The following is a 56,672-nucleotide window of genomic DNA, read 5'->3' as shown; positions in this document are numbered from 1 at the left end:
TAAAGAACCGGCCGCTTCAGAAAAATCTGAAGCGGCCGGTTCTTTATCGGGCGACGAACTTTATCCCCTCGACGGCTTCCGGCACCGGAAACAGATCATCGAGCCGCTGGGCTTCCAGCACTCAACCGTGTAGTCGCGGGCGAGGCGAGCTCTCAGTTCCGACGCGGTCGGATGCGGCTCCATGAATATGCCCCACCGGGTGTACAAATTTTTCACGAAAAAGTCAGTCCGGCGCGAAACGCCGCGGACGTACGTGCAGCCGACAAACCACCCGCCGGGGCGAATGACCCGGAGTATTTCGCTCAGCGCGTCCTCTTTTTCGGGGAAGCAGTGGTACCCGTTCATGCAGAGGACACCGTCGAAACTTTCGTCCTCAAACGGCAGCTCCCCCACGTCTCCTTGGGTGAGCGTGACCTGCGGGACCGACTTCCCCGCCCGACGCCTGAACCGCTCCAGCATGACCGGCGAGTAGTCGAGGCAGACGATCTCCGCGTTTGGAAGCTGCTGATACATCTGAAGAGTGAACACTCCCGTGCCGGCCGGCACATCGAGCATTCGCCCTGAAAAGTCCTTGGGGAGCATGTCCAGCACGATTCGAGCCTCAGTCCACGAGTTTTTCTCGCCCCAGAAAATTCGATTGTACAGCCTGTGATACCAGCGCTTGCCGGTTAAAAAATCGTCGTACCGCATGTCGTCCGCCGTCAGATTTCTGATGAACGCGTCGTTTACCCGCTTCATTTCGCGCCTCCTGAGCAAAAGGCTGGCGGCGAAATGCCGTCAGTCAGATCGGTTAAGCTAACTTATTATAACCCTTGTTGAAGCTAGAGAAAGAACGCCGGGACTGGACGGATTCAGCCAAATAAAAAAAGAGGACGCCCGAGCGGGCGTCCTCTTTAGAACTCTGAGCAAAAAGCCTACATGATCGGCGGCGTGCCGGGCCCCATGGGCAGCTTGAGCAGGTACCACACGACCAGCTGAACCGAGAAGCAGACTATGTACGCGATGGAATAGGGCATGGACATGGAAAGAACCGTGCCGATCCCGACTTCCTGCTTGTTGCCCTCGGGCCGGTACTGCTCCAACAGACCGATGATGACCGGGAGATAGTACGACAGCGGCGAAATGATGTTGGTGCTGGAGTCGCCGATTCGGTAGGCCATCTGAGTGAGAGCCGGCGAGAAGCCAACCACCGAGAACATGGGGACGAAAATCGGCGCCAGAATCAGCCACTTGGCCGAGCCGGAGATCATGAAAAGGTTGACGAAGCAGCTCAACAAAATAAACATGAGCAGCAGCGGAATACCGCCAAGGTTCATGGCCTTCAGCATTTCAGCGCCCTTGACGGCCAGCACGGTGGTCAGGTGGCTCTCGGCAAAGAAGTAAATGAACGCCGCGGCGGGCAGGACGACGACCAAGAAGCTGACGCCGTTGGCCAGCCCCTTGCCCATCATGTGGGGCACGTCGGCCATCTTCTTGATGGTCCGTGCGCCATAGCCGTAGGCGATACCGACGATGAAGAAGAGAATGAACAGCTCGCAGATGATGCCCGACAGGAACGGCGACTTGGGAACGATGTCTCCGTTGTCAGCCCGGAAGAACGAGCCCTGAGGCAGAATGTTGTAGAGGAACAGGGCCACAACGATTACCAGAGCGATGAGGGCGTACCGAAGACCTCGGTTCTCGTCCGCTGTGACCCGGTGCTGGGCCAGGTACTCATCGTCCTTGACCGTCGTGTCATCGCCCAAGACGCGGACGGTGAACTTCTCGGTGACGAACGTGGTCGCCAGCGTGAGAATAACCGTGGCAGCCATCAGGAAGTACCAGTTCATCAGGGGATGCACAGGCGCGTTGATGGGGAAAACGGACGCGGACACGGCCGACTGGGTAATGCCGGAAAGCAGAGCGTCAGTTCCGGCAATGAAGAAGTTGGCGGTGAACCCGCCGCAGCCTGCGGCAAACCCTGTGGCAATGCCGACCCACGGGTTGCGGCCCAGCGCCTTGAAGATGGCGCCGCCGATGGCCGGGGTGAAAATAATGCCCGCGTCGCTGGCCAAGTTGGCGTTAATGCCGACAACAGCCAACGTGGCGGTGATCGCCCACGACGGGGCGCCCAGAATGGCCTTGCGCATGAACGCGGAGATCAGCCCGGACTGCTCGAGCAGGGCGATGCCCAGCGTCATGGTCATAATCAGCCCGAGGGGCGCAAAGCTCGTGTAAATCGGCACGAAGTTGGCGAAGTACTTTCTCAGCGCCTCGTAGCTGAAAAGGTTCACCACCGCGACAGTCGTTTCCTTGGCATCGGCGCCCGCCTTGCCGGCGGACATGTAGGTGACCGAAACGCCGGCCTTGGACAGAAAGTACGACAGGACGAGAACAATAATTGACAGGTAAATGAACAGCCAGAACGGGTGAGGCAGTTTATTGCCAACGACCTCCACGCCGTGAATGAACCGCTCAAATCCGCTTCGTTTTTTCTGCAGCTCAGCCATAATGCCCTCCTTGATATCTTTAGTTTTATTTCCCAGTGCCGCAAAAAGAAGGCTACCCGTTGAGACGGCGCACCACCCCTTCAAGCAGGCGAAGCCCGATCGGAAGACACGCCTCGTCGAAGTCGAACCGGGCGTTGTGGTGTCCGGCGCTCGTCGTCGCGCCGAGGCCAATGTACGTCGCCAGTCCGCCCCGATCCTGAACGGTCTTCATGAGCCACGCGGCGTCGTCGCTGCCCGACATGAGCCGCCGGGGCCGAACGTCAACCGCGCCGGGGACTTCCCGAGCAACCTGGCAGACCAGCTCGGCCAGCTCGGGCGAGCTGGCGCCGCCGATGGACTGACCGACCTTCTCCACCTGAGAGGTCAGGCCGTACATCTCCGCCGCGCCGCGAATGACTTCCATCGCCCGGCCGTAGACGTACTGTTCGAGCTCGTCTGTCCCGCCGCGAGTTTCAACCTTCATGAACGCTTTGGGAGGAATCACGTTGCGGCCTTCGCCGGCGCGCAGGACGCCCACGTTGATTCGGGTGACCCCGTGAGAGTTCGGCGCAATAGCGTGCAGGTTCAGCGCCGCGGCCGCCGCGCCGAGCAGGGCGTTTCGGCCCAGCTCAGGCGCCCCGCCGGCGTGAGCTGCCTCGCCGGTAAAGGTCACGTCGAACTTGGTGGTGCACAAAAAGCCGTCCGTTCCGCCGAAAACAGTGCCTGTGGGAAAACCAAGGCCAAGGTGCAGGGCGATGAACGTATCGGCCTGATCGACGGCGCCGCTGGCCGCAAAAGCGTAGCCGCCCCGAACGCCTTCCTCGGCAGGCTGGAAGACTAAAAGGATTTTTCCCTTGAGCCCGTCGAGATTTGAAGTCAGCAGCTCGGCCAACCCCAGCCCCATCGCGGTGTGCCCGTCGTGGCCGCAGGCGTGCATTTCGCCCGGATTTTCCGAAGGGAATCCCTCAGCCGTCGGCCTGTGACTTGCCTCGCTGCACTCGGTCACGTCAACGCAGTCAATGTCAAACCGAAGGGCAGTCAGAGGGCCGGGACGCCCCGTGTCGATCATCGCCAAAAGCCCCGTGGCGTCGCCGATTCGGCCCACAATTTTGGGGTCGGCGCCCCACTCGACCGCCCGGCGGCGGTGAGCGTCCCGATCGGCCGGCGCGCCCATCACCGTTTCAGGCTTCACGAACTCGCCGCCGAACGTTATCCCAAGCCCCAGCGGCTCAAGCGTCTCTGCTATTTTTGCCGTCGTGTAGTACTCGGTCCAGCCGGTCTCCGGGTGCCGGTGAAACAGCCGCCGACGCTCGACCGTCCGCCGGACCAGATCTTCAAAATCAAGGCTCATGCAAAGACCTCCTTCGGAGCGCTCATCAGAGCCAGCGCCGCGTGGCAGGTGTACAGGACGCCCAATTTTAGGCTGTCAGACGCGGGCAGAAATGACGAGTTGTGCAGAGGCGGCATATCTTCCGGGGAAACGCCGTCAGGCCGACAGCCAAGCCACGCGAACGCCGACGGCCGAGCCTTGGCGAAGAACGCGAAGTCCTCGCCGGTCGGCGGCACTGGCAGTCCAGTCAGCAGTTTTCCGCCGGTCACGTCAGAGGCGACGGGCTCCAGCAGCTCGACGAGCCGGCGGTCGTTGACCGTCGGCGGGTAACCGCGCTCATACTTCACCTGAGCCGTCGCCCCGAGAGCTTTCGCCGCGTTCTCCGCAGTCCGAACGATCCAGCCTGGCAGATGGTCATGTACCCCCTCGTCGAAGCTGCGAACCGTGCCTTCCATCTCGACCCGGTCGGCCAGAATGTTGTAGCGCGTTCCGCCGCTCATCGTGCCGATTGTCACCACAGCGGCCTGAGCTGGCGGCACGTTTCGGCTCACCACCGTCTGAAGGGCCATCACCACGTTGGAAGCGGCCACGATCGCGTCGATTCCGCCGTCGGGCATGGACGCGTGACAGCTCTTGCCCAGCACGGTGATGTTCAGGTGATCCGACGCGGCGCTGACCGCGCCGGCCTGAAGGCCAATAGAACCGCAGGGCAGCGTCGGCCACAGGTGCAGGCCAAGGATCGCGTCAACGTGCGGGTTCTCGAGCGCGCCGTCGCGAATCATCAGCTGGGATCCGCCCAGCGGCGTGCACTCCTCAGACGGCTGAAACAAAAACTTGACCGTCCCCGGCAGCTTATCCCTATGGGCCGCTAAGATTTGGGCGACTGTCAGCAGGATAGCCGTGTGTCCGTCGTGCCCGCAGGCGTGCATCACGCCCGGGTTCTGCGACGCGAACGGACATCCGGTCGTCTCTGTAATGCTCAGCGCGTCCATGTCGGCCCGCAGGCCGATGACCGGCCCGCCCGACTGGCCGGCGAGAAGAGCCGTGACGCCGTGACCTCCGACGCCCGTTTTAATCTCATCAAGGTTCAGCCTGCCGAGTACTTGAGCCACGTACCGAGCCGTCTCCTCCTCGTGATAACTGAGTTCCGGGTGGGCGTGAAGATGCCGGTAGTGCTCCATTAGAACTGAACTGGCATCGTTCGCCCCCCGACAAAAAAATCGCGCACAGGACGTTCCTCCCTTCGCGCGTTCGCCGCGCTTTGCTTTATCACAACGCCATTGTGTTTTATTATAACAGGTTCCCGGAGCCCTGCTCGGTTGCGCCAAACAGGAGCCGGCGCTATAATACGTCCGTTATTCCTCGATAGCTCAGTCGGCAGAGCGGGTGACTGTTAATCACTAGGTCGCAGGTTCAAGTCCTGCTCGAGGAGCCAGATGATAAGAGCCTCGTGCGGTTCCATCGCACGAGGCTTTGTTTTTACTGGGCTTTTAACGCCATTGTTAAAAGACGTTGTGCCTTTTAACGGCTTGGGACCTAAACGGCCCCTCGGGAAACGGGCGCCCCAAAACTGTCCATCAAAAAACTTGTCTCTCGACGCAAATAAAAAGCCTGCCGGATAAACCGGCAGGCTTTTTACACAAGAATTAGTTTTTAGCAGGCTCTTCGGGCTTGGGCTGATCGGCAGGGACAGGAGCCGGAGCGGCGTCCTTGACTTCAGCGGCCTTGTCGGCGGCGGCGTCCTTAGCCTCAGCGGCCTTGTCGGCGGCGGCGTCCTTAACTTCAGCGGCCTTGTCGGCGGCAGCGTCCTTGACCTCAGCGGCCTTATCAGCAGCGGCGTCCTTGGCCTCTGCAGGCTTGTCGGCAACAGCGGCTTTCACTTCTTCGACCTTCTGTTCGACTTCCTGTTTCACCTCGGCAGCCTTATCGGCGACAGCTGTCTTTACCTCTTCTGCCTTCGCGGCGACAGCATCGCCCACTTTCTGGGCGGCGTCGCTCACGGCAGCCTTTGCTTCTTCAACCTTCTTGTCGCCTTCCGTCTGGGCAGCCGGCTGACTGGCGGTCTGAGAGGCCTGCTGGCCCTTGTTGGCCTTCTGATAGTACACGACGCCTGCAATCACAGCAATAATCACGACGATAATCCAAAACTTTTTCATGAGAGATCCTCTCCTTAGTTTGGTATGTCAGGGCTTGCCGCCACTGTCAGTATTTTAGCCCGACGGCCTGCCCTCTCAAGCGAAAAAAGCTTCACGCCGTCTCCGTCCGTTTTACCGATTCCACCGTTGCCAGATTCGTCGGGCCAGCAAAGTTGCTCTGGCCGTTTCAGAGCTCAGCCGGTATGTTAATATTTAAAAGAAATTCCAGCACAAAAAACCTGCAGGAGGTGTTCTACGATGGAAAGGAAAGGCGTTATCACGATGGGCGGCAACCCGATGACCCTGATCGGTCCGGAACTGAAGGTCGGCGACAAGGCTCCGGCGTTTACGCTTCACGATATGGGTCTCGCCCCAGTGACGTTAGGCGATTTTTCCGGCAAGGTGAAGATCATTTCCGTGACGCCGTCAATCGACACGCCGGTGTGCGACGCTCAGGCTCACCAGTTCAACGAGGATGCCGCCGCGCTTGGCAGCGGCGTGGTCATTTTGAACGTCAGCATGGATCTGCCGTTTGCGTTGGGCCGCTACTGCGCCGCCGAGGGAATTGACAGCGTCAAGACCCTTTCCGACTACTACGACGCGTCGTTCGGCTCTGGCTGGGGCGTCCTGATTAAGGAGCTGCGCCTGCTCTGCCGAGCGGTTTTCGTGCTAGACGACCACGACGTGATCCGGTACGCCCAGATTGTCCCCGAGGTGACCCACGCGGTCGACTTCGACGCCGCGCTGAAAGCCGCGAAAAAACTTCTCTGATCGCTGGTGTTTTGCACGGACCGGCTCACGTTGAGCCGGTCCGCCTCGTTTTTATTCCCATAATGAAAGGGTTGAAATCATGGTAAGCTCCCCTATTTTCCTCAGCCTAGCGGCCCTGTCGGTCCTCTTGGCGTCACCCCTGACGGCAGCCCCCGCGGCCGACCAGTCTGTTCCGCCGCGTCTCCCGGTGGAGGACTTCTTCCGGCAGCCGGAAAAAACCGCTTTTCGTCTTTCCCCGAACGGGAAGATGTACTCGTGGCTTGAACCGTGGAAGGATCGGTTCAACGTGATGGTCGCACCGGTGGACGGCTCCCAACCGGCCCGACGGGTTACCGCGGCGACCGAGCGGGATATCCGTTCGTACGGCTGGGTGAACGACGAGACGATCGTCTACGCTCAGGACTTCGGCGGCGACGAGAACTACCACCTGTACGTGACGCCGGCTGACGGGTCTTCCGCCCCGAAGGATCTGACGCCATTCAAGGGGGTCAGGGCGAGCGTTCTGGACGACCTTGAAGACGACCCGGAACACATTCTGATCCTGATGAACAAGGAGAACCCGGAAGTCTTTGACGCCTACCGGGCGAACGTGAAGACCGGCGAGCTGACCCGTCTGACCGACAACCCGGGCAACGTGGTCGGCTGGGGGACGGACAATGATGGGCATATCCGTCTGGCCTACGTGAGCGACGGGCTGACGAGCCGGGTGTTGTACCGGGAGAACGAATCGGAGAAGTTCCGGGAGATTTTCTCTTCTGACTTCAAGGATTCTATCGAGCCTGTCGGCTTCACCGGCGACAACAAGAAAATCTACCTGCTTTCCAACTTGGGGCACGATTACTCGGCTCTCTACCTGTACGACCCCCAAACGAAGAAGCAGGACCTGATCTGTTCGTTCACTGACCGGGACGTGTCCGGTATTCTCTGGTCGCAGGCTCGGCGCACCCTTCTGGGCGTGAGCTGGTACACCGATCGAAGCGGCCGGCTGTACTTCGACGAGGAGGCCCGCGACTTTTACGAGGCCCTGAAAGCCCGTTTCCCCGGCATGGAAGTGGGCATTACCGACACGTCTAAAAACGAACGGCGGATCATCGTCGTCGAGACGAGCGACAAGGTTCCCGGCCGGCTCTACTACTACGACAAGGACAAGCCGGGCGAGTTCAAGCTGTTGGCTGACCTTTATCCTTGGCTGAAAGAAGAGCACATGGCGTCGATGAAGCCGATCAGCTTCACCGCCAGAGACGGGCTGACGATTCACGGCTATCTGACGCTGCCCCTCGGGCGGCCGGCCAAAAACCTGCCCGTTGTGGTCAACCCTCACGGCGGGCCGGAGGCTCGGGATACGTGGGGGTACGACCCGGAGGTTCAGCTGCTGGCTAACCGGGGGATGGCGGTGCTTCAGGTCAACTACCGGGTGTCGACCGGTTACGGGAAGGCGTTCTGGAAGGCGGGCTTCAAGCAGTGGGGCCAGAAACAGCAGGACGATATCACCGACGGAGTGAAGTGGCTGATCAGCGAGGGCATCGCTGACCCGAAACGAATCGGCATTTACGGCGGCAGTTACGGCGGGTATGCCACGCTGATGGGCCTGATCAAGACGCCTGAGCTCTACCGGTGCGGGGTCGACTACGTGGGCGTGGCCAACCTGTTCACGCTGTTCAAGTCAATTCCCAGCTACTGGCGGCCGATGCTGACCGTGATGAAGGAGACGATCGGCGACCCGAAAAAGGACAAGGTGATGTTCCAGCAGTATTCGCCGGTCTACCACGCCGATAAAATCAACGTACCCCTTTTCATCGCCCAGGGCACCAACGACCCGCGGGTCGTGAAGGACCAAAGCGATCAGATGGTTAAGGCCATGAAGGCCCGAGGGATTGAGGTGGAATATCTCGTCAAGAACAACGAAGGCCACGGCTTTTCCAACGTGGAAAACCGGCTGGACTTCTACCGGCAGATGTCCGACTTCTTGGAGCGCCACCTGACGAAACGCTGAGTTTTTCCGCTGAGACGAAAAAAGCAGCCGGACCGAGTTCTCGGTCCGGCTGCTTTCGTTTTGGCTTCTATTTTACTCGACTGTGACGCTCTTGGCCAAGTTGCGGGGCTGGTCGATGTTCCGGCCGCGGATCAGCGCCGAGTGGTACGCGAACAGCTGAAGCGGCAGCAGGGTCAAAAGCGGCGAGAAATCGGCGCTCACTTCGGGCACGAAGATCACCACGTCTGCCGCGTCTGGCTGAACCGGCCGGCCGTCGACCGACGCGCCGTCGGTGGTAACCAGGATTACCGGTGACTTTCTGGCGATGCACTCCTGCATGTTGGAGAGGGTCTTCGCCAAGAGCTCGTCGCCGGGGGCGACGACAACCGAGGGCACGGTCTCGTCAAGCAGGGCGATCGGCCCGTGCTTCATCTCGCCGGCGGCAAACGCCTCGGCGTGAACGTAGGAAATCTCCTTGAGCTTAAGCGCTCCTTCCATCGCCACGGGGAACGAGACGCCCCGCCCTAAAAACAGGAAGTCCCGGGCGAAGCTGAACCGTTCGGCGACGCTGGAAATATCACCGCACCGAGCAAGGGTCTGGTCCATCTTCCACGGCAGGCGGGACAGCTCGACGACAAAGCACTTCAGGTCGTCCTGGCTCAGGTCTCCGCGCAGACGGGCGAGGGCAAACCCCATCAGCACGAGGGTAATCACCTGAGACGTGAACGTCTTCGTGGCCGCGACGCCGACTTCGATGCCAGCCCGAAGGTCGATGACGTCGGCTGCTTCCCGGGCGATGGACGAGTTCACCTGATTCGTCACGGCGACGGCATAATGGCCTCGGGATTTAGCAACTTTGAGGGCAGCCAACGTGTCGCTGGTCTCGCCAGACTGGGAGACGAAGACGGCCAGCGTTTTCGTGTTCGTTCGGTCAGGTCTTGACCGGTACTCGGACGCCACGTCGACGGTCATCGGCACGGACAGATACCGTTCGAGAATCCGCTGGGCGACCGTTGCCGCGTAGCATGACGAACCGCAGGCGACAAACTGGAGGGCTCGCAGCTCCTTGGCCTGTTCGGGCGTCAGGGACAGCAGCCCGTCTAGGACGAGACCTTCCGGCGTCAGCCGCCCTTCAAGGACGTTGCGGACGACGGCGCTCTGCTCGTAAATTTCCTTCAGCATAAAGTGGGCGTACCCCGCCTTGTCAATCATCGACGGGGACACGTCAAGAGCCTGAGGCGTCCTGCTGTGCGGCTCGCCTTCCAGATTCCAGAACTCGGCTCCGCTCGGAGTCAGCCGACACAGCTCTCCCTCTTCGAGGAAAACGACCTTGTCGGCGTACTCGGCCAAGGCGGGAACGTCGGACGCGCAGAGCGTCTCTCCGTCGCCCAACGCTACCACGAGCGGCGCGCCTTTTCTGGCGCAGTAAATCTCGCCGGGCCTGTCGGCGAACATGATGACCAGCGCGAACGCGCCTTCGAGACGGCCGAACAGCTCGCCCAAGGCTTTCAACGGGTCGCCCGCGTACAGCCTGCCAAGGGTCTGAGCGACCACTTCCGTGTCCGTGTCGGAGACGCACTCCACCCCGCTTTCTTTCAGCTGGGCTTTCAGCGCGACGTAGTTTTCAACGATTCCGTTGTGGATGATCGCCACTTTGCCGGCGGCGTCCATATGGGGATGGGCGTTGACTTCCGTCACGCCGCCGTGCGTCGCCCACCGGGTGTGCCCCATGGCACAGTGACAGTCGAACGCGCCGGCTTCGTGAAGGCGGTCTTTCAGCTGAGCTACCTTGCCGACAGTTTTTGTCACGCGAATTTTTCCGCTCTCAAGGCAGGCGATGCCTGCCGAATCATAACCGCGGTACTCCAGGCGCTCCAGCCCAAGCAGTACCAAAGGAACAGCCTGCTTGTGGCCGGTGTACCCTACAATTCCGCACATTCCATATCCTCCTTGCACGACAAAGCGAAGCGCGGCCGCCCTTTTGTCCGCCGATCGCCCGACGTCTTTGTGGACAGCCTTGAGGGAATCGCTTCCTTCCCCGAGGGAACCCGCCGAAAATTTCGATAACCCCCGACCTCGTCAACTGCTCTTCGCAGTTCAGGCGCTTCCATCGTCCGCGTCTTTTCTCCCCTTATCACCTCCCTGACGTAAGAAACAGCAGGGAAACGGCCCGGCGACAGCCTGCCCGTTCCCTGCCCTAAAGCCTGCAATTCCGGACGCTATGCCTCGCGAATCAGCTTTTCCAACACCTGAGACGTCTGAAGAAGCTGGTCTGGGTCGTCGCACTCCACCAGCAAGCGGATGAGCGGCTCTGTCCCCGACGCCCGAAGCAGAACCCGTCCCGACGTTCCCAGATCCCGATTAGCCTGATCGACCGCCGATTTCACGGCCGGGCTCTCCATCGCGCGATCCCGGTCCGCCACGCAGATGTTCACGAGCCTCTGAGGGAACGGGTGGAACTCATCCGACAGACCGGTCGTCTGCCAACCCATCTCCCGACAGGCCCTCAGAAACGCCATGGCAGTGCAGAGCCCGTCGCCAGTTTTGGTGAACGCGTCAACAATGACGTGCCCGGACTGCTCTCCGCCTAGGCGGGATGCGGTGCTCCGCATCATGTCCAGAACGTACCGGTCGCCGACGGCGCAGCGGAACACCTGAATATCCTCTTTTGACAGTTGGCGTTCCAGCGCCCCGTTGCTCATGACCGTCGCAACGACCCCGCTTCCCAACAGGTCTTCTCGCTTCAGCCACGTGCCCAAAACCCAGAGAATGACGTCCCCGTCGATCACCCGGCCCAGCCGGTCTACCATCAGCACTCGGTCGGCGTCGCCGTCGAAGGCTATTCCCAAATCGAACCCCGACTCTTTGACCGCGTTTTTCAGCGTCTCCAGGTGCATGACGCCGGACTTTTCGTTGATGTTCAACCCGTTGGGTTTGTGGCCAATGATCAATGCGCGGCATTTCAGCCGGCGCAGAAACGGCTCCATGACGACTGACTGAGCGCCGTTAGCGCAGTCGAAGACGATCTTCATGTTGGACAAGTCGTCGCCGGCCAAAACGGACAAACTGTGCTCGGCATACTCGACGGCAAAACTGTTGTCAGAAAGAATTTCTCCTACCGACGCGCCGGTCGGGCGCCAGTCGTCGATCAGCTCGTCGCCCAAGTAATCTTCGATTGCCAGCTCGTCGCTGTCGCGAAGCTTCTGTCCGGCTCCGTTGAGGAACTTAATCCCGTTGTACTCCGGCGGGTTATGGGACGCGCTGATAATGCCACCGCCCTGAGCGCCGAAAGCCGCAACCGCCAAGCTGACCGCCGGCGTCGGAAGGACTCCCAAACGAACGACCTCTGCCCCTGCCGACGTCATGCCGGCCGTCAGAGCGTTTTCAAGCATCAAACCAGAACGGCGGGTGTCCCGCCCGACGACAATCTTTGGACGGGGCTCTCCCCGCTCGGTCAGAAAAAGCACATAGGCCCGTCCCAGCCTCAACGCCATTTCCGGCGTCATTGATCCTCGGTTGGCCACATCCCTCACGCCGTCAGTGCCAAAAAGGCAACGAACTCTCTGGCTGCCGTCAGTTTTTTCCATCGTCGGTTCTCCTGTCTTCTTCTCTAATCCTTCGCTATAACACGAACCGTCGCCGGCTCCACAGTCACGGACGAGATCCCGGGAATGCTTGAATCGTACTCGAGGCGCACCGGCACCCGAATATTCCGCGTGACCACGTTCGTCACGTCCACATAGGCCAGAGCCTTCAGCTTCTCCAACGTCACGTCAGAGGATTTATTCTGCTCAAACTGCACGCGAACCGTCACCCTGTCCGGGTCAGCGATCCAGCCGTCAAACGGCGACGTCCCTTCCTGCCTGATTTCAAGCGGGACGCTTTCAAAAACCTTTTCTTCCTGTCTCGGCCCAATTGTGACCGACACTTGAACGCTTTTTTCTCCGACCAGCTGGAACGGACTCGCCGGGGGTACAACGCGCAGCTTGACTGATGTAGTTTCTGTCAGCCCGTCCAAGTTCAGCGGCTCGGTATGAAGGTCAGGAACTTTCCCAGTAAAGCCCTCCGTCCCAGTGACTGATACCGTTGGCGGGGATATTTCGACGTTCTTGATCATCAGGTTCTCCGGCAGCTCGCCGGTCGTGTCCAGCTTAACCGCCGCCGGCAGTTCAGGCAGTCCCTTTTGGAACTTTCCGAAGACTTTAACCGTTGCAGGTACAGCGTCCAAATTGCCCCAAAAACCGCGCGGCAACTGAACGGTCAGGTTCCACGGCCCGCCAGCTTCCAGCTGAGCGAGAGTCGGCCGCACAACCACGTGGGTCAGAGCGCCGATTTCGTTCTGCCGGCCCCGAACGGTTACCCTCTCCGGCTCAACCGTCTGATCCCGGAGCGTGTACCCTTCCGGCATGTCCTTTGGCGTCTCGACGCGAACAAGTACCTGACGCTCAAGCAGCTGCGACAGGTCAATTTTTACCGACGTGGGAGAGACCGACACGATCTCAATTCTTGCCGGGCCGGAAACTCGGACCGGCAGCTGCACCTGTCCGGCCTTCAAGCCCGCCAAGTCGACGTCGGTCACTATCGAGTCCGGCTTCATGGCTGCGACGGCTCGCCGTTCGCCCTTGACGGTCACCACGACTGTTCGGACAGACGGCGTTACCAGCAAATTCGACGGCGGGTTTGAAAACTCCAGTCGGACGTCAAACTCCTTGATGACCGACTCGTCTCGCCCTCCGACGACGAAAAACCACAGGACAGACGCCACCATCAGGGAAAAAACCTGCAGAAAGATTTTCGACTCCAGAATCTTGTTCAGGTTCACGTTCAGTCTGATCATGGCGGCCTCTAGTCATCCCCCAGCGAGCGGATCTCGTCGTGCAGGCTTTCCAGCAGCGACTGCTGGGTCTGATCCGCGCCGGCAAAGTACTGCACCAACAGCTTGCGAATCTGCGCGTCCTTCAGGTCCTGGGACAAACGCCCGTTGATCGCCATGGAGATCTTACCCCGCTCCTCGGATACCACGAGGGATATGCAGTCGGAGACCTCTGTGACGCCGATCGCCGCCCGGTGGCGGGTTCCAAGCCAGCGGGACAGGTCGGCGTTCTCGGTGAGCGGAAGGTAACACCCGGCAGCGATGATCTCGTCGGTGTCCAAAATGACAGCCCCGTCGTGAAGGGGGTTATTGACCCAGAAAATTGAAATCAGCAGTTCCTGAGTTATCTCCGCGTTCAGCTTGACGGCCGTGCTCCAAAAGTCCTTGAGGCCGGTCGTCCTCTGGAGGACGACCAGCGCGCCAATCTTGTGCGCCCGAAGGTACGAGAGGGCCTTGCCTACCTCGTCGGCCATCGACTCGCCGCGGGCCAGCGCTTTCTGCCGACGCCATATGCCGCCGCGGCCCAGCTCTTCCAGGACCTTGCGGAGCTCAGGCTGAAAGATGATGGGCACGGCGAAAAACAGCAGGCTCAAAATTTGGTTGAGTAGCCATGACAGGGTGTCAAGAGCCAACCCGCGGGCGATGAAACTCAAAACCGTCACGAGGAAAAAGCCTTTTACCAGCTGAAATGCCCGGGTGTTCCGAAGGAGAAGGAGCACCCGATAAATCATATACGCGATCACCAAGATGTCGACACAATCCTGCCATCTCAGGTTGCGGAGCATCTCGCTCATCTGGCAGCCCCTCCTCGCAGACCTTTCTACCGTCTCATCATATCACACCGGCCCGGTCACTTGCTTCCGGCGCCCAAGTTAACCCGCCCCTCGTAAATGAGGCCTTTCCCCGAGTCGACCGTGATGATGCTGTCGTTTTTCAGTTTGTCGGCCACCCCGGCAGCCCCGACGACGGCCGGTATTCTCAGCTCAAGAGAAACAATGGCCCCGTGGCTCGTCAGCCCGCCTTCCGCCGTGACAACGGCGGCCGCTTTTTCCATGGCCGGAATGAACGACTTGTCGGTTTCCTCGGCGACCAGAATATCCCCGGGCTGGAACCGATGCAGATCTTCCGGCGTGCGGCACACGCAGGCGCGTCCGGTGACGACGCCGGGCAAAACGGGAAGTCCGCTCGCCACAATTCGGCCTACAGTTTGAACCTGAATCAGGTTGGTCGTTCCGGGGACGTCCAGCGGCACCCCGGCAGTCACCACGACCAGATCCCCCTGATTGACCAGACCGGCGGCCAAGGACGCTTCAACGGCCCGGGCCACCGCCTGTTCCCCGTCGCTGGCGGTGGGGCACAAGACCGGAACGACGCCCCAACACAGGCACAACTCCCGGGTCGTGCCAACCGACGGCGTGGTGGCCACTATCGGGCAGGACGGGCGGTACTTGCTCACAAGCCGGGCGGTCGATCCTGACTTCGTCAGGGAAATGACCGCGCTGGCGCCGAGCTTTCGGGATATCTCCACAGCTGCCATAGCCACGCCGTCGGGCACCCCCGCCTCGACTGGAACTTTCAGCGGGCGCTGCCAGCGGCGAAGTTCTTCCTCGCTGCGGACGACGATTTTCGCCATGGTCTGAACGGCCAGAAGGGGATATTTTCCCGCCGCCGTTTCGCCGGACAGCATGACCGCGTCGGCGCCGTCCAAAACGGCGTTGCTCACGTCGTTTGCCTCAGCCCGAGTCGGCCGCGGGTTGCGGATCATCGAGTCGAGCATCTGGGTTGCCACGATGGTCGTTTTGCCCCGCAGGCGGCACAGGTCGATGATTCGCTTCTGCACGAGCGGCACGTCTTCTGTCGGGATTTCAACGCCCAAGTCGCCGCGTGCGATCATCATGCCGTCCACCACGTCGGCAATGGACTCCAAGTTCTCCACCGCTTTTTTCGTCTCGATCTTCGCGATCAGGCGGGTGTTCGCCCCCTGCTCTTCCACGACTCTCCTGACCGCCAAGACGTCGTTTCGGTCCCGGACGAACGACACGGCGATGCAGTCCACGCCGTTGCGCACGCCCCAGATGATATCGTCCTTGTCCCGGTCGGACATGGACGGCAGAGACAGCTCAGCGCCCGGCAGGTTGATTCCCTTGCGGTTGCCCAGCATGCCGCCGACGTCGACGGTACAGATGAGGTCGGCGTCCCGTTTTTCCCGGACGATCAGGTGAATCGTCCCGTCGTCGATGAACACGTCCTGCCCGACCTGGCACTCTTCTGCCAAGTTGCTCTCGGTGACGCCCACGCCAGTCGCGTCGCCGGGCTGACCGTCGTCAGGCCGTAGGACGAACGTCTGACCGGGAACGAGCTGAACGGGCTCGTCATTTTTAAGAAGCGTCGTCCGAATTTCCGGCCCCTTCGTGTCCAGCATGACCGCAATGGGCCGTTTTTTCTTCTCCTCCAAGCGCCGAACGGCCTGAAGCGCCTGACCGTGTCCCTCGTGAGTTCCATGGCTGAAGTTGAGCCGGGCCACGTCAAGCCCAGCGTCGACAATGCTTTCTAAAACGCCGTCCGCCAAGCTGGCCGGCCCGAGGGTGCAGACAATTTTTACTTTTCGCGTCATCTCAAGCGTCACCTTTCGGCGCATTATGCGCTGATGTCAAATGCTTCCGGGTCGAGTTTCGCCTGCTCTAAGAGAGCTTGGCGAAGCGCTTCGCCGCCGCTCACCTTCACGCCCATCACCATGACGGCGGCCGTCTCCTGGTCTCCGACCAGCTTGAGAATAACCGACGACGGCCCGGGACAGCTCTTGAGAGCCAACAACAGCCGTTTGGGCGTGAGAGCCCGAAGCGCGTCGGGCTCCAAAGTGATTTCGAGGAACTTGCGGCTGGAAGGCCGCCCTTCCAGCGGGACGATCCGGCTGGCGATGACGGTCCCGTCGCCCCGGTCGTCAAGCCGGCCTTCGATGAGATACGGTTTCCCCTCGAACAGCAGCGGCTTCACGCTCAGCCAGTTCAGCCCTGTCTTCGATTTGGGGAAGCACACCACTTCAACTTCCCGTTCGCCGTCGTCGAGCCGCAGGACGCCCATCGCGTCCCCGCGTTTGGTAATTCGTTCTTTCCACTCGGTCAGCAGCCCGGCGAATACCGGCGCCACCGACTGGCTATGCCAGTGGGCCAAGTCAGACGCCGTCGCGTTGACCTGCCCTTGGATAACCTCCCGGAACTGATCTATCGGGTGGCCGGAAATGTACATGCCGATGACTTCTTTTTCCATCGCCAGGCGGGTTTCCAAGTCGTCATCCGGCACGTCGGGGAGTTCAACTCGGTCGAGCGACGACAGGTCGCCGAACAGCGACGCCTGCCCGTCGTCGACGTGAAGGCGCGATGCCGCGTCCACCATCGGGCTGGCAGCTTCAAGAAGCTGACGCCGGTTCGTCGAGAAGCAGTCGAACGCGCCGGCCTTGATAAGGCTTTCCAGAGCGGCTTTGTTGACGTGGCGAAGGTCCACCCGGGTCACGAAGTCCCACATGTCCTTGAACGGACCGCCGGCCTTTCGACTTTCCAGAATTGCCGAGACGGCGTTCTCGCCCATTCGGCTGACCGCGCCCAGCCCGAAGCGAATAACTTCGCCAGCCGCGGTGAACGACGATCGGGACTCGTTGATATCGGGGGCCAGCACGTCGATTCCCGACGAGCGGACTTCTTTCACGTACGAGGCCATGACGTCCTTTTTCGCGCCGATCTTGCTGGTCAGGTACGCCGCCATGAACTCCTTCGGGTAGTGCGTCTTGAGCCACGCCGTCTGATAACTTATCAGAGCATAAGCGGCACTGTGGGACTTGTTAAACCCGTACCCGGCGAACTTCTGGATAATGTCGAAGATGTTTTCTGCCGAGTTCTTGTCGATGCCGTTTTTCAGGGCTCCCTCGACGAAAATCGCCCGCTGTTGGTTCATGACCTCGATTTTTTTCTTCCCCATGGCGCGCCTCAGCAGGTCGGCTCCGCCCAGAGTGTAGCCCGCCAGCACGGACGCGCACTTCATGACCTGTTCCTGGTACAGCACGACCCCGTAGGTCTCCTTCAGCACCGGCTCCAGCTTCGGGTGCAGATAATGAACCCGTTCGCCGTGCTTGCAGTCCACGTACTGGTCTACCATTCCGCTTTCAAGCGGTCCCGGACGGTACAGGGCCAGAATAGCGACCAGATCGTTGAACGAGTCGGGAACCATCCGGCGGATCAGCCGCCGCATGCCCGGCGATTCCAGCTGAAAGATTCCCAACGTGTCGGCGTTCTGGAGCAGCTTGAACACTTCCGGGTCGTCCAGCGGAATTTCCTCGAGGTTAACGTTCCCCTTGCCGTTTTCGCGGATGTTCTCCAACGCGTCTTCTAGGATGGAAAGCGTCTGAAGCCCCAAAAAGTCCATCTTGACCAGTCCAAGGTTTTCCACCGGCTCCATAGAAAACTGAGTGACGACCTGATTTTCTCCGATTTTCCGAACCGGCACGACGTCGGTCAGAGGCATCGGAGTGATCACCACGCCGGCAGCGTGCTGAGAGCAGTGACGGGCCAGACCTTCCATCTTGGAGGCCGAGTCCAGCAGCTCGGCGACCTGCGGGTCCTCGTCGTTGAGCGACTTCAGGTCCGGAGTCTGCTCTATCGCCTCGGCGATGGACTTGACCCCGTCAGGCACCAGTTTGGCGACCTTGTCCACGTCCGCGTAGGGAAGTCCCATGGCCCGCCCCACGTCCTTGATAGCGGCCTTAGACTTCATGCGGCCGAACGTGATGATCTGGGACACGTTTTCCACGCCGTACTTGTCGATCACGTACCGGATCAGCGCCTCGCGCCCCTTGTCCGACACGTCGGTGTCGATATCGGGCATGGAGATTCGTTCCGGGTTCAGGAACCGCTCGAAGATCAGGCCGAACCGAAGCGGGTCAAGCTCGGTGATCCTCATGGCGTAAGCCACCAAAGAGCCGGCAGCGGATCCGCGGCCGGGGCCGATGGGAATATGCCGGTTCTTGCAGGCCTGAATCACGTCGGCGATGATGAGGAAGTACCCGGAAAAGCCCATTTGGCTGATGATCCCCAGCTCGTACTGGAGGCGCTGCTCGTACTCGGGCGGTATGACGCCACCTAGGCGTTTCTCCAGCCCTGCCCGGGCGCCTTTGGCGAGAAAACTGTCCAGCGTTTCGCCTTCCGGCACGTCGAACTTCGGAAGGCTGTAGTGGCCGGTCTTGAGCTTAAATTCAAAACTGCACCGCTCGGCGATTTCCACCGTGTTCGTCAGGGCGTCGGGGACTTCGGCGCCGAAGAAGTTCCACATCTCTTCGGGCGAGCGCAGGTAAAAATCGTTCACCTCGAAGGACATCCGTCCCGGGTCGTTAATCGTCTTGTTCGTCCCCACGCACAGGAGAAGCTCATGCCAGTCGAAGTCCTCCGGGTTCAGGTAGTGGGAGTCGTTGGTGGCGATGAGGGGAAAGCCGTTCCGCCGGGCCATTTCCACGAGAAGTTTGTTGGCGGCCACCTGTTCGGGCAGGGTGTTGGACATGATTTCCAGATAATAGTTCTCCGGCCCCATGATGTCCCGATACAGCTGCGCGGTCTCGAAAGCCCTCCCGTCTTCGCCGGCCAGAAGGAGGCTGGACACTTCTCCAGCGAGGCAGGCGGACGAGGCAATGAGCCCTTTGCTGTACCGAGCCAACAGGTCGTGGTCAATCCGCGGCTTGTAATAAAACCCGTCGGTGTTGGCGATGGACACCAGTTTGACCAGATTGTGATACCCTTCGTCGTCCTTCGCCAGCAGGATCAGGTGATGGCTCCGCTTCTCCCGGGACTGGATGCCCTCGGGAGCCACGTACATCTCGCAACCGATGATCGGTTTGACGCCGGCTGACTTGCAGGCCTGAAAGAACTCCACCGCGCCGTACATGACACCGTGGTCGGTCATAGCGACAGCTGGCTGGTGCCATTGAGCCGTCCGAGCCGCCAAGTCGCCGCACCGGATCGCCCCGTCCAACAGGCTGTACTCAGTGTGGACGTGAAGATGGACAAAAGGATGTTCCACAGCCCATCACCTCCTTGAAAAGTCCCGCTCTCCTAAATGGAAGATCAGGGCTCGGTCTCTTCGTGTTCGTTGTCAGTCTCTTTTCGGTAGTACAGCAAGTCCGCCGGCGGCAGATGAGCGAGCATATCAAGCACCGACTCTGCCTGCGCTCCAACCTTCTTCTCCTGAGCGGCGCCGGCAGGCTCAGCAGGGACCGGCTCAACCTCAACGGGAGAAATCTGCAGGCCCGCTTTTGCCGGCTCGCTCCCTTCGGCCGACTCGGCCTCTTGGACCGCTTTTTCCTCTTTCGCTCCGGCCATGCGGGAGATCATCTTTTCCGCGTCTTCCAGCTCGGTCAGGCCGGAACAGTCGCGGGTCTGGCCGCAAAACCGGACCGTCACGTTTTCCAAATCGGGGAAGTGAGCCTTCAGCCGGCCACGAAGCGCGGCCATCCGTCGGTCGTTCATCGCTTCCCAAGCTATCGTCTGGCTGCCGTCAAGGTCGACTGTCACGCCGCCCTCGCCGCCGGCAAAGGAAGCAAGGTGAACCACCGTCCACAGGACGGGATCTTCCGCGGCAGGGAACTTCCGCAGCTCGTCTACGGCCTCTGCCATCCGCCCGGGGTCCTCTTCCAAACTGACGGGACTGGAGGCATTAACTTTTTCTTCTACCGACGCCGGCTGTTCGGCCTCCTCTTGGAACGGCTGAGCGTTCTGAGGTTCGTTTTCCGTTTCACGCGGCGGCAGGTCGACGGTCAAGGCAGGCTCAGGGGCCCGACTTGCCGAAGGCTCCCGCTCGGAAGAAACGCCCGTTTTGCCGCCGTCTTGAGCCGGAGCTGCAGGAGCGGGCGACGAAAAGACCCGATTCGCCGGGATCGACGGCTTCATGACAGGGGGCTCAGCGACGGCTGGCTCCTTTCCGCTCAGTGCGTCAACGGCCCACATGGAGACCAGCCCGGCGACCACCGAGCTTCCCATGCCACGGCGAATTTGCGGCGTCAGGGCGGCGAGCCGAACCAAAAACGATTCGAGGCTGCCGGAATGCCCGCGAGCGGCTTCTCCCTCGCGCAGAAGCCACCCTTCTTCGTCCTCCGAAAAGGCCGTGCCGGCGAGTCCGGCCTGGCCCCATCGGACGAGAAGCCACAGGTTTCTGACCGAGGAAAAGACGTTGGATACCAACCGTTCAGGCAACGCCCCGCTCAGAAACATATCTGAAAGCACGCTGACGCTTCGCGCCGGATCGGTCCGGCACAGGGAGAGCCAGCTCTGAATTTCTTCTGTTGAGCCGCCGCCGGTGAGCTGCGAAACTGCGGCTTTCGTCACGCTCCCGCCGCCCAGCGCGATAACCTGTTCCAGCAGCGACAGTCCGTCTCTCATGCCGCCGTCGCTGCTGCGGGCAATTTCCCACAGGGCTTCGCTCTCGGCGGAAAGCCCTTCCCGAGCCGTCACGTCCTTCAGCTGAGACACGATGTCGGGAACCGACAGCCCGTGAAACGGGATATGCTGGCACCGGGAACGAATTGTGGCCGGCACTTTATGCGGCTCGGTCGTGGCCAAGATGAACATGACCCGTTCGGGCGGCTCCTCCAGCGTCTTGAGAAGCGCGTTGAACGCCGACGCCGACAGCATATGGACCTCGTCGATGATGTACACTTTCCAGTTGCCGCCGAACGATGCTAGGCCGACGTTGGCCTTCAGCTCCCGGACCTCGTCAACTGTGTTGTTCGACGCGCCGTCGATTTCCACCACGTCGAGGCTCCGCCCGTCCCGAATGGCCAGACAGCTTTGACACTGCCCGCACGGCTCGGCGCCGTTTCGGGCAGTGCAGTTGACGGCTTTTGCCAGCAGCCGGGCTACGGTCGTCTTGCCGCACCCGCGCGGGCCCGAAAAAAGGTACGCGTGCCCGATTCTGCCGGAGGACAGGCTGCGGGTGATCACGTCCACAGCAACCGTCTGGCCGACGACATCAGAAAACGACTGGGGCCTGTAGCGCCGGTACAACGACTGGTACATGTGATCACCTCCCTGCAGATTTTAAACGCCGGTCAGTCAAGCCGCCGGAGCGAGACTGACTCGACTCGGTCTTCGACAGCCCGACGGCTTCTGACGCCCTTCATGGAGTGGCTGCTGTCCTCTAAGGCGCACGCCATCGCGAACTTCACGGCGTCTTGAACTTCCATGCCTTCAAGAGTCGCCGTCACGATGCCGGCCGTGATGGCGTCGTCAAACGTGAACAGCGAACGGGTTTCCATTTTTTCGCGGCAGTTGGCCAGCCAAATTCCCGCCGGCGTCGAAAACACTTCGCCGCCTACTTGACATGACGCGACGGCCCACCGAACGCCCAAGGCCCGAACCTCTGAGACCGCCCGTTTTTGGGCTTCGACCGAGTCATCGATCCGGGATCCGGTTCCCATCAGGAACCGATGGTCCACGTTGGCGTACAGCGGGTCGCCGGCGAGGGCGCCCATCAGCTCCGGCCCGACCGCGTTGACGTACACCGGGAGCCCGGCTTCCCGGGCCCCCAAGCACAGGTCCCTGTAGAAGTCCACCGGGACGCCAGGCGGCAGAGAGCCGCCGAGCACGACAGCCGACGCCCGATTGAGCATTCGGCTGTAGTTAGCTAGGAAAAAGCGAACCGCCTCGGCGTCGATTTTCGGCCCCTCTTCGACGATGCAAGTCTCCGACTCGGTGGCCGTGTCAATGATATTCACGTTCGTCCGAGTTTCGCCCGGCACGTGGACGAAGTTCGTCGTGATGCCAGCGCGCCGCAGGGCGTCTCGGATGTAATCGCCGTTAAAGCCGGCCAAAAATCCCATAGCAGCCGTCTCGTAGCCCATCTGCTGCAGCATGAGCGCCACGTTGACCCCCGAACCGCCGGGAGTTCGCTGGGAGGACAGGGAGCGGGTCCACTGACCGCTGGCAAAGTGCGGCATCAGGTACTCTTCATCCACGGCTGGATTGAGCGTTACTGTGACGATCACAGGCGTTCACCGTCCTCTCACGGGACTAAAAAGGGCGGGCGGGCCTTTAAAGGCCCGATCCCGCCCGGCTGCCCTAGTCGGGGCAGGGTTTTGCCCCAAGGGACAAAAGCTAGAAATTGTTAACGATGTAGTTGTGAGCAGCCATCGCGGCGACAGCACCGTCAGAAGCAGCGGTGATCACCTGACGGAGCGGCGTGTCTCTCACGTCGCCGGCCGCAAACAGACCGGGGACGCTGGTGGCCATGTTTTCGTCGACCTTGATCCAGCCGCCCTTGACCGTGTCGACCAGCCCGTCAACCAGCTGGTTGTTGGGCTCCATGCCGACAAACATGAAGACGCCTTCGACGGCGATCTCGCGAAGCTCGCCGGTCTTGACGTTCTTGACAACGAGCTTGTTCACGAAGTCATCGCCCTGAATGGAGTCGACAACCGAGTCCATGACTCGCTCGATCTTATCGTTCTTCATCAGACGGTCAACGGCCATCTGGTCAGCTCTGAACTGGTCGCGGCGGTGAACGATGTACACCTTGGAGGCGAAGCCGGTCAGGTAGCAGCTCTCTTCGACGGCGGTGTTTCCGCCGCCGATGACCGCCACGTCGCAGCCCTCAAAGAAGTTGGCGTCGCAGGTGGCGCAGTAGCTCACGCCCTTGCCGCCGAACTCCAGCTCGCCGGGGAACCCGAGTTTTTTGAACTCGGCGCCGGTCGCCAGAATGACAGCCTTGGCCTCAAAGTCGCCGGCGTCAGTCTTGATGATTTTGGTCTTGCCGCTGCAGTCAAGGCTCTTGACCGTGCAGTCGACAAATTCAGCGTTGAACTTCATGGCGTGATCTTTCAGCATTTTGCCGATCTCCGGCCCGCTGGCGTGAGCCACGCCCGGATAGTTCTCGATCTCTTCCGTCTTGTTGATTGCGCCGCCGAAGTTGCCCCGCTCAAGGACGGCCGTCTTGAGGCCAGTTCTCATGCCGTAAACCGCTGCTGCCAGCCCGGCAGGGCCGCCGCCGATGATCACAAGATCCCGCTGTTCCATCTTCACATCGTCTCCTTCTCGTTTGCCGTGCGCTTGCGCCACGTCCGTCTAAGGTGATTCGTCAAACATTATAACAGAAAGTACCGCCCGTTTATCCGTCATGCTTCAGGTTTTTGCCAGAGGAAATACCTCTTTTCGCCCGACAGGTCCGCGCCGCACTCCAGCTCGCTTAGCCCTTCGGCCATCTGCCTCAGGGACTGGACTTGAGAGGCGCCGCCGAACTCGACGGCAAGAAGCCCCCCGGGAACGAGCCGGGAGCGGGCAAAATAGATCAACGGCCCGTACGGAACCAGCCCGTCCGGACCTCCGTCGAGCGCAACCCGCGGCTCCCACTGGGACACTTCGGGCATCAGTCCGTCGACTTGGCCTGATGGCACGTACGGCGGGTTGGAGATGATCAGGTCAAACGGCCCGCCGGGGATATCGTCCGGCGTCCTGCTGTGCCACAGCAGCGCCCGGGACAGAAGCCCCGCTTCTTTGAGGTTTTCCCACGCGCATTTGATGCTCCGAGGGTTGATTTCCGCCATGACGGCCCGGGCCTTGGGCTGCTCGGTCAACAGGGACAGGGCGATGCAGCCCGTCCCGGTTCCCCAGTCGAGGAACGTTCCGGCCTTGAACCGGCTCAGCACAGCCTGGACGAGAAACTCCGTCTCAGGGCGCGGCACCAGACAGCCCGGAAGGACTTTCAGGTTCCGCCCCCAGAACTGGCAGCGGCCGGTGATGTACTGAACCGGCTCCCGGTTCAGCCGCCGGCACAGGGCAGACGAGATGACGCGGGCTTCTTCAGCCCCCACAGGGTCCTGAAGCCGAGCGTGAAGCGCCGTCCGATTCCAGCCGAACAGCCCGCCGAGCAGCGCGTCAGCTTCGACGGCCGGCGACGGAAAGTCGGCAAGCTCTTTGATCAGAGCGCGGCGCCACGCTCCAAGGCTCGATTGGTCGGGAAGCTCAAGCCTCATTCTGCGCCTGAAGTTTAGCCGCCTGATCAGCCATCGTCAGCGCGTCGATCATCTCGTAGATGTCGCCGTCCAGCATGTAGTCCAGCTTGTAAAGCGTCAACCCGATTCGGTGATCTGTAACCCGATTCTGGGGGAAGTTATAGGTGCGGATTCGCTCGGACCGATCTCCTGAGCCGATCATGCCGCGACGGGTGCTGGCCTCTTCGGACTGTTTCTTCTGAAGCTCTAAGTCGTACAGTCTGGCCCGCAGGACCATCATGGCCTTCGCGCGGTTTTTAATCTGGCTGCGCTCGTCCTGACAAGTGACGACGAGCCCCGTGGGCTTGTGGGTGATCCGAACCGCCGAGTCGGTCATGTTGACGTGCTGCCCGCCGGCACCGCTGGAACGGTACGTGTCGATGTCCAGATCTTCGGGCCGGATTTCAATTTCCACGTCCTCAGCCTGAGGCATGACCGCAACCGTGGCGGCCGACGTGTGGATTCGACCTGACGCCTCGGTGGCTGGCACGCGCTGGACCCGGTGCACTCCGCTTTCAAACTTGAGCTTGCTGTAGGCTCCAGCCCCTTTGACTTGGAAGACGATTTCCTTGTAACCGCCGACTTCTGTCTCGTTTTCCTCGACGATCTCTGACCGCCAGCCCTCCCGCTCGACGAACCGGCTGTACATTCGGTACAGGTCGGCAGCAAACAGACTGGCCTCGTCGCCGCCGGTGCCGGCGCGAATTTCCACGATGACGTCCTTCTCGTCGTTCGGGTCCTTCGGCAAAAGCTGACGGTGAAGCTCCGCCTCAATTTCTTCCAGCCGTTTGACCGCGCTGGCCGCCTCTTCTTTTGCCAGTTCGGCCATTTCGGCGTCTTCGCTGTCCTCAAGGCTCTTGGCTTCCGCCAAGCCTGCCTCTACTTGACGGTACTCCTGCCAAAGCTCGACCACCGGCTGGAGATCAGCGTGTTTCTTGCCCAACACGCCCATCTCTTTGACGTTGGACGCCACGGCGGGATCGCCCATCTTCGCCTCGATCTCCCGATATGCCTGTTCTATTTCCGCCAATCGCTTCTGTATCTGCACGGTTAACAATTCCTTTCGTCCGGCGCAAACGTCCGTCCCAGCGCCTCTTCGAGCGCCGCGCGCCCAGCTTCAATCTGCGAGGCGTCAGGCTCGCGGGTTGTAAGATACTGCAGAAACAAAGCAGGCTTCATCACGCAGGCTCCGACGGTGCTTCGGGTTGACCATCGAATGATCTCAAACGACAGGCCGACGACCGCCGGGATCAGCAGGATCCTCATGCCGGTCCGCCAGAGAAAACCGCCCTGCCCGACCAGAGAGAACACGACGATGCTCACCACGACGACGACCATCAAAAACGATGTGCCGCACCGCGGGTGAATGCGGGAACAGCGCCCGATGGTCGAAACGTCCATCGGCAGGCCGCCCTCATAGGCGTTGATCGTCTTGTGCTCCGCGCCGTGGTAGGCCAGCACACGGGCCATATCCTTCCACGCCCCGAGAAGCCCTAAATAAGCGATGAAGACGCCGCCCCTGAAAAGGCCTTCCAGCACGTTCGCGCCCCATACAGGCAGCCCCAGCCACCGAGCGCTCAGTTTGCCCAGAATCATGGGCAACACGACGAATAGCCCGGCGACGGCGGCGAACGCCAAAACGCCGGTGAGAATCAAGTCTTTGGTCGTCAGGTCTTCCTCTTCGCCCAAGGAAATCTCAGTCGACCGAGACAGGCCGTGAAACCCGGCGACGAGCATTTCCACCATGACCAAAAAACCGCGGAGCACAGGCCACTTCTCGGCGCCGCCGAGCTTCACCGGCTTCAGCGGCCAGTGCTCGCGCACCAGTTTGCCCGCCCCATCGCGGACCGCCATGCCCCAGCGGGTGTAGCCTTTCATCATCACGCCTTCAATGACCGCCTGACCGCCCACGGGCATCGGCGCCGGGCGCCCTTCGGAGGTCAGCGCGGCCCCGAGAAGCCCCAAAACGCCGCAGACGGTCCTGCTTGTCACTTTTCGGCCTCCTCGGGCAAATAGCGAATAAGCCACGGCTCCGAAGCGATCAGCTCCTGCGCCATCGCCTTGACCATGGCGCGGATTTCCCACTGCGCGCCCTTGACCCGAACTCGCTTTTCATAAATGTCGAGGAACGACCGAAGGTTCAGCGTGGTGACGAACTGGGTGGTAATGCCCCCCGGAAGGACAAACCGGGCGTCCTCCATCGGAACCCCCAGCGCGCAGAGCCGATCATAGGCGTTCTGAGCATCGGCCATCGCCTGTCGGTAGCATTCCACCGCGGCCTCCGACTCGATCGAACGCGGCGTGACGAAGTCGAACTGTCCGCCCCGATCGCTTCGCTCGGAAACGTACCGCTGGCTTTGAACCGACAGGCTGACGCCAATCCGGTGCCGGCTGTACTGAGCCAGCAGGGTGCGGCTGACGCCGCTCACCGCAAACGTCATCGAGCAATGTTCCAGCGTGCTCAGGTGCTTCTGACTGACAAGAAAGTCGATCAGCTTGAGCATGGCCGACTCGCTCTGATCCTGACAGAAGAGCTCCTGCGGCTCGACCGCGCTGTGACAGGTTCGGCCGGCCGTCCAAATCGTCCGAAGGAAATTCGGCGTTTTATTGATCAGCTGAACTCGCATGACTGCCTCCATTCGGGGAAATATGCTGAAAAATAAAAAATAGAGGGACGCCTAGACCGGCGTCCCTCGAAGGGGCTACTTCGACTCTTCCTTCTGGCCGTAATTGACCCCGGCATATTTCTTGTTGAACTTCTCAAGCCGCCCTGCTTCTGACAGGACGCGGCCCTTCTTGCCGGTGTAAAACGGGTGGCAGGCCGAACAGACACCAACCTTGATTTCGGGCACTGTTGCCCTCGTCTCGAACTGATTCCCGCAGGCACAGGTAACTTTGCACGGACCATAAGCGGGATGGATGTCCTTTTTCATAGGTTACACCTCCAAACGGACAGAGCTAAGAGTTAATGATACCGAGTGAATGTACCATAAAAGAGACCGCCTGACAAGATCGGCTATTTTTGGCTGTAGTTTTTCCCTGATCCCATCATCACCGCCAAGACGTTCAGCGACGGGAAGTTTTCGCAAACGATCTTCAGGATCGCCGCCAGCGGCATCGCAAGAAGCGCCCCCATGACGCCCCACAGCCACCCCCAAAACAGCAGGGAAAGGAGAATCACCACCGGGCTCAGGTTTAGCCGATCGCCCATGACCTTCGGCGTGATGATGTTGCCGATGAGCATTTGAATGGCCAAAAGGGACAGAGCCGTTGCCAGAGGCAGGACGAACCCGGGATAGAACTGAACGACCGCCACAAGGATCGGCGGAATGGACGCGACGATGGACCCGACGGTAGGGATGAAGTTGAGGGCAAACGCCAAAAGTCCCCATGACGCGGCGAACTCAACTTTAAGAAGGCTCAAAGCCATCCACACGCACAGCCCGGTCACGGCGCTGATCAGAGCCATAACCCCCAAGAAGCGACCGATCTGGCTGGAAATGGTCGCCAGCATGCCGACCACCCGGTGAAAGGACTTCTCGTCGGCGAACGCCCGGCGAAGTTTCAGCTCAACGTACGGGCTCCCCACCAAGATGAACATCAGGAAGATAAAAACCATGACCGTTGACGACGAGAGGGAGAATACCGAACCGGACAGCTGCAACAGCCTCAGCCGCAGCTGACTTCCCCAGTCGATGGTGTTCCAGAACGTGGGGGGCACGCTCAGCCTAGAACTCACGTCCTTCACGATGGTCAGCAGCCGCTCGTAGTACATGGGAACGATCTGGATGAACTCGCTCATCCGATCCGAGATGACCGTAACCACGCCGAAGACGATGGCGAAAAGCACTCCGATGACGAGAAAGACGGTCAGCCACATGGGAACCCGATGGGCCGTCAGGAAACGAACCGCCGGCGCGACGACGAACGAGAGAAGCCACGCGATCAGAAGGGGCATAAAAACGTTTTGGGCGACGTTCAGCACCGCCCCGACCGCGATAACCGTCAACAGGCCGACACAGGCGGCAAGAAACTTGATCTCCTTCATAAGATCCCTCCCGTCATAACTGCGCTTTCACGTTCATTATAGCCGAAAACGGCCTCTGAAACGTTCCTAGCCTCTAATTTCTCTTCGCTTTTTCGGCGTGGGAAACCAAAAGACCGACCCCCTTGCCGGACCGTCTTCAAGCCGTCTTCGGGCCGTCTCCCCGACTGAAAAGCGCCAGCAATCCAGCAAGGGAAAAACTTCACGAGAGGCTAAACCTTTCTTCCATACAGTATACGTTATATAATGGCACTGTCCTAAAAACGTTTTAGAGGGGTAGGAATTTTGTATAGCGCTCTTTTTTCACCAGCGAGGGGAGGACGATAACAACATGAGCACTCTCACGTTCAAACGAGGGGTCCATCCGCCAGAAAACAAACTGACGGCCGACTGCCCGATCCGAGATCTTCAGCCGGTGGGGCCGCTCGTTTTTCCGATGTCCCAACATATCGGCGCGCCCTGCAAGCCGACGGTCGCGCCGGGCGACCGAGTTCTCGTAGGACAGGTCATCGGCGAGCCTCAGGGCTTCGTCTCGGCGCCTGTGGTTTCCAGCGTCTCCGGCACGGTCAAAGCCGTCGCCCCGGTGATGACGATTGCGGGGACTGTCTGCCCGGCTGTGACAGTTGACAGTGACGGCCTGTACGAAGAGGCGCCCCTTTCGCCCTGCGGCGATATCGAGTCCCTCGATCCGGCAACAATCCGCGACGTCATCAAGAACACCGGCATCGTCGGCATGGGCGGAGCCGGTTTCCCGACGTTCATCAAGCTGACGCCGCCGAAAGACGCTGTCGTCGACCAGCTGATCATCAACGCGTCAGAGTGCGAACCGTACCTGACCTGCGATTATCGTCTGATCCTTGAAGATCCCCAGCCGATTATGGACGGCATCCGGGCGCTGCTCGTTCTGTTCCCGGAGGCCAAGTTGTCCGTCGGCATTGAGGACAACAAGCCGGAGGCTATTGCGAAGTTCCAGGTCCTCCTTGACGGTTTCGACGAGCGGGCAAGCCTCAAAGTCCTGAAGTCCAAATACCCGCAGGGCGGCGAAAAACAGCTCATCTACGCCATCACCGGACGAAGCGTTCCTCCCGGCAAACTTCCCGCCGACGTTGGGGCGATCGTCTGCAATACCTACACGACCTACGACATCGGATACGCGCTGCGCCACGGCCGGACGAGCCTGAAGCGGATCATCACCGTTTCGGGCGACGCCATCGCCAATCCGGGCAACTACCGCGTACCCCTTGGTATCTCTGTCCGCGAAGTTCTCGACGCCGCGGGCGGCTTTACCGCCGAGCCGATGAAGCTTTTGGCCGGCGGCCCGATGATGGGCATGTCCCTCCACTCCCTTGACGTTCCCGTTGTCAAAGGGACGTCAGGCCTGCTTGCCCTGACGGCTGCGGCCCTCAAGGTTCGCCCTGAGACGCGCTGCATTCGCTGCGGCCGCTGTATTGAAGCCTGCCCGATGGGGCTTCTTCCCTCTGCGCTCGACGCGGTGGTTCGGCTTCAGGACTACAAGGCGTTTCAGGCCAGAGGCGGCATGAACTGCATTGAGTGCGGCGCCTGCACGTACTCCTGCCCGGCTGGGCGGTTCCTTACCCAGACGTGCAAGGAAGGCAAAAAATACGTGGCCGCCATGAACAGAAAGAAGTGACCGCCATGACTGACCCGAGACTTTATCTCAGTTCGTCCCCTCACGTTGGAGCGCCCGACTCGGTCTCTTCCATTATGGGGAACGTCGTTTTGGCACTCGTGCCGTCGATCGTCGCTTCAGTAATCTTTTTCGGCATGCACGCCTTGGCCGTGACCGTCGTCTGCGTCATCACCTGCGTCGCCACAGAAGCGCTCTGCACTCGCCTTTCCGGCCGAGTTCAGACGGTGGGCGACCTGAGCGCCGTCGTCACCGGAATTCTTCTGGCCTTTAACCTGCCGCCTTCCGTGCCCCTGTGGCTCCCGGTCATCGGCGGCGTCTTCGCCATCGGCGTGGTCAAGTTCCTATTCGGCGGCATCGGACAGAACATCGTCAACCCCGCTCTGGCAGCCCGCGCGGCGCTTCTTGCGTCGTGGCCCGCGCTGATGACCCGCTGGACATTGGACGGCGTGTCAACGGCAACGCCGCTCGCCCTGCTGAAGCACGTTCCGGGCGGCGCTCTGCCGTCGTTCTGGAGCCTGTTTGCAGGTCACGTGGGCGGGTGCTTGGGAGAGACGAGCGCTCTTGCCCTTTTAATCGGTGGCGCGTGGCTGCTGTACAAAAAGATCATCTCTTGGCATATCCCGGTCGTGTACTTGGCGACCGTGCTCGTGTTGACGACTCTTCTGGGACGCCACGGATTTTTCACCGGCAATGGGATCTATGAGCTGTTCGCCGGCGGCCTGATGCTGGGCGCCTTTTTCATGGCGACCGACTACACCACGTCCCCGTTCACCAAGAACGGACAGATGATTTTCGCAGCCGGCTGCGGCGTTTTGACGACCGTTATCCGTCTGTACGGCGGCTACACCGAAGGGGTCAGCTATTCGATCCTCATCATGAACCTGTTCACCCCGATGATCGACCGGTTCATGACGCCTCACGTCTTCGGGGAGGTGAAGCACTGATGAACCTCTTGAAGATAAAAAACGAGACGCTGATGCTTTCCGTTAAACTGGGGATTGTCACCGCTCTGGCCGGGCTGCTGCTCGGAGTTGTCTCGACTGTGACCCGGGGACCGATCGCCCGGGAGGAGGCCGCCAGGACTCAGGCGGCCATGAGGGCCGTGCTACCGAAGGCGGACCAATTCGAGGAACACGCCATCCCGGCCGGCTATCCGTTGGTGGTCGCCCTTTCGATGGGCAAGGCTTCGGGAAAAACGATCGGCTGCAACGTAACCGTATCCAGTCAGGGTTACGGCGGGCCGGTGGTTTTCATGGTTGGAATCGACGCTTCAGGCGTGATTCAGGGGCTCAAGGTTCTCTCCCATACCGAGACGCCGGGACTTGGCGCGAACGCTTCAACTCAATGGTTCCAAGACCGATTCAAGAACGCATCTGGGACCGTCGAGATCGTCAAGCAGGCGGCTGAACCGTCTCAGGGCGGTTCTTCGAAGAGCACCGAGGCACAAGCCGTCAGCAGCGCCACCACTACCGCCGCTGGAACCGCGTCGGCCATCGCCAATGAGATTTCCAACTCGGACGACGAAGACTCGGACGCTCCGGCTCCCGCCCCGGCGAACGGCGCCGGTGGAACGACCAAAGTACAGGCCATCACAGGCGCCACGATTACTTCCCGAGCCGTCGCCCGGGGAGTCAATGAGGCGTTGAAGATGTTCAGAGAACAGCTGAAAGGAGAGATGAGCCAGTGAACGTTTTAATGGAGCGGCTGAAAAGCGGAATCCTCCTCCAAAACCCGATTTTCGTCCAGATTATCGGCATGTGCCCGTCACTGGCCGTCACGAGCAGCGTGGCCAACGGCCTCGGGCTCGGCGTCGCCTCGACGCTCGTCCTGTTAGGGTCAAACGTGGCTATTTCCAGCATTAAGAACTTCGTCCCGGACAAAATCCGTATCCCCTGCTTCATCATCGTCATCGCCACTTTCGTCACGGTCATTCAGATGCTGATGAAGGGGTACTTCCCCGCGCTGAACGCCTCTTTGGGCGTGTTCGTGCCGTTGATCGTCGTGAACTGTATCATCTTGGCCCGCGCCGAAGCCTACGCGTCGAAGAACTCGGTTCTCCACTCCCTCTGGGATGGACTTGGCTTTGGGCTGGGCTTTACCGTCGCACTGCTGATCATCAGCGCGATCCGCGAGATGTTCGGTAATGGCACTCTGCTGGGGTGGTCCGTGTTCCCTCAGGGCTTCCAGCCGGCGCTGCTGCTCGTTCTGGCGCCCGGCGCGTTCTTGGTGATCGGCCTCATCATGGCCGTCATCAGCTGGAACAACCTCCGGCTGCGCCGAGTCAACCGGCGGATCACGAATCCGTCCGGCTGCGCGCATTAAGGGGGCGTGACGAATGTCTGCCTTGTTTTTGATTTTCATCGACGCGCTGCTGGTTCATAACATCGTCCTGAGCCAGTTCCTTGGCATCTGCAGCTTCTTGGGCGTTTCCACGTCGATCGCGACGGCCTTCGGCATGGGAGCCGCCGTCGTGTTCGTCATGATGCTGGCGTCGGCTGCCTCGTGGCTGCTCTACACGCTCGTTCTCGTCCCGACTGGTCTGGAATACTTGAACACGCTGGGGTTCATTCTGGTCATCGCCGCGTTGGTTCAGTTCGTTGAGATGGTCATCAAGAAGAAGTGGCAGGGGCTGTACTTTGCTCTGGGTATCTACCTTCCGCTGATCACGACCAACTGCGCCGTTCTTGGCATTGCGCTGACGAACGTCGCCCGGCACTACTCGTTCGCCCAGACGATGGTCAACGCGTTCGGCGCGGCCTGCGGCTATCTGCTGGCCATCTGCCTGATGGCTGGGATCCGCGAACGGCTGGCGAACAACCCGGATATGCCTGAGTTCATGCGCGGCCTGCCGATTAACCTCGTGACGGCGTCACTCATGTCCATAGCCTTTCTGGGCTTCAGCGGCATGATCTAGGGGGTGCGGCTATGTCTATACTTGGACCTATTCTGATTCTTGGCATTATCGGCGCCGTTCTTGGCCTGCTTCTCGGCTTCTCCGCCAAGAAATTTGCCGTCACGGAAGACGCCCGCGTGTCGTTGGTTCGCGAGGTTCTGCCCGGCGCGAACTGCGGCGGCTGCGGTTTCTCAGGCTGTGACGCTTACGCTCGGGCCGTCGTCAGCGGCGCGCCGCTCAACAAGTGCGGCCCCGGCGGCGCGGCCTGCGCGGCGAAAATCGCCGCCATTCTCGGCCGCGCAGCTGACGCCTCCGAGCCGATGGTCGCTTGGGTGGCCTGCCGGGGCACCAGCTCGGCGGCAGTCGACTGGTCGGGGTACATGGGCATTATGGACTGCCGATCGGCCAGCGTTATCCCCGGCGGCGGATCCAAGGCCTGCCAGTCGGGCTGCTTGGGCTTTGGAACCTGCGTCAAGGCGTGCAAGTTTAACGCGCTCCATCTGGCCGACGGCATCGCAAAAGTCGACGACGATGCCTGTGTCGGCTGCCGGGCCTGCGTGGAAGCCTGCCCTCGGGGGCTCATCACCATGATCCCCAAGAACTCGCTGGTGCGCATCGCCTGCAACAACCCCAACAAGGGACCAGCGGTCAAGGCCGTCTGCTCTGTGGGCTGCATCGGCTGCTCCATCTGCGCCAAGCTGTCGCCTGACGGCGCCATCGCGATGGACGGCAACCTGCCCCGGGTCATTAACGCCCACAGCGAGGGCTGCGCCGCCTCGGTCGGCAAATGCCCCACCGGCGCGATCGTCGGCTTCGGACCCAACGTCCCAGCCCCTAAGCCAGAGAAGAAAAAAGAGGCGACGCCGGCTTAACTCAAAGCTGGCCGAGCCTGCAACACACAAACGACAGGAGGCACGAAACGCGCGCGCGTTTCGTGCCTCCTGTTTTTTAATCAGCTGCCGTGAACCGCGACGACCGCCGGGGCAAAGATCTTTTCAAGGCTTTGCCGGTTCAGGTTCGTCCCGATGACAACCGCCCGAGGCTCCGGGGCCGCTTCGCAAGTCTCGATGGAGAACGTCCCGCCGGCCACCTCAAACCGGGTCGGCTGTCCCTGAACGGTTAAAACGCCCTTCGCCCGAACGACTCGGCCGCATTGACCCGACAGCAGGCTTTCCACCCACCCCATGACCTTCTCGATCGCGTCGGCCTCAAGGCCGAGAAACGCGACTGATTCCAGCGCCGGGACGCCGGCCGGAGGAAGAGGGATCTCCACCTGCCCCAGCGGGCGATGAAGGAGCCCGCCCCACCACGATGACGGCTGGGCGCGGTAATCGTCAATCACCTCAGCGGACGGGTTCAGCTGAGCCAGCCATTTTTTCAGGCTCTCCATATCTCGGCCTTCCGCTCGATCGGTCTTCGTGATGAGAATTGACGCAGCAGTCTGCACCTGATCGGTCACGTACTGGCCGTACTCGTCCATGAGGCCCCGCCACGCCGGCGCGTCCACCAGCGCCACAGGGGCCAGCAGTTGGATCTGACTGTAGGCTATTTTTTTCAGGTTGGCTGTGATCGACGAGAGCAGCCCGACGCCGCTGGGCTCCACGATCAGGAACTCGGGCGCAAGCGTATTGGCGATCGTCAGCACCGACGCGGCGAAGTTCCCTTTCATCGAACAGCAAATACAGCCTTCTGCCAGCTCCCAAACGTCCAACTTTTGCTCCCGCAGGGCTTCTCCATCCAAGCCGACTTGTCCGTACTCGTTCTCAAGAATGACAAGTTCCGCGAATGAAGTTCGCTTCACCAGCTCTTTGATAAACGTCGTTTTCCCCGCCCCAAGAAAACCGGATACCACGAGAACCTTCACCCGCGTCACGCTCCTTTTGCAAATTGGGCCGAGGCTTCTGCCTCGGCCCAGAGTGTTTTAACTTTACAGGACGACAACCGGCTTGATGAGGTCGTCAGGCTTGGCCTTCATCAGCATCAACGCGTCTTCGACGTGCTTGAATCCCTCGAACCGATGCGTGAGGAGCTTGCTCACGTCAAGACGGCCGGACGAGACGAGCAGCCCGAGCTTTTCCATGCGCAGCCGTCCGCCGGGCATCAGGCCGCCGGCGATGACCTTGTGTCCCATGCCGACGCCCCACTCGACGCGCGGCACCTTGACGAACTCGCCCGAGCCCAGATAGTTGACGTTGCCGATCTTTCCACCCGGCTTCAGGCATTTCACGGCCGGGGCGAAGCTGTCCACTGTGCCGCCGGCGATGATGACTTTGTCGACGCCCTTGCCCTTGGTCAGGTCAAGAACCTGTTGGTCGATCGGGCCGTCCTTGTAGCTCACGAAATCGCTTGCGCCGTAGAACTTGGCGGCTTCAACGCAGGCTTTTCTCGTGCCGACGGCGATGATCCGGCCAGCGCCGCGGAGCGCCGTCCCGGCAACCGACATGAGCCCGACCGGGCCGATGCCGATGACGAGAACCGTGTCGCCGTACTGAACGTCCGCCAGCTCAGCGCCGTGGAACCCTGTAGGAACCATGTCGGACAGCATGGTAGCGTCCGCCGGGCTGACGCCCTCGGGAAGCAACGCCAAGTTGCCGTCAGCGTCGTTCACATGAAAGAACTCGCCGAACACGCCGTCTTTGAAGTTGGAGAACTTCCAGCCGGCTAGCATGCCGCCCGAGTGCATGGAAAAGCCCGCCTGAGCTTCGAGGGAGTTCCAGTCCGGCGTGATTGCCGGGACGAGGACCTTGTCGCCAGGCTTGAAGTCCTTGACCAACGAGCCGACCTCAACCACCTCGCCGCAACACTCGTGTCCCAGAATCATGTTGTGCCGGTCGCCAATAGCGCCTTCCCAAACGGTGTGCACGTCAGACGTGCAGGGAGCAAGGGCGAGCGGGCGGCAGATCGCGTCCATCGGACCGGGAACCGGCCGTTCTTTCTCAATCCAGCCAACCTGTCCGATCTTGAGCATTGCAAATCCTTTCATGTTATCCCTCCCAAAATGCCGAAGTATGGTGCTGATCCTTACCCCTTGAACCAGCGACTTTATTTTATCATCCCCCCCCTCCCTGACAAGACTTCGTTACTTTTCCAAAAAAATTTTCAGCATAAGTATTTAATCGAGTTCGTTTTCTAAAAGAGAACCCGCCTCAGCTTTCCCATGCCGTCCAAACGCGTTTCCGGGAAAAGTTTCTCCCCACGGCATAGCGATTCCTAGGCCAAGAAAAATTTGCTGAAAACAACAAAAAGCGCCAATACATTCAAAGATGACAAAAATACCAAATCTGATTTTAATATCCTAAAATATCATTGACATTTAAATAGATAGGACGATAATGTTAATCATAAAATCCCCTTTGGAGGTGCTCGACATGGCGGAAGAGTTACTGTATGAGGGCAAGGCAAAGAAGATTTTTTCGACCGATGATCCGAACGTTCTGCTGGTTCAGTACAAGGATTCGCTGACGGCGTTCAACGCGAAGAAACGCGACGAGAAGGCGGGCAAGGGACACCTGAACAACGTCATCAGCAGCTGGATCTTCACGTGGCTGGCCAAAAAGGGCGTGGAGAGTCACTTCATCAAGCAGGTTGACGAGACTCACCAGCTGATCCGCAAGGTGGAGATCATCCCGTTGGAGACGATCGTGCGAAACGTGACGACCGGTTCGCTGTGCCGCCGGCTGGGCGTCGAAGAGGGAAAGAAGCTTTCCCGCCCCATCATCGAGTTCTCATACAAGAGCGACGCGTTGGACGACCCGCTGATCAACGACGATCACGCGATCGTTCTGGGCTGGGCGACCGAAGAAGAAGTGGCGACGATCAAGTCGATCGCCCTGAAGGTGAACAAACTTTTAACCGAGCTGTTCGCGTCCGTCGGCGTGCTGCTCGTCGACTTCAAATTGGAGTTTGGCCGGGACGAGAAAGGCCGCGTGCTTCTGGCCGACGAGATTTCCCCTGACACCTGCCGGTTCTGGGACTCGAAGACCCACGACCATTTGGACAAGGACCGGTTCCGCAAGGACTTGGGCGACGTGCTGGGCGCGTACGAGGAGATCTGGCGGCGTCTGAGCGCCCGGGGGATGGACGCATGACGTTCGACGTCAAGCTGCTTGTTTTCCTCAAGGACGGCATTCTGGACACTCAGGGCAAGGCCGTTGCCGGCTCGCTGAAGCGGCTGGGCTTTGACGCGGTGAAAGACGTCCGGGTCGGCAAGTATATCAGGCTGTCCCTGCAGGCCGACGATCAGGCGGCTGCCGAGAAGGCGGTAGCCCAGATGTGTTCAGACCTTCTGGTCAACGACATCATTGAGGACTGGTCGGCCGAGTACGAGGAGGGGCGGCGGTGAGAAGCGCCGTTGCGATTTTTCCCGGAAGCAACTGCGATACGGACGTCATTAAGGCGCTTCACCAGGTAACCGGCGGCCCTGTGGTCACCGCGTGGCACGGCCAAAGCGAACTGCCCGAGACGGACCTCGTCGTCCTGCCGGGCGGCTTTTCCTACGGGGACTATCTACGGTGCGGCGCTGTGGCCGCCCACTCTCCGCTGATGAACTCGATCAAGGACTTTGCGGCCCGCGGCGGCCTCGTGCTTGGCATATGCAACGGGTTTCAGATGCTGACCGAGACGCGCCTGTTGCCCGGCGCCCTGTTGCAAAACGAGTGCATTCACTTCGTCTGCAAGCCCGTGACGCTGCGGGTGGAGCGGACTGACACGCCCTACACTGGACACTTTTCCGCCGGTCAGGTCATCACGATCCCAATCGCCCACAACGAGGGGCGGTTCACGATCGCTCCAGACGAGCTGAAACGCCTGAACGAACGGCGCGGCGTGGTCCTTCGGTACTGCACGGCCGCCGGGGAGACGACCGAAGAGAGCAACCCGAACGGCGCGACGGAAAACATCGCCGGGATCGTCAACGAAGCCGGCAACGTCTTCGGGCTGATGCCTCATCCGGAACGTTTCACCGATAGTCTCTTGGGCGGCGACGACGGCCGGAGATTCTGGACGTCGATCGAAAGCTGGCTTGAACGGAGGGGCTCGAATGAACTACGCTGACGTGGGACTTCGGCAGAGCGAATACGACGATCTGTGCCGAAGGCTTGGCCGAGAACCCAACGATCTGGAGCTGCGGATTATGGGCGTCATGTGGTCGGAACACTGCAGCTACAAGTCGACCCGCCCGCTGCTCAAGACCCTGCCGGTCACCGGGCCCAAGGTCGTCATGGGGCCGGGAGAAAACGCCGGCGTGATCGACGGCGGCGACGGCTGGGGAATCGCTTTCAAAGTAGAAAGCCACAACCACCCGTCGGCCGTGGCGCCGTTGCAGGGCGCGGCGACCGGCGTGGGCGGCATTATTCGGGACGTTTTAGCCATGGGGGCTCGGCCAGTGGCGTCGCTCGACGGCCTGTTCTTCGGCTCGCCCGAGTCGTCGGTCCACGATGGGGTTGTCAAGGGCGTCGGAAGCTACGGCAACTGTATCGGCGTTCCGACGATCGGCGGCATGACGGCGTATGACCCGTGCTACGAGGGCAACCCGCTGGTAAACGCCATGAACATCGGCGTCGTGAAGCTGTCCAGCTTGGTGAGCTCCCAGAAAGCCCGTCCGGGCCAGTCGGTGGTCCTGCTGGGCTCCCGCACGGGCCGAGACGGAATCGCCGGCGCGGCGTTCGCTTCAGCAGAGCTCAAGGACGACAGCGCGTCGAGCCGCCCGTCCATTCAGATCGGCGACCCGTTCGAGGAAAAACTCTTGGTCGAGGCGTGTCTTGAGATGAGAGACGCCGGTCTTTTCGTGTCCGTTCAGGACATGGGCGCGGCGGGCATTCTGTCGTCGTCGTCCGAAGTGGCCGCAAAGAGCGGCGTGGGCATGACGGTGGACTTCAGCGCCGTGCCGCTCCGCAGCCCCGACATGGAGCCGTGGGAAATCGCCCTGTCGGAGACTCAGGAGCGCATGCTGCTCGTCGTTGAAGACGACAAGCTGGACGACGTGTTCGCCATCGCGTCAAGGTGGGGCCTTGGCGCGGCGGTCATCGGCCGCACCGAGGAAGGCGACTCGTACCGGATCCTGTGGAATGGCCATGTCGTCGCCGACGTTCCGGCCTCGACGATCGGCAGCGACTGCCCGGTCATCGACTGGCCGGCAGAGCGGCCGGACTTGGAAAGCCGCTGGCAGAGCCGCGAGTTTTCAATCCCATCGGGCGCCGAAGCCCTTTTAGCCCTCCTAGCCGATCCGGCCGTCCGTTCCCGGGACGCGATTTACGTCCAGTACGACTCGATGGTCCAGACCAACACGGTCGTCGGCCCCGGCTCGCCCGTCTCGGTCTTCCGGATTGAAGGGACCGACCGGCTCGCGGCCGTCTCGATGGAAGCCGACCCGTGGGCGTGCTGGCTCGACCCTCAGCGGGGAACCGAACGGCTGACCGCCAAGAGCTGCCGCGACTTGGCCGTTGCCGGCGCGGAGCCTGCCGGTCTGACCAACTGTCTGAACTTCCCCTCGCCGGAGAAGCCGGAGAACTTCTGGACCCTGTCCGAGTGCGTCCGCGGTCTGGGGAACGCCTGCCGCGAGCTGAACTGCCCGGTCGTATCGGGCAACGTGAGCCTGTACAACGAGACGAGCCGGGGCGGGATTCTGCCAACGCCGCTGGTCGGGACCGTCGGCCTGATTCCCGACGCCTGCGGCCTGCTCCGCAGCGGCCGGTGGCAGGAAGGCGACGTTATTTTCCTCGCCGGCTGGTTGAACGGAACCCTTGCCGGCTCGCTGGCCCAGCGAATTTGGGGCGAAGGCCCCGCCGGCCGGCCCGAAGCGGTCGACTTCGGCCGGGAGCGGACGTTCGATCGATCTGCCAGAGCGGCCGCCCGCAGCGGTCTGGCTCACAGCGGCAGGGCTCTGTCCCGCGGCGGATTGGCCGTCGCCTTGGCCAAGGAGTCCGCGGCCAGCGCCGTCGGCGCGTGGCTGAACGCCGGCAGTCTGAGCGAGCCTCAGCTGTACGGCGAAGGTGCCTGCGCCGCCGTTTACGCCGTGTCGGCCGAGAACGCCGAGGCGTTTGCCGCCCTGTGGGGCGACGTTCCGCTGGCTCTCCTTGGGACGGCGGGCGGAAAAACGCTCTCCCTGTCGGGCGCTTTCCACGTCCCGACCGAGACGCTGCGCCGAAGCTGGGAAGCGTAGGATGTGCGGGATCATCGGAGCTTTTTCCTCCAGGGGGGCTCACCTCCTGGAGGAAATTTACTTAGGCCTGTACGCCCTGCAGCACCGAGGACAGGAAGCAGCCGGCGTTGCCTGGTCTGACGAGGCCGGGCAAGTCCTGTGCCGCCGGGGAAACGGGTTGGTACATCTGGCCCTTTCCCAGACTGAGCTGGCTCAGGTGACCTGCCAAGCGGCAATCGGCCACGTCCGCTACGCCACTACCGGCGGAACCGGCCTTGCCAACGCCCAGCCTCTTGCGGCCAGCTCGTCCGTTCACGGGTCGTTCGCCGTCGCTCACAACGGCAACCTGACCAACACCGACGAGCTCAAGCGGCAGATGGAACACGGCGGGGCGATTTTCCAGTCCCGCACCGACACGGAAGTCGTGCTCCACCTGATCAGCCATCAACCCGACGTGCCGTTCGCTGACGCGGTCCAGCGCAGCTGCACCAAACTTCGCGGCGCGTTTTCTCTGGTAATCGTCCACGAAAACCGACTCATCGCCGTCCGCGACCCTTGGGGGTTCCGTCCCTTGGCCCTAGGCGAGCGCGACGGGGTGTTCTACGTGGCGTCGGAGAGCTGCGCCTTTGACCTGCTGGGAGCCCATTTCATCCGCGATCTTGACCCAGGCGAAATTCTTCTGATCGACTCGACGGGCCTCCACTCGTCCAAGTTGCGGCTCACGCCGGCCCGACACTATCACTGCGCGTTTGAATACGTCTACTTCGCCCGGCCTGACAGCGTCATCGACGGCGTGTCGGTGTACGAGAGCCGGATCCGCATGGGCCGGGAGCTCGCCAAAACGAACGGCTGTCCGACCGACGCGGTGGTCACAGGACTGCCGGACAGCGGCACAATCGCCGCACTGGGCTACGCCGCCGAGAGCAGACATGCCTATCAGGCCGCGATCGTCCGCAACAGGTACTCGGGCCGGACGTTCATCGAGCCGACGCCGCGGGTGCGGGAGCTGGGCGTGCAGAAAAAACTGAACCCGATCCGCAGCCTGATAGAGGGCCGCCAGCTGGTGGCAATCGACGACTCGGTCGTCCGCGGAACCACGTCGCGGAAGGTCTGCGCCCTGCTCCGCCGCTGCGGCGCCCGGGGCATTCACCTGCGGATTTCAAGCCCGCCGGTGTGCTATCCGTGCTTTTACGGCATCGACACGCCGAGCCGGGACGACCTTGTGGCGGCTCAAAAGTCCGTGCCGGCCATGGCGAGCCAGTTTGGCTGTGACAGCCTGCAGTACCTGACGAAAGAAGCTCTGATCCGTTCCATCGGCAAGCCGGCCTGCGAACTCTGCACGGCCTGCTTTGACGGACACTACATGGAGGAAGACAAACGATGACTTTGACGTATGAGAAAAGCGGCGTCAGCATCGCCGGCGGCGATCAGTGGGTCGAGACCATCAAGAAAATCATGAAGGGCGTTCCCGCCGATCCTGCGGTCGTCGGCGGCATCGGCGGCTTCAGCGGCCTGTACCGGCTCAGCGGGACAACGCTTCTGGCCGGCTGCTGCGACGGCGTGGGAACAAAGGTTGAACTGGCCCGCGCGACGGGCATTTTCGCGCCGATCGGCCAAGACTTGGTGGCCATGAACGTGAACGACCTCGTCACAGGCGGCGCCCGGCCGCTGTTTTTCCTCGACTACATCGCCTGCGGCGCCCTGAACGAGCCGGTTTTCGCCCCCGTCGTCGAGTCGGTCGCCCGGGCCTGCGCGTCCTGCGGCTGCGCCCTCTTGGGCGGGGAAACCGCCGAAATGCCCGGCGTGTACGGTCCCCAGACGTTTGACTTGGCCGGCTTTGCCGTCGGCGTCGTGGACGAGCGGGACGTGATCGACGGCTCGTCGGTTCAGGAGGGTGACCTGCTGGTCGGACTTCACAGTTCCGGCGTCCACAGCAACGGGTACACGTTGGTTCGGGAAGCTCTGGCCCAGTCTATCGCCAAAGGCGACCTGTCCCGTCCCGGGCCGGTTCCCGGCGAGACGCTTGGCCAGTCGCTGATGAAGCCCACCCGGCTTTACGTCAATCAGGCCCTGAGCGCGGCCCGAACCGGGGCCGTCAAGGCGATGGCCCATATCACCGGCGGCGGCATGGCCGGCAACGTCAACCGGGTTCTTCCTGCCGGGCTCGTTTGCGACGTGGACTTTTCGAGCTGGAAGCGGCCGGCGGTGTTCGACCTGATCGCTTCCTGCGGCGTGGCCGAGGACGAGATGCGCCGGGTGTTCAACTTGGGCATCGGGTTTGTGATGATCACGTCGCCGGACTCGCTCGGCCGGCTGACTGACGCGCTCAAAGCCGCCGGAGAAAACCCACAGGTCATCGGACGGGTCGTTCGGGCATGATCCGCCTGGCCGTTTTGCTGTCCGGCCGAGGAACCAACATGGCCGCTCTGGCCGAACGATGTTCAAAAGATCCCCGTTTTTCCGTGGCCTTCGTCGCCTCGAGCAGAGCCGACGCGCCCGGACTGGCCAAAGCCCGACAGTTTGGCCTGCAAACGGCCGTCCTTCCCTACAGGGAAGGGAAAGAGGCGGCTGAGGGCGAACTGACCCGGCTGATTTGTGACTCAGATGTCAGCCTCATCGTTCTGGCCGGGTTCATGCGGATCCTCTCGCCCCAGTTCGTCGCCGCTCATCGGGGACGAATCGTCAACATTCACCCGGCGCTTCTGCCCGCTTTTCCGGGCGCCCACGCGATCGACGACTTCTGGGCGACGGGAGAGAAATACTCCGGCGTGACGGTTCACCTCGTCGACGAGCTGACCGACCACGGGCCGATTCTCGTTCAAGAGGCCGTCGCCAGGGAAGACGGCGATACCCGCGAGTCGTATGAGGAAAAAATTCACGCGGCCGAACACCGTATCTACTGGCCCGCCGTTCGAGACTACGCGCTGTCGCTCCCCGGCGCGGGGAAAGGAGACCTGAATGAAGAAACGAGCGCTGCTTTCTGTCAGCGATAAAACCGGGCTGGAGAAACTGGCCCGGGGACTCATCGAAAGGGATTTCGAGCTAATCTCGAGCTCCGGCACGGCCAAGTTCCTGCGCTCAGCCGGACTGCCAGTGACCGAGGTCGCCGACGTCACGGGCTTCCCGTCCATTTTGGGCGGCCGGGTCAAAACGCTGCACCCGGCCGTTTTCGGCGGCATTCTGGCCCGCCGGGACGAGCCGTCGGACTTGGGCGAACTGGTCAGCCGAAACATCAGCCCGATTGACCTAGTGGTCTGCAACCTGTACCCGTTCGAGCGCGCCGCGTCTGACGGCGCGGGCACCGCCGAGCTGGTCGAACAAATTGACATCGGCGGCGTCTCGCTCCTGCGCGCCGCGGCGAAGAACTTTCGGTTTGTGACGGTTCTCTGCCGCCCTGACCAGTACGACGCCGCGCTGGCCGACTGGGACCTGCGGGGAGATTTCTCCGACGGGTTCCGCCGCCACGCGGCCGTCCAAGCGCTGAACCAAACGGCCCGGTACGACGCCGTCATCGTGAGGACCTTGAGCCGGTCCCTCGGCGAACCCTGCCCCAACGACGCGCCGCTGGCTCTGAGTTCGGTCAATCCGCTCAAGTACGGCGAAAACCCCTACCAGTCCGCCGAGCTTCTGCTGCCCGCCGCTTCCCGCTTCCCGCTGGAGATTAAATCAGGCGGGGGCCTGTCATACAACAACGTCCTCGACTTGGACGCGGCCATGCGGGCCTTTGCCCTGCTCCGCGACCGGCCCGCCGCAGCGGTCATCAAGCACACGACGCCCTGCGGGATTGCCCAGGCCGACACGCTCGAAGAGGCGTGGCAGCTGGCCCACGCCTGCGACCCGGTGTCGTCGTTCGGCGGCGTCGCCGCGGTCACGCGGAACATCGACGCGCCGTTCGCCCGAATCCTGGCCGACCGATTCCTTGAAGTCCTGCTCTGCCCGAGCATCGACGACGACGCCTTAGCCGTTCTGTCGGCCCGGCGTCCTAAGCTGCGAATCGCCGTTTGGGACGGCGTCCAGCCGCAGGCGAAAGGCCTGCGCTCCACTTGGACCGGATTTCTCGCCCAAGACGACGGGCTGCCGCCGCTGCCGTCCCCTGACGCGGGCCGGTGGGTCGGCACACCTCGGCCGGAGCTCTGGGACGACTTGATTCTGGCTTGGAAGGCTGCCGCGCTCTCCAAGAGCAACGCCGTCGCCATGGTCAAGAACGGCGCGACGGTCGGCATCGGCATGGGCTTCTGCAGCCGACTGTTCGCCGTCGAGTTCGCCGCCCGTCAGGCCGGGGAGAAAGCTAGGGGCGCCGTCATGGCCAGCGACGCGTTTTTTCCGTTCCCTGACGGAGTGGAAGAGGCCGCTCGGGCTGGCGTTCAGGCCATCATTCAGCCCGGCGGCTCGGTGAAGGACGAAGAGGTTTTCGCCGTCTCCGAAAAGCTCGGCGTCAGCCAGTTCATCACCGGCGTCCGCACGTTCCGGCACTGAGGCGAAGCGATGAAGCCGATTAACTGTCTTGTGATCGGAAGCGGCGGACGGGAACACGCCATCTGTCTGGCCCTGTCCCGCTCAAGCCGCTGCGGCCGGCTGATCGCCGCCCCGGGCAACCCGGGGATGGAAGGTCTCGCCGAAGTTTGTCCCGTCCCGTGGCAGGACGCCGCCGCGGTGGTTGACCTGTGCAAAAAACGCGCCGTCGACTTGGTCGTCGTCGGGCCGGAAGCCCCTTTGGCCGCCGGCCTCGCGGACGAACTGCGCCAGGCCGGGCTGTCGGTCTTCGGCCCGGGCGCGGCGGGTGCTCGGCTCGAGAGCGACAAGGCGTTCGCCAAGGACTTCATGCGCGCCGCCGGCGTGCCGACGGCCCGGTCGGTCCTCTGCCGTTCCACCGCCGAGGCCGAGGCCGCCCTATCCCAGTTCGTCCCGCCCTACGTGGTCAAGGCCACAGGGCTTGCGGCAGGCAAGGGCGTCTTCGTCGAGCCCGAACTCTCCGGCGCCCTGTCGGCCTGCCGCCAGCTGCTTCAAGACCGGACGCTGGGCGCGGCAGGAGAACAGGTTCTCATCGAAGAGGGGTTGACCGGCCGGGAACTGTCGGTCATGATCGTCACGGACGGGAAGTCGTGGCGACTGCTCCCGTTCAGCCAAGACCACAAACGGCTCCAAGACGGCGACAAGGGCCCGAACACCGGCGGAATGGGCGCGTATGCGCCCGTCTCTTGGGTGGGCGACGACTTGAAAAAGCGAATCATCGCCCAAGTGGTCGAGCCGTCGGTCGCCGGCCTTGTCGCGCAGAACATACCGTTCCGCGGCGTGCTGTACGCCGGACTGATGATCGGCCCGGACGGAAAGATCAACGTCTTGGAGTACAACGTCCGGCTCGGCGACCCAGAAGCCCAAGTCCTTCTGCCACTCTGCGGCGACACTTGGCTTGACCTGTGCCTTGCGGCCGCTCAGGGGGAGCTCGGCCCGTCCGGCAGCGTCCCCGTATCCGGAGCAGCGGTCTGCGTCGTCTTAGCCTCGAAAACCTACCCGTTCGGCCCGAGCGACCCGGCGGTCATCACGGGCGTCGACGAGGCCGAAAAACTGCCCGGCGTCCGCGTCTTCCACTCCGGCACGTCGCGGCGTGACGGGAAACTCTTGGCCGTCGGCGGGCGGGTGCTGTGCGTCTCAGCGGCGGCGGCGACGTTTGACGAAGCGCGGGAACTGGCCTACCGAGCGAGCGAACTGATCTCGTTTGACGGGTGCCAAAAACGAAACGATATTGGGCATGACGCCCTGAAAGGAGCTTGATGAATGACCCCTCAGGTTGGAATCGTCCTCGGCTCGGCCAGCGATGAGCCATTAGCCCAGAAGGCCGCGTCGGTCCTGAAGGACTTCGGCGTTGAATTTGAGGTGACCGTCGCGTCGGCCCACCGCACGCCGGTCGACGCCCAGCGCTACGCGCAGAACGCCGCGCGCCGCGGGCTGAAGGCGCTTATCGCGGTTGCCGGATTGTCGGCCGCCCTGCCGGGCGTATTGGCGTCCCACACGCTCCTTCCGGTCCTAGGCGTTCCCGCTTCCGGAGGCGCTCTGACCGGCCTTGACGCCCTCTACGCCATCGCCCAGATGCCCAGCGGCGTGCCGGTCGGCTGCCTCGGAATTGACGGGGCGTCAAACGCCGCCCTGCTGGCCGTCCGAATCGTCGCCTTGAGCGACCGGGACGTCGCCGCCCGGCTGGTCGAGTACCGGGACAAAAACGCCCAAAAGACCCGGGACTCCCGGGCCAAGCTGTCAGGGCTGCCCCTCGCGCCGGACGACGCGTTTCAAGAGTAGGCCTTATCAACAAAGAGCCGGACGGCTTCACGCCGTCCGGCTCTCTTTTTTCCCGTTACTTTGCCTCTTCGTCCCAATGGACCAGCGCGCTGCTCCACGAGAACCCGACGCCAAACCCTGACAGCAGGACCTTCATTCCCGGCTTAAGACGCCCAGCGCGCACGGCCCGGGCCAGAGCCAGAGGGATCGTAGAACTCACCGTGTTGCCCGTGTCCTCTAGGTCGATGACGAACTTCTCCGGCGGGATGCTCATGCTGTCCCGAAGCGTCTCAAGCATCAGCCGGGTCGCCTGATGGAACACGATCAAGTCCACAGACTCAAAGCTCTCGCCGCTGGCGGCAAGCAGGGCGCTCAGCGACGCCGGGACTTCGGTCACGCCAAAGTCGAGCACCCGTCGGCCGTCCATGAACAGGTTCTCAGCGCAGCTCACGTTGCCGAACCGGTTGGCCGTCTCGACGCCGGTCGACTCCGAGCGGGGACAGGCCGTGCCGCCCGCCGGAATGATCAGCGCGTCCGCGCCGCTCCCGTCGGTGCCGAAGCTCAAAAACGGGAGATGATCGGCCGCACTCTCCTCCACCAGCGTGACCGTCGCTGCGTCGCCGAAAATCGGCCGAGTCGCCTTGTCGCGCGGGTTGATGTGGCGGGTTACCAAGTCGCAGGTCACCAGCAGGACGCGCCGGGCCAGCCCGGAAGTGATGAACCCTTTGCACAGCGCCAAGCCGTAGCAGTACCCTGAGCAGCCCAAATTGTAGTCGAACGCCCCGCAGGTTTTTCTCAGGCCCAGCAGGCGGTGCACCACGCAAGCCGTGGCGGGCAGCAGATAGTCGGGCGTCTCGGTGCAGAGCACCAGCATGTCGATCGACTCCCGGGAAACGCCAGGGTGTTCGGCGAAAAACGCCTCGCCCGCCCGGGCCGACAGCTGGGACGTCGTCTCGCCCGTCGCCAGCCAGCGAACCGACACTCCCGTCTTCGAGCTGATTTTTTTAGCCGTCCACGTCCCAAACTCGGCCACGAGATCTTCATTCGTCACCCGGCGGGTTCCGGTCACCCAAGAAATTCCTCTGATCGACGCACCGTTCATCAAAAATCCTCCGTCCGTTTCCGCCCCCGCAGGCTCCCCGTCAGGCGGGAAATGTCCTTGTCCTCAGGACCTGAGCGGTAAATATGACTAGCTATTATCAACAAGTCATATTTTACTTGGTCCCCGCTTCAAACGCAAGCGCCTGCCGTGCCCGCCGTTCTGCGGTTTCTCTTGCAATTTCGGTCCGATTGGTATATAAAACATGACGGCCCCTCGGCGTGTTTGTGATCATGAACTCTGAATCCGGCGCTGCGCCGGCGAGGGCGAAACTGCGCGCGGGAGGTGAACGGCATGGGACGCAAAATGAGCGACTGTGCCTCTGGAGAGAAAGTGTTGATCCGAGCCGTTGAGATCACCGACAAGGCCACCCTCAAACGGCTGGCCGACTTGGGAATTTTCCCCGGATCGGCCGTTGAGATCTGCAAGAACGTAGACGGCCAGATCATCATCGGGGTGGCTGAAGCCCGGGTTTCAATCGAACGGCTGATCAGTTCCCAGATTATCGTCGCCTGAAACGAGCCAATGAACGCAACAAAAAGAGGACGGAACCCCTGAGGGCTCCGTCCTCTTTATCGTTCAAAAGCTACTCTTTCGGCTCCTCCGCTTCGGCTGACTCCCCGTCGGCTTCAGGCTCGGCCGTCGGCTCGCTGTGGAAGGCGTCGGCGTCCAGCGGCGGGAGAATGACCGGCGTGGGCAGGTTCGCCAGCGAGACGAGCTGCGAGACCATCGCCCGCATGTAGGGCATGAGAATCTCCAAGCCGTGATCCTTCAGGATCGCTTCCCGATCCTGTCCTTCAGCGTTGACGAAGAACACGCCGGTCACGTCGGCCACGACGGTGAACGGGTAGTTGTTCTTCTCCGCGTCGCCGAAAACCGTCAGTGCCATGTTGAGGAACACGGGCTCCTCCGGCTTGGCGCTCATGCGGACGCGCTGGTTCACCCGCAAAGCAAGCGGCACCTGTTTGTCGCTCGGCTTAAACTGGTGGTTGATCGAAAAAATCAGGTTCTCTGCCCGAAAATCAGCAAGGCGAATCTCTTTCATAGCTATCTCTCCTTTAGGGATATCTCGCGGTGATCGCCTCGCCGTTCCGCGGGGGTCACGTCACCCGCTAATAATACCACAGAGCGCCGGCAGGACGAAAGGTTCAGAGCCTCCGGAAGGACGAAAAAAAGGCCAACGCGACGGTGATGATCTCAAGGCGGCCCAAAAGCATGGCGAACGACAGCACCCACTTGACCGACCCGGCCAGAGCCGCGTAGTTGCCGACCGGGCCGACGGAGCCAAGCCCAGGACCGGTGTTGCCCAGGCAGGTGATCACCGACGTGAGGGCCGTCGTGGCGTCGCAGCCCAACAGCGCGGCCAGCAATGACAGCAGGCCGAGACAGGACACATAGGCCACAAAAAACGTCCCGATGGACGACACGTCCCGGTCTTTGAGCTGCCCGCCGCCGTAGTGGAGCACGTCCACCCGGTAGGGAGCCAAGCTGTGGCGGAGCTCCCGACGGCACTGACGGAAGAGGACGATGATCCGGGCGCACTTCATGCCGCCGCCGGTCGACCCAGCGCTCGCGCCGATGCAGATGAGCAGCATAAGAAGGAACTTCGCCGCGGCAGGCCACAGGTCGTAGTTGCAGACCACAAATCCCGTGGTCGTCATAGTGCTGACGACGGTAAACAGCCCGCGCCGAAACGCCTCTCCCCATTGGGTGAAAAACCCTGCCCGCATCGCGAGGACCGCCGCGAAGGCGCCGCCGGCCAACAGAATTCCGCCGTACAGCCGGCATTCGTCGTCCTTCCAATAACAAGAAACCTCGCCCCGAAGGGCGAGAAAGTGAAGGGTAAAGTTGACGCCCGCCAGCACCATAAAGACGATGATGACCCACTCCACCGCCGGGCTGTTCAGCTGCCCGACCGAGCCGTTGAAGGTCGAAAAGCCGCCGGTCGCCATGGTGGAAAACGCGTGGCACAGGGCGTGAAAGGGCGTCATGCCGCAGACGACGAGCGCAGCGGTCTCCGCCGCCGTCAGCCCCATGTAGATGAGCCACAGCCACAGGGCGGTCTGACACAGCCGAGGGGTGAGCTTCTCAGGCAGGGGCGTCGGCGCCTCGGCCTTGTAGAGCTCCATGCCGCCCACGCCTGACAGCTTGAGAACTGTCAGCCCCAGCACGATGATTCCCATGCCGCCCAGCCAGTGAGTCAGGGCCCGCCAAAAGAGAATCCCCCGCGGTAAGGCCTCCACCAGCGGGAAAACTGACGCGCCGGTCGTCGTGAACCCCGACATGGCCTCGAAAAACGCGTCGGTGTAGCTGCAGTACCCGCCAAGCCAGTAAGGGAGCGCGCCCAAAGCGGACGCGAGAACCCACGCGCCGGTCACAATCACCGCCGCGTCCCCGGCGTTGATGTTCTGCTCCTTTTGAGCCGACAGTCCGGTCCCGACAAAGATCATCAGCCCCGACAGGACGCCGCCGGCGGCTAAAGAACAGAGAATTGGGAGCCAATCCGCCGAGGCGTCCCAGAGCGCCCAAGCGAGCGGAAGGACCAAGGTCCCAGAGACGACCAGCCCAAACCACCCTAAAATTTTCAGGACGAGGGGATTTTTCATCTTCTCACGCCGAGAGGCCGAACAGCCGCATCGCCTTGGGCATGAGCCCGCCCGACGCGAACAGGGTAATCACGTCGCCGGCCAGCAGGGTCGTCCGGCCGTTGGGGACGATCAGCCCGCCGCCCCGGCTCACCAAGGCGATCAGGGCCCCTCGGTCCAGCCCCAAGTCCATCACCGCCCGGCCAGCCAGCGGGCTGTCCTCCGGGAGAGTGAACTCCAGCGTCTCGGCCCCGATTCGGTCGATGAGCGACAGGACGCCGGCGCTTCGGGGATAGCGAACGTGCCGCAGAAACGACGACGCCAACGTCTCGTTCGGGTTGAGCAGCACGTCGACAGGCAGAACGCTCCGCAGCCGGGAATACCCGCGCCGGCGGGCAACCGCTACGGTCTTGCGGCAGCCCAGCGTCCCGGCCAACGCCGCGATGACGATGTTCTGCTCGTCCGAGTCGGTCGTGGCCACAAGGCCGTCAGCGCTCTGAACGCCCGCGTTGATCAGCAGTTCGGCCTCCCGGCCGTCCCCGTTGATCACTTCTAAGTCGGGCATCTCGCCAGCCAGCTTGACGCACTTGTCGTGCCGCAGATCAACCAGCACGGTCTCAAGTCCGGGATAACGGCGCAGAATGCCCCGCGCCAAGTTGGCCCCCTGCTTGCCGCCGCCCACAACGACCACTCGCCCCAGCCGTTTGGTCCGGCCGGGGTGAAAAAGGGCTTGGGCCTTCATGGCCCGTTCCTTCAGGCACACGAGGAAACACAGGTCCCCGGCCTGAGCTCTCCACTGTCCGTCGGGCAGAAAGCCCTCGCCGTTCCGCTCCACGTAGACGACCACAGCCCCCAAGTCGGGGTACGCGACGCCCACTTCCTGCAGGGACCGCCCGCAAACCGGCGACCGGTCCTCCACGCGGAACGCGAAACTGCCGGCAAGACCTCCGGCCATGTCAGTTGAGTGAAGCGCCGCGGTGACCTCCAGCAGGGACATGATTTCCCGCGTCAGTGCCCGTTCGGGGGAGTGAAGCATGTCAATGCCCAGTTCCTTAGCCCAGCCAGGCGTGTCGGTAAACTCAAGATCTCGCACTCGCGCCAAGACCTGCCTGACGCCCGCCCGCTTGCCAAGCCAACCGGCCATCAGGTTGACCTCGTCCCGGTTGGTGCAGGCTATCAGCGCGTCCACGTCGCTTCCCTTGGAAACCCCCGCTTGTTCCAGCACGATCGGCCGCGCGCCGTTTCCTTGAACGACCGCCACGTCCTGCGTTTCCTTCATCAAATCGGCCCGGTCGGGGTCCTGTTCCACGACGACGACGTCGTGTCCTTCCTCCGACAGCGACTTGGCGACAAACGCGCCCACGTCGCCGGCGCCGACGACCACTATTTTCATGGCCTCGGATCCCTCCTGACAAAACTTTTACGCCTTACAGTGTTTCAGTATAGCATGATTCGCCGCCGAGCCGGCCGATCTCAGGGAGCGACGGCCCGGAAGAACACGGCGCTGCCGGTCGGCTCGAGAAACACTTCTTTTTCGGCCAGCTTGAACCCGGCCGACTGCACCTCGGCCAGCAGCTGATCAAACGTCATCGGCTGCTTCTTCTCCTTCACCGGGCCGAACTCCCGCTCGTAGCGGACGGCCATCGCCCGAAACTGCTCTTCCGTCATCCCGTCGATGCCGAAGTCGAGGCCGATCAGCGCGCCGCCCGGCCGAAGGGCACGGCGCAGCTCCGCCAAAACGGCCTGCCGTTTCTGCGGGGGAAGGACGTGAATGAAGTTGAGAGCCAACGCCGTATCGAACGTCCCGCCCTCGAACGGCAGAGCCAGCGCGTCGGCGGGTTCGACTCGAACGTGAGGGAACTTGGCCAGCCGCTTCGCGGCAGCCTGACACATGAGAGGTTCCACGTCGGTGAGGACGGCCTCCGTCGCGTTGGGGACCCAGAAAGACGAAAAGCCTCCGTCGCCGCAGGCCACCTCAACGGCCCGGCCTAAGCCGCGCTCCCGGGCAATTCGCTCGCCAACCTGATTGTAAAGCGAGACGCCGACGATCCTCTGCTGCCGACCGGAAAAGTCGTCGGCCAGATCTTTCCACTGAAAAGCCATAGGGCACCTCCAAAATGTTAGCTTTATTTACTTTTTGATATTGTAACATTCCCATCCAAAAGAGGCGCCCCCCGGAAACCGGAGAACGCCTCTTGGACATGTCTTGTTTTGTCAGTCGCGGCCCCAGGACTTGAACCCCTCGCCGACCACCTCGGAGACGTCGGAGAAGACGACGAACGCCGACGGGTCTACCCGAGCGATGAACATTTTCAGCAGGGCCACCTGCCGACGGTTGAGGACGATCAGCAGCATGCGCCCCTCCCGCCCCGAGTAAGCGCCCGTAACCGGGATCAGCGTGGCCGACCTGTCCAGCTCGTCCATCACGTAGGAGGCAATCTGCTCGTGGTACGGGCTAATGACCAGAATCTGGGTCCGCCGGTGGAAGCTGCGCACCACGTTGTCAATCGTCCAAGTTTCCACGTACAGCACGAGAGCGCCCAGCAGCAGCTGCTCAAAGCTCACTACCGTGATGGAGCACAGCAGGATGACCATGTTGAGGTAAAACGACATGGTCCCGACTTCCATGTTCCACCGGCGCCTCGCCACCATGACTACCACGTCGGTTCCACCGGAACAGGCACCGACGCGGAAAAGCATGCCAAATCCGGCCCCGCCCACGACGCCGCAGAACAGGGCGGCCAGCAGCGGGTTTTGGATGACCGGATAGGTAAACAGCTCAAAGAACGGCACCATCACGCTGGTCAGAACTGTGACGTAGACAGTCCATGCGGCGAATCGGGTTGAAAGCTCCCGCCAGCCCCAGACGAGCAATAACACGTTGCCGATCGTGATGACCCAGGCTGGAGAAATGCCCCATAGATAATTTGTGATCAGGGCAATGCCGGTGACGCCGGTACCGGCGAACTTGTACGGCACGGTCAGCGCGACCAGTGCAAAGCAGATGATCGCCGTGCCGACCGTGACGCTGAGCAGCGTGGACCACTCTTCTTTGATGACTTGACGCGCTTTCAACAGCAAATTTTCCAGTCGTCCGGCGACAGCTGACTCGTTCATTTGATTGCCTCTCTCTCCGTAAAAGACGCCTCTTTCGCTCAAAAAACACCGTTTATAATTCGGTACATCATGATCCTGAAAGGAGTTTTCTCATGTTTACGACAAAAATCATACCATTATTCGCCGCTCTTGGCATCATTTCAGCCGGAAGCGGATTAGCCCTTGCCGATCAAGGTGGAACGACCTGCACCGCCGCGAAGGGCACTGAGGCGACTGCTGTCCAGAAGCCAGCTGCCGAAGGCGCTCAGGCTCCAGCGACAAATGACCTGCCGACGATGCTTGACCTGTCCACCGCCTCCTGCGGGGCCTGCCAAGCTATGAAGCCTATCGTCGAGGATTTTGAGAAAAAATACGGCTCTCAGGTCAACGTGAAGATGATCGACGTCCTTCAGGACAGCGAAGCCGCCCAGAAGTACGCTGTCCTTGCTGTGCCTACGTTCGTCTTCCTGAACGCTAAGGGTGAGGAGATCGGCCGCCATGTTGGATACTGCGAGCAGGACGTGCTCGTTGATCTCTGGAAAAATCTAGGCTACGATCTGACCACAGGAAAGTAACGTGTGGCATTTCCTCGCGTCGGTCCAAAACGCCGTGGCGACTCCCGGCCCGCTAGGGCTGGCTGCCGCAGCCGTCTGGGGCGCTCTGAGCATTCTCCTGTCGCCCTGCGCTCTCGTGCTCATTCCTATGGTGATGGGATGGGTGCAGCGCGATGACGGCGAGCCGACGACCGCACGAGCGGCTCTCGTTTCTCTGGCTTTCTCGTCCGGGGTGTTCGTCAACATCCTGCTGATCGGCGGGATCGTGGTGGCCGGCGGCGCGGCGTTCGCCAAGTTTGTCCCTTGGCTCAGCCTGCTGACTGCCGTTCTTCTGGTCGTCTTCGGATTAGGCCTGCTGGGAGCTTTCCGGCTTCCCGGCCTGACCGACGGCACCATTCGTGCCAGAGGCAGCGGCCTCAGCGGCGCGCTGACGATGGGACTGTTCTCGGGCCTGATCTCCGGCCCCTGCTCCTTCGGCTTCATGGCCCCGCTCCTCCTTTTGGCCATCAACTCGTGGAAGAAGAGTCCGTCGTTCGCGCTGGGCATCGTCCTGTGCTTTGCTGCCGGGTACGCTCTGCTTCTTCTGGCCGCCGGCGTGTTCTCCCGTCAGCTGTCCGGCTGGCTCCAGTGGAGCGAGACGTCAAACAGTTCGGCAATTCTGTCAAAAATCTGCGGCGTTCTCGTCTTAGGCGCCGGAGTGTGGTTCTTTATCGCCCATGTATAATACAGGCGGCCGGTCAATAGCCGGCCGCCTGTATGCTGTCCATCCTCGAACGGCAGAATAAAACCGCCTGCGTTTCGCAGGCCGCGATGAAAGGAGTTCTGTTCATGAAACGCGCCCCTCAACATGATGATCTTCTCAAGATGAAGTTCCTGGCTCAGCCGACCCCTTCGCCCGACGGCTCGAAAATCGCCTTCACGGTCTCTTCGGCTAATCTGGACGAGAACCGTTACAACTCTGACCTGTGGCTGCACGATCTGGCCAGCGGCTCTACCCGTCAGCTGACCGGCTCAGGCCGGGAAAAGTTTTTCAACTGGACGCCTGACGGAAGTGCCCTCGTGTTCGCCTCCGAGCGGGGAGACGCCCCCAAGGAGACGACCCGGTTCTGGCGTCTGCCGATCGACGGCGGCGAGGCTCAACACCTGTTCGACCTGCCTTACCAGTGCGGCTACATTTGGCCGCTGGCCGACGGGAAGTTCCTCGTCAAGGCGCTGATTAAGGCAAAGGAGCCGAACCCGGAGGAGGCGTCCTACTCGGTTTTCACCGAGTTGCCGTTCTCTTCAAACGGTTCGGGGTTCACGCCCTCGCGCCGGTGGGCCCTGCTCCTCTGGGACAGCTCAGAGGAAAAACGGCTGACCGGGCCGGACTGGGACGTGGAGATGGCCACCCTTTCGCCGGACGGGAGCCGGGTTCTTCTGACCGCGGCGGTCTGGCACGACGTCCGCCCGAAAAAGAATTCGGTTTACGAAATTGACTTGGCGTCCGGCAAGCCGGAGCTCAAGTCCAGCGGGCTTGACTGGCGGTTCAACTACGCCGGCTATCGAAACGGACGGATCGTCGTCCAGGCGACCGACTGCGTTAGGGGCGGGCTGAATCAGGACTATCAGTTCTTCGATATTTCAGGCAAAAAACCGGAGCTGATCGCCGGCGACTTGGACAACTGGTTCAGGGACTCGGTGTGCTGCGACGTGCACTACGGCGTCGGAGAGCGTCAGTCCTTCTACGTCCGGGACGGCCAGATCATCTGCCTCGCCACCCGCGGCTACAAGAGCAACCTGTACGCGGTGGAAAGCGACGGGGCTTGGCGGGCCTTGACCGACTTAAACGCCGTGAACGACTTTGGCGTTGCCGGCTCAACCGTGGCCTTTGTGGGCCATCAGGGACTGAACCTTCAGGAGCTGTTCGTCCTCCAGGGCGGCGAGACGGTCCGACTGACGTCGTTCAACGACGGCCTGACTGGCGAACTGGAGCTTTCAAAGCCGGAACACTTCACCTACAAAAACGACGTCGGGCAGGACTTGGACGGCTGGATCATGAAGCCGTACGGATTTGCCGACGGCAAGAAATACCCGGCGGTCTTCCACATTCACGGCGGACCGAAGGCGGCGTTCGGCGAGGTCTATTTCCACGAGATGCAGTGCTGGGCCGCCAGAGGATACTCGGTGATTTACACGAACCCGCGGGGCGCCGACGGCCGGACCGATGACTTCGACGACATTCGGGGACACTACGGCGACTGGGACTACTCGGACCTGATGACGTTCGTGGACGAGTGCCTGAAGCAGGCGCCGTTCATCGACCCGGCCGAGCTTTTCGTCACCGGCGGCTCTTACGGCGGATACATGACCAACTGGATCGTGGGACACACGGACCGTTTCAAGGCCGCCTGCGCCCAGCGCTCCATCTCCAACTGGACTTCCATGTACGGCTCAACCGACATCGGGTTCTTCTTCGTGGACGACCAGCACGTGGAAGGCACGCCGTGGGATTACCCTGAACGGTACTGGAACGACTCGCCGCTCAAGTTCGCGGCGAACATCAAGACGCCGCTTCTGCTGATTCACAGCGACAAGGATATGCGGTGCGACATGAACCAAGCGACTCAAATTTTCACCGCCTTAAAGGTCCGAGGCGTTGAGTGCCGGTTCTGCCTGTTCCACGAGGAAACTCACGAGCTGAGCCGCAGCGGCAAGCCGAAAGAGCGGCTTGCCCGGCTTCGGGAGATCGCCGACTGGTTCGATTGCCACAAGTAACCGACAAAAATTACG

Annotated in this window: 51 protein-coding genes and 1 tRNA gene (1 of these 52 running past the window's edge); 24 read left to right on the top strand and 28 right to left on the bottom strand. The window is 61.5% G+C overall.

Annotated features, from left to right (window positions below; translation table 11 throughout):
• Nucleotides 1-3 carry the 3' portion of a poly-gamma-glutamate system protein gene (pgsW, locus tag HMPREF1249_RS02135; protein WP_008523220.1) on the top strand. It extends 903 nt beyond the left edge of the window, so 3 of the gene's 906 nt are visible here — the last part of the coding sequence; the start codon falls outside the window, past its left edge; its stop codon occupies nt 1-3.
• Between the two features lie 57 nt (nt 4-60).
• Here pgsW and HMPREF1249_RS02130 read toward each other — a convergent pair whose 3' ends face one another.
• The 4 genes from HMPREF1249_RS02130 to HMPREF1249_RS02115 form a co-directional block, all read right to left on the bottom strand.
• Nucleotides 61-738: a class I SAM-dependent methyltransferase gene (locus tag HMPREF1249_RS02130; protein WP_008521718.1), complete on the bottom strand. Its 678-nt coding sequence runs from the start codon at nt 736-738 to the stop codon at nt 61-63.
• Between the two features lie 176 nt (nt 739-914).
• Entirely contained in the window at nt 915-2,489 is a 1,575-nt protein-coding gene (locus HMPREF1249_RS02125; protein ID WP_008523223.1) for an AbgT family transporter, read from the bottom strand.
• A 52-nt stretch (nt 2,490-2,541) separates the two neighbouring features.
• Nucleotides 2,542-3,819, bottom strand: coding sequence for an amidohydrolase (locus tag HMPREF1249_RS02120; RefSeq protein ID WP_008523225.1), 1,278 nt, complete (start codon nt 3,817-3,819; stop codon nt 2,542-2,544).
• Nucleotides 3,816-4,979 carry a M20 metallopeptidase family protein gene (locus tag HMPREF1249_RS02115; RefSeq protein ID WP_021775757.1) on the bottom strand — a complete coding sequence of 388 codons (1,164 nt, stop codon included), beginning with the start codon at nt 4,977-4,979 and terminating at the stop codon, nt 3,816-3,818. The genes HMPREF1249_RS02120 and HMPREF1249_RS02115 overlap by 4 nt, the downstream gene beginning before the upstream one ends.
• A 178-nt stretch (nt 4,980-5,157) precedes the next feature.
• Between HMPREF1249_RS02115 and HMPREF1249_RS02110 the strand changes: the two genes are divergently transcribed.
• Nucleotides 5,158-5,233, top strand: a tRNA-Asn gene (locus HMPREF1249_RS02110).
• Between the two features lie 211 nt (nt 5,234-5,444).
• Here the strand turns inward: HMPREF1249_RS02110 and HMPREF1249_RS02105 are convergent.
• Nucleotides 5,445-5,954, bottom strand: a complete 510-nt coding sequence (locus HMPREF1249_RS02105; RefSeq protein WP_008523229.1) for a late embryogenesis abundant protein — start codon at nt 5,952-5,954, stop codon at nt 5,445-5,447.
• A 237-nt stretch (nt 5,955-6,191) separates the two neighbouring features.
• Between HMPREF1249_RS02105 and tpx the strand changes: the two genes are divergently transcribed.
• Nucleotides 6,192-6,704 (top strand): thiol peroxidase, encoded by a 513-nt coding sequence (gene tpx / locus HMPREF1249_RS02100; RefSeq protein ID WP_008521723.1) that lies wholly within the window; start codon nt 6,192-6,194, stop codon nt 6,702-6,704.
• Between the two features lie 79 nt (nt 6,705-6,783).
• A complete protein-coding gene (locus tag HMPREF1249_RS02095; protein ID WP_008523231.1) occupies nt 6,784-8,697 on the top strand; it encodes an alpha/beta hydrolase family protein in 1,914 nt (637 codons plus the stop codon).
• 72 nt (nt 8,698-8,769) lie between these two features.
• Here HMPREF1249_RS02095 and glmS read toward each other — a convergent pair whose 3' ends face one another.
• The 15 genes from glmS to HMPREF1249_RS02020 all read right to left on the bottom strand — a co-directional run bounded on the left by glmS (nt 8,770) and on the right by HMPREF1249_RS02020 (nt 28,617).
• A complete protein-coding gene (gene glmS, locus HMPREF1249_RS02090; RefSeq protein ID WP_008523232.1) occupies nt 8,770-10,614 on the bottom strand; it encodes a glutamine--fructose-6-phosphate transaminase (isomerizing) in 1,845 nt (614 codons plus the stop codon).
• Nucleotides 10,615-10,895: 281 nt separating this feature from the next.
• Nucleotides 10,896-12,263: a phosphoglucosamine mutase gene (glmM, locus tag HMPREF1249_RS02085; RefSeq protein WP_008523234.1), complete on the bottom strand. Its 1,368-nt coding sequence runs from the start codon at nt 12,261-12,263 to the stop codon at nt 10,896-10,898.
• Nucleotides 12,264-12,286: 23 nt separating this feature from the next.
• Entirely contained in the window at nt 12,287-13,513 is a 1,227-nt protein-coding gene (locus HMPREF1249_RS02080) for a CdaR family protein (protein ID WP_008521728.1), read from the bottom strand.
• 8 nt (nt 13,514-13,521) lie between these two features.
• On the bottom strand, nt 13,522-14,343 hold the full coding sequence (cdaA, locus tag HMPREF1249_RS02075) for a diadenylate cyclase CdaA (RefSeq protein ID WP_008521729.1): 822 nt from the start codon (nt 14,341-14,343) through the stop codon (nt 13,522-13,524).
• A 56-nt stretch (nt 14,344-14,399) separates the two neighbouring features.
• Nucleotides 14,400-16,187 carry a pyruvate kinase gene (gene pyk / locus HMPREF1249_RS02070; RefSeq protein ID WP_008523237.1) on the bottom strand — a complete coding sequence of 596 codons (1,788 nt, stop codon included), beginning with the start codon at nt 16,185-16,187 and terminating at the stop codon, nt 14,400-14,402.
• Nucleotides 16,187-19,609, bottom strand: a complete 3,423-nt coding sequence (gene dnaE / locus HMPREF1249_RS02065; protein WP_008521731.1) for a DNA polymerase III subunit alpha — start codon at nt 19,607-19,609, stop codon at nt 16,187-16,189. Before dnaE ends, pyk begins: the two co-directional genes overlap by 1 nt.
• Before the next feature lie 44 nt (nt 19,610-19,653).
• Nucleotides 19,654-21,600, bottom strand: coding sequence for a DNA polymerase III subunit gamma/tau (dnaX, locus tag HMPREF1249_RS02060; protein WP_021775809.1), 1,947 nt, complete (start codon nt 21,598-21,600; stop codon nt 19,654-19,656).
• A gap of 32 nt (nt 21,601-21,632) precedes the next feature.
• Nucleotides 21,633-22,568: a 1-phosphofructokinase family hexose kinase gene (locus HMPREF1249_RS02055; protein WP_008521733.1), complete on the bottom strand. Its 936-nt coding sequence runs from the start codon at nt 22,566-22,568 to the stop codon at nt 21,633-21,635.
• A 109-nt stretch (nt 22,569-22,677) separates the two neighbouring features.
• On the bottom strand, nt 22,678-23,595 hold the full coding sequence (gene trxB / locus HMPREF1249_RS02050; protein WP_008523240.1) for a thioredoxin-disulfide reductase: 918 nt from the start codon (nt 23,593-23,595) through the stop codon (nt 22,678-22,680).
• A gap of 98 nt (nt 23,596-23,693) precedes the next feature.
• Entirely contained in the window at nt 23,694-24,551 is an 858-nt protein-coding gene (gene prmC / locus HMPREF1249_RS02045) for a peptide chain release factor N(5)-glutamine methyltransferase (protein WP_008521735.1), read from the bottom strand.
• A complete protein-coding gene (gene prfA / locus HMPREF1249_RS02040) occupies nt 24,541-25,617 on the bottom strand; it encodes a peptide chain release factor 1 (protein ID WP_008523241.1) in 1,077 nt (358 codons plus the stop codon). Before prfA ends, prmC begins: the two co-directional genes overlap by 11 nt.
• A gap of 2 nt (nt 25,618-25,619) precedes the next feature.
• Nucleotides 25,620-26,561 (bottom strand): DUF1385 domain-containing protein, encoded by a 942-nt coding sequence (locus tag HMPREF1249_RS02035; protein ID WP_008523242.1) that lies wholly within the window; start codon nt 26,559-26,561, stop codon nt 25,620-25,622.
• A complete protein-coding gene (gene thyX / locus HMPREF1249_RS02030; RefSeq protein ID WP_008523243.1) occupies nt 26,558-27,196 on the bottom strand; it encodes an FAD-dependent thymidylate synthase in 639 nt (212 codons plus the stop codon). Before thyX ends, HMPREF1249_RS02035 begins: the two co-directional genes overlap by 4 nt.
• Nucleotides 27,197-27,271: 75 nt before the next feature.
• On the bottom strand, nt 27,272-27,502 hold the full coding sequence (rpmE, locus tag HMPREF1249_RS02025; protein WP_008521739.1) for a 50S ribosomal protein L31: 231 nt from the start codon (nt 27,500-27,502) through the stop codon (nt 27,272-27,274).
• An 83-nt stretch (nt 27,503-27,585) separates the two neighbouring features.
• Nucleotides 27,586-28,617 carry an AI-2E family transporter gene (locus HMPREF1249_RS02020; RefSeq protein ID WP_008521740.1) on the bottom strand — a complete coding sequence of 344 codons (1,032 nt, stop codon included), beginning with the start codon at nt 28,615-28,617 and terminating at the stop codon, nt 27,586-27,588.
• Between the two features lie 328 nt (nt 28,618-28,945).
• Here HMPREF1249_RS02020 and rsxC point away from each other — a divergent pair, with 328 nt between their 5' ends.
• The 6 genes from rsxC to HMPREF1249_RS01990 are packed head-to-tail and all read left to right on the top strand — an operon-like array spanning nt 28,946 to nt 34,030.
• The gene (gene rsxC, locus HMPREF1249_RS02015; RefSeq protein ID WP_008523244.1) at nt 28,946-30,265 is read left to right on the top strand and encodes an electron transport complex subunit RsxC; all 1,320 of its coding nucleotides are present in this window, start codon (nt 28,946-28,948) and stop codon (nt 30,263-30,265) included.
• A 5-nt stretch (nt 30,266-30,270) separates the two neighbouring features.
• A complete protein-coding gene (locus HMPREF1249_RS02010; protein WP_008523245.1) occupies nt 30,271-31,209 on the top strand; it encodes an RnfABCDGE type electron transport complex subunit D in 939 nt (312 codons plus the stop codon).
• Nucleotides 31,209-31,952, top strand: a complete 744-nt coding sequence (locus HMPREF1249_RS02005) for an FMN-binding protein (protein WP_008521744.1) — start codon at nt 31,209-31,211, stop codon at nt 31,950-31,952. The genes HMPREF1249_RS02010 and HMPREF1249_RS02005 overlap by 1 nt, the downstream gene beginning before the upstream one ends.
• Nucleotides 31,949-32,587: an electron transport complex subunit RsxE gene (rsxE, locus tag HMPREF1249_RS02000; protein ID WP_008523248.1), complete on the top strand. Its 639-nt coding sequence runs from the start codon at nt 31,949-31,951 to the stop codon at nt 32,585-32,587. The genes HMPREF1249_RS02005 and rsxE overlap by 4 nt, the downstream gene beginning before the upstream one ends.
• Before the next feature lie 13 nt (nt 32,588-32,600).
• Complete coding sequence (locus HMPREF1249_RS01995) at nt 32,601-33,179, top strand: electron transport complex protein RnfA (RefSeq protein ID WP_021775789.1); 579 nt, start codon at nt 32,601-32,603, stop codon at nt 33,177-33,179.
• 11 nt (nt 33,180-33,190) lie between these two features.
• A complete protein-coding gene (locus tag HMPREF1249_RS01990) occupies nt 33,191-34,030 on the top strand; it encodes an RnfABCDGE type electron transport complex subunit B (RefSeq protein ID WP_021775768.1) in 840 nt (279 codons plus the stop codon).
• A gap of 80 nt (nt 34,031-34,110) precedes the next feature.
• Here HMPREF1249_RS01990 and HMPREF1249_RS01985 read toward each other — a convergent pair whose 3' ends face one another.
• Nucleotides 34,111-35,022, bottom strand: coding sequence for a CobW family GTP-binding protein (locus tag HMPREF1249_RS01985; protein WP_021775780.1), 912 nt, complete (start codon nt 35,020-35,022; stop codon nt 34,111-34,113).
• A gap of 63 nt (nt 35,023-35,085) precedes the next feature.
• Nucleotides 35,086-36,141 carry an NAD(P)-dependent alcohol dehydrogenase gene (locus tag HMPREF1249_RS01980; RefSeq protein WP_008521749.1) on the bottom strand — a complete coding sequence of 352 codons (1,056 nt, stop codon included), beginning with the start codon at nt 36,139-36,141 and terminating at the stop codon, nt 35,086-35,088.
• Between the two features lie 385 nt (nt 36,142-36,526).
• Between HMPREF1249_RS01980 and purC the strand changes: the two genes are divergently transcribed.
• Genes purC through purE form a run of 10 tightly spaced genes read left to right on the top strand, consistent with a single transcriptional unit; the run spans nt 36,527 to nt 46,590 of the window.
• Nucleotides 36,527-37,246 (top strand): phosphoribosylaminoimidazolesuccinocarboxamide synthase, encoded by a 720-nt coding sequence (gene purC, locus HMPREF1249_RS01975; RefSeq protein WP_021775769.1) that lies wholly within the window; start codon nt 36,527-36,529, stop codon nt 37,244-37,246.
• Nucleotides 37,243-37,500, top strand: a complete 258-nt coding sequence (purS, locus tag HMPREF1249_RS01970; RefSeq protein WP_008521751.1) for a phosphoribosylformylglycinamidine synthase subunit PurS — start codon at nt 37,243-37,245, stop codon at nt 37,498-37,500. The genes purC and purS overlap by 4 nt, the downstream gene beginning before the upstream one ends.
• Nucleotides 37,497-38,210 (top strand): phosphoribosylformylglycinamidine synthase subunit PurQ, encoded by a 714-nt coding sequence (gene purQ / locus HMPREF1249_RS01965; RefSeq protein WP_008521752.1) that lies wholly within the window; start codon nt 37,497-37,499, stop codon nt 38,208-38,210. The genes purS and purQ overlap by 4 nt, the downstream gene beginning before the upstream one ends.
• A complete protein-coding gene (gene purL / locus HMPREF1249_RS01960) occupies nt 38,197-40,317 on the top strand; it encodes a phosphoribosylformylglycinamidine synthase subunit PurL (RefSeq protein WP_008521753.1) in 2,121 nt (706 codons plus the stop codon). The genes purQ and purL overlap by 14 nt, the downstream gene beginning before the upstream one ends.
• Nucleotide 40,318: 1 nt before the next feature.
• Nucleotides 40,319-41,680 carry an amidophosphoribosyltransferase gene (purF, locus tag HMPREF1249_RS01955; RefSeq protein ID WP_021775811.1) on the top strand — a complete coding sequence of 454 codons (1,362 nt, stop codon included), beginning with the start codon at nt 40,319-40,321 and terminating at the stop codon, nt 41,678-41,680.
• Nucleotides 41,677-42,675 carry a phosphoribosylformylglycinamidine cyclo-ligase gene (gene purM / locus HMPREF1249_RS01950; RefSeq protein ID WP_008523254.1) on the top strand — a complete coding sequence of 333 codons (999 nt, stop codon included), beginning with the start codon at nt 41,677-41,679 and terminating at the stop codon, nt 42,673-42,675. Before purF ends, purM begins: the two co-directional genes overlap by 4 nt.
• Complete coding sequence (purN, locus tag HMPREF1249_RS01945; protein ID WP_008523255.1) at nt 42,672-43,289, top strand: phosphoribosylglycinamide formyltransferase; 618 nt, start codon at nt 42,672-42,674, stop codon at nt 43,287-43,289. The genes purM and purN overlap by 4 nt, the downstream gene beginning before the upstream one ends.
• Nucleotides 43,255-44,772, top strand: coding sequence for a bifunctional phosphoribosylaminoimidazolecarboxamide formyltransferase/IMP cyclohydrolase (gene purH / locus HMPREF1249_RS01940; RefSeq protein ID WP_021775758.1), 1,518 nt, complete (start codon nt 43,255-43,257; stop codon nt 44,770-44,772). Before purN ends, purH begins: the two co-directional genes overlap by 35 nt.
• Nucleotides 44,773-44,781: 9 nt before the next feature.
• Nucleotides 44,782-46,068: a phosphoribosylamine--glycine ligase gene (purD, locus tag HMPREF1249_RS01935; RefSeq protein ID WP_008521758.1), complete on the top strand. Its 1,287-nt coding sequence runs from the start codon at nt 44,782-44,784 to the stop codon at nt 46,066-46,068.
• Nucleotides 46,069-46,071: 3 nt separating this feature from the next.
• A complete protein-coding gene (purE, locus tag HMPREF1249_RS01930) occupies nt 46,072-46,590 on the top strand; it encodes a 5-(carboxyamino)imidazole ribonucleotide mutase (RefSeq protein WP_008521759.1) in 519 nt (172 codons plus the stop codon).
• Nucleotides 46,591-46,645: 55 nt separating this feature from the next.
• On the opposite strand, the gene HMPREF1249_RS01925 is transcribed toward purE, so the two are convergent.
• A complete protein-coding gene (locus HMPREF1249_RS01925) occupies nt 46,646-47,671 on the bottom strand; it encodes a 3-oxoacyl-ACP synthase III family protein (RefSeq protein ID WP_008521760.1) in 1,026 nt (341 codons plus the stop codon).
• 291 nt (nt 47,672-47,962) lie between these two features.
• Between HMPREF1249_RS01925 and HMPREF1249_RS01920 the strand changes: the two genes are divergently transcribed.
• The gene (locus HMPREF1249_RS01920) at nt 47,963-48,184 is read left to right on the top strand and encodes a FeoA family protein (protein ID WP_008521762.1); all 222 of its coding nucleotides are present in this window, start codon (nt 47,963-47,965) and stop codon (nt 48,182-48,184) included.
• Nucleotides 48,185-48,254: 70 nt separating this feature from the next.
• On the opposite strand, the gene HMPREF1249_RS01915 is transcribed toward HMPREF1249_RS01920, so the two are convergent.
• The 5 genes from HMPREF1249_RS01915 to HMPREF1249_RS01895 form a co-directional block, all read right to left on the bottom strand.
• Complete coding sequence (locus HMPREF1249_RS01915) at nt 48,255-48,713, bottom strand: protein-export chaperone SecB (protein WP_008521763.1); 459 nt, start codon at nt 48,711-48,713, stop codon at nt 48,255-48,257.
• A gap of 103 nt (nt 48,714-48,816) precedes the next feature.
• Nucleotides 48,817-50,274 (bottom strand): TrkH family potassium uptake protein, encoded by a 1,458-nt coding sequence (locus HMPREF1249_RS01910; protein WP_008523258.1) that lies wholly within the window; start codon nt 50,272-50,274, stop codon nt 48,817-48,819.
• Nucleotides 50,275-50,278: 4 nt separating this feature from the next.
• A complete protein-coding gene (gene trkA / locus HMPREF1249_RS01905) occupies nt 50,279-51,646 on the bottom strand; it encodes a Trk system potassium transporter TrkA (protein WP_021775784.1) in 1,368 nt (455 codons plus the stop codon).
• Between the two features lie 80 nt (nt 51,647-51,726).
• The gene (locus HMPREF1249_RS01900; protein WP_008521766.1) at nt 51,727-52,356 is read right to left on the bottom strand and encodes a class I SAM-dependent methyltransferase; all 630 of its coding nucleotides are present in this window, start codon (nt 52,354-52,356) and stop codon (nt 51,727-51,729) included.
• A 111-nt stretch (nt 52,357-52,467) separates the two neighbouring features.
• On the bottom strand, nt 52,468-53,370 hold the full coding sequence (locus tag HMPREF1249_RS01895; RefSeq protein ID WP_008521767.1) for a YitT family protein: 903 nt from the start codon (nt 53,368-53,370) through the stop codon (nt 52,468-52,470).
• 92 nt (nt 53,371-53,462) lie between these two features.
• On the opposite strand from HMPREF1249_RS01895, the gene HMPREF1249_RS01890 reads away from it, so the two are divergent.
• The 3 genes from HMPREF1249_RS01890 to HMPREF1249_RS01880 all read left to right on the top strand — a co-directional run bounded on the left by HMPREF1249_RS01890 (nt 53,463) and on the right by HMPREF1249_RS01880 (nt 56,657).
• Nucleotides 53,463-53,924: a thioredoxin family protein gene (locus tag HMPREF1249_RS01890; protein ID WP_021775782.1), complete on the top strand. Its 462-nt coding sequence runs from the start codon at nt 53,463-53,465 to the stop codon at nt 53,922-53,924.
• A 1-nt stretch (nt 53,925) separates the two neighbouring features.
• A complete protein-coding gene (locus HMPREF1249_RS01885; protein ID WP_008521769.1) occupies nt 53,926-54,627 on the top strand; it encodes a cytochrome c biogenesis protein CcdA in 702 nt (233 codons plus the stop codon).
• Nucleotides 54,628-54,731: 104 nt separating this feature from the next.
• Nucleotides 54,732-56,657 carry a S9 family peptidase gene (locus tag HMPREF1249_RS01880; protein WP_039873098.1) on the top strand — a complete coding sequence of 642 codons (1,926 nt, stop codon included), beginning with the start codon at nt 54,732-54,734 and terminating at the stop codon, nt 56,655-56,657.
• Nucleotides 56,658-56,672 lie beyond the last annotated feature (15 nt).

It is taken from the genome of Jonquetella sp. BV3C21 (assembly GCF_000468895.1).
Lineage (GTDB): Bacteria > Synergistota > Synergistia > Synergistales > Dethiosulfovibrionaceae > Jonquetella > Jonquetella anthropi.
The sequence above is the reverse complement of the archived record's forward strand: the minus strand, read 5'-3'. Positions and strand labels throughout refer to the sequence as shown.

Excerpts from the sequence above, each read along its gene's own strand:
- HMPREF1249_RS02130 (WP_008521718.1), bottom strand. The coding sequence starts at position 738 with ATGAAGCGGGTAAACGACGCGTTCATCAGAAATCTGACGGCGGACGAC.
- HMPREF1249_RS02125 (WP_008523223.1), bottom strand. The coding sequence starts at position 2,489 with ATGGCTGAGCTGCAGAAAAAACGAAGCGGATTTGAGCGGTTCATTCAC.
- HMPREF1249_RS02120 (WP_008523225.1), bottom strand. The coding sequence starts at position 3,819 with ATGAGCCTTGATTTTGAAGATCTGGTCCGGCGGACGGTCGAGCGTCGG.
- HMPREF1249_RS02115 (WP_021775757.1), bottom strand. The coding sequence starts at position 4,979 with ATGGAGCACTACCGGCATCTTCACGCCCACCCGGAACTCAGTTATCAC.
- HMPREF1249_RS02105 (WP_008523229.1), bottom strand. The coding sequence starts at position 5,954 with ATGAAAAAGTTTTGGATTATCGTCGTGATTATTGCTGTGATTGCAGGC.
- tpx (WP_008521723.1), top strand. The coding sequence starts at position 6,192 with ATGGAAAGGAAAGGCGTTATCACGATGGGCGGCAACCCGATGACCCTG.
- HMPREF1249_RS02095 (WP_008523231.1), top strand. The coding sequence starts at position 6,784 with ATGGTAAGCTCCCCTATTTTCCTCAGCCTAGCGGCCCTGTCGGTCCTC.
- glmS (WP_008523232.1), bottom strand. The coding sequence starts at position 10,614 with ATGTGCGGAATTGTAGGGTACACCGGCCACAAGCAGGCTGTTCCTTTG.
- glmM (WP_008523234.1), bottom strand. The coding sequence starts at position 12,263 with ATGGAAAAAACTGACGGCAGCCAGAGAGTTCGTTGCCTTTTTGGCACT.
- HMPREF1249_RS02080 (WP_008521728.1), bottom strand. The coding sequence starts at position 13,513 with ATGATCAGACTGAACGTGAACCTGAACAAGATTCTGGAGTCGAAAATC.
- cdaA (WP_008521729.1), bottom strand. The coding sequence starts at position 14,343 with ATGAGCGAGATGCTCCGCAACCTGAGATGGCAGGATTGTGTCGACATC.
- pyk (WP_008523237.1), bottom strand. The coding sequence starts at position 16,187 with ATGCGCCGAAAGGTGACGCTTGAGATGACGCGAAAAGTAAAAATTGTC.
- dnaX (WP_021775809.1), bottom strand. The coding sequence starts at position 21,600 with ATGTACCAGTCGTTGTACCGGCGCTACAGGCCCCAGTCGTTTTCTGAT.
- trxB (WP_008523240.1), bottom strand. The coding sequence starts at position 23,595 with ATGGAACAGCGGGATCTTGTGATCATCGGCGGCGGCCCTGCCGGGCTG.
- prmC (WP_008521735.1), bottom strand. The coding sequence starts at position 24,551 with ATGAGGCTTGAGCTTCCCGACCAATCGAGCCTTGGAGCGTGGCGCCGC.
- thyX (WP_008523243.1), bottom strand. The coding sequence starts at position 27,196 with ATGCGAGTTCAGCTGATCAATAAAACGCCGAATTTCCTTCGGACGATT.
- rpmE (WP_008521739.1), bottom strand. The coding sequence starts at position 27,502 with ATGAAAAAGGACATCCATCCCGCTTATGGTCCGTGCAAAGTTACCTGT.
- HMPREF1249_RS02020 (WP_008521740.1), bottom strand. The coding sequence starts at position 28,617 with ATGAAGGAGATCAAGTTTCTTGCCGCCTGTGTCGGCCTGTTGACGGTT.
- rsxC (WP_008523244.1), top strand. The coding sequence starts at position 28,946 with ATGAGCACTCTCACGTTCAAACGAGGGGTCCATCCGCCAGAAAACAAA.
- HMPREF1249_RS02010 (WP_008523245.1), top strand. The coding sequence starts at position 30,271 with ATGACTGACCCGAGACTTTATCTCAGTTCGTCCCCTCACGTTGGAGCG.
- HMPREF1249_RS02005 (WP_008521744.1), top strand. The coding sequence starts at position 31,209 with ATGAACCTCTTGAAGATAAAAAACGAGACGCTGATGCTTTCCGTTAAA.
- HMPREF1249_RS01995 (WP_021775789.1), top strand. The coding sequence starts at position 32,601 with ATGTCTGCCTTGTTTTTGATTTTCATCGACGCGCTGCTGGTTCATAAC.
- HMPREF1249_RS01990 (WP_021775768.1), top strand. The coding sequence starts at position 33,191 with ATGTCTATACTTGGACCTATTCTGATTCTTGGCATTATCGGCGCCGTT.
- HMPREF1249_RS01980 (WP_008521749.1), bottom strand. The coding sequence starts at position 36,141 with ATGAAAGGATTTGCAATGCTCAAGATCGGACAGGTTGGCTGGATTGAG.
- purC (WP_021775769.1), top strand. The coding sequence starts at position 36,527 with ATGGCGGAAGAGTTACTGTATGAGGGCAAGGCAAAGAAGATTTTTTCG.
- purS (WP_008521751.1), top strand. The coding sequence starts at position 37,243 with ATGACGTTCGACGTCAAGCTGCTTGTTTTCCTCAAGGACGGCATTCTG.
- purL (WP_008521753.1), top strand. The coding sequence starts at position 38,197 with ATGAACTACGCTGACGTGGGACTTCGGCAGAGCGAATACGACGATCTG.
- purF (WP_021775811.1), top strand. The coding sequence starts at position 40,319 with ATGTGCGGGATCATCGGAGCTTTTTCCTCCAGGGGGGCTCACCTCCTG.
- purM (WP_008523254.1), top strand. The coding sequence starts at position 41,677 with ATGACTTTGACGTATGAGAAAAGCGGCGTCAGCATCGCCGGCGGCGAT.
- purN (WP_008523255.1), top strand. The coding sequence starts at position 42,672 with ATGATCCGCCTGGCCGTTTTGCTGTCCGGCCGAGGAACCAACATGGCC.
- purH (WP_021775758.1), top strand. The coding sequence starts at position 43,255 with ATGAAGAAACGAGCGCTGCTTTCTGTCAGCGATAAAACCGGGCTGGAG.
- purD (WP_008521758.1), top strand. The coding sequence starts at position 44,782 with ATGAAGCCGATTAACTGTCTTGTGATCGGAAGCGGCGGACGGGAACAC.
- purE (WP_008521759.1), top strand. The coding sequence starts at position 46,072 with ATGACCCCTCAGGTTGGAATCGTCCTCGGCTCGGCCAGCGATGAGCCA.
- HMPREF1249_RS01925 (WP_008521760.1), bottom strand. The coding sequence starts at position 47,671 with ATGAACGGTGCGTCGATCAGAGGAATTTCTTGGGTGACCGGAACCCGC.
- HMPREF1249_RS01920 (WP_008521762.1), top strand. The coding sequence starts at position 47,963 with ATGGGACGCAAAATGAGCGACTGTGCCTCTGGAGAGAAAGTGTTGATC.
- HMPREF1249_RS01915 (WP_008521763.1), bottom strand. The coding sequence starts at position 48,713 with ATGAAAGAGATTCGCCTTGCTGATTTTCGGGCAGAGAACCTGATTTTT.
- HMPREF1249_RS01910 (WP_008523258.1), bottom strand. The coding sequence starts at position 50,274 with ATGAAAAATCCCCTCGTCCTGAAAATTTTAGGGTGGTTTGGGCTGGTC.
- trkA (WP_021775784.1), bottom strand. The coding sequence starts at position 51,646 with ATGAAAATAGTGGTCGTCGGCGCCGGCGACGTGGGCGCGTTTGTCGCC.
- HMPREF1249_RS01900 (WP_008521766.1), bottom strand. The coding sequence starts at position 52,356 with ATGGCTTTTCAGTGGAAAGATCTGGCCGACGACTTTTCCGGTCGGCAG.
- HMPREF1249_RS01895 (WP_008521767.1), bottom strand. The coding sequence starts at position 53,370 with ATGAACGAGTCAGCTGTCGCCGGACGACTGGAAAATTTGCTGTTGAAA.
- HMPREF1249_RS01890 (WP_021775782.1), top strand. The coding sequence starts at position 53,463 with ATGTTTACGACAAAAATCATACCATTATTCGCCGCTCTTGGCATCATT.
- HMPREF1249_RS01880 (WP_039873098.1), top strand. The coding sequence starts at position 54,732 with ATGAAACGCGCCCCTCAACATGATGATCTTCTCAAGATGAAGTTCCTG.